Raw genomic sequence first — 57,671 nt, 5'->3', positions numbered from 1 at the left:
TGAGGAGGACGACTTCTGGGGCTCCGCCATGGGTGTGGGGGAGCGCGGGGTCGAGAACCGCGTGATCCAAGCCGCGTTGGAAGTTGGCCGTATGATCACGGACCTGTCCAAGGGCGTGGAACCGGAAGAGGTCATTCTAGACGTGTTCGGGTTCTCGCGCGGGGCGGCGGCGGCGCGGCACTTTGTGAACGGTTTCAACGCGGGGCGGTTGGACTACACCCGTTGGGGGCTGTTCAACGATGTCCACGCCAAGCTGCCCGAGGGACGTAATGTCACGATCCGTTTCCTTGGCATTTTCGACACCGTGGCGGCAATTGCGGGGGGCATACCATCGGACAATTGGGACGTGAATGTTCACCTCAAAGACGGCTCCGCCGAGACGATTTATCACCTGACGGCGAATGACGAACTGCGTAAGAGCTTCAGCCTGAACGACACGGCCAACGCCAGCGGCAGCGCGAACGCGGGGGAGGTGGTGCGGATGCCGGGCTGCCACTCCAACATCGGCGGGGGGTATCCTGCCGGATTTAAGGAAGAGCCGATTATCAAGCGCCCCGACACCGGGATGGGCACGACGCGCGCGGATGCGGTGGCCAAGCAACGCACCTTGGTGGCGGCGATGCGGGCGAAATCCGGCGCGGACGCGGCGATCTTTGTGGCGGAGGGCTGGCTGACCGCAGCGGATGTGCCAACATCATGGAGCGTTGAGGGTGGCCCGATTGAGACCGTCCATGTGCCGGGCAGTATGTTCTCACCGGGGTCGACCTATTACAGCTACGCGGTCGAGACGCGGATGAAACGGCCTTGGGTCAGCCATGAGTTGTCCCGTATTGCGCTCGAAAAGATGTACCAGAAGGCCAGCGCCTCTGGGTTGCCGTTGAAGGATTTTCCAACAACTGGCGACTACGAAATCCGCGACGCTGTACGCAGTGCAAGTGCTGCTACACTGAAACGCGACTACACGTATCACTCGGCGAACTACAACGACATTCACTGGACGGGCGTGGCCCCGATGGAGGAAGCCCCGAACCGTCGGCGCATCGTGCACGCCAATGATCCGTCGAAGGCTAAGTAACCGTGAATTAAAGGTGATCCTTGGCCTGCGGCACTTGACCGTAAGTCCCCCACACCGCATTGTTCGGACAGGAATTTTACCTAGCGTTAGCTGGGCCTTCGGTTTTGAGTATGTGCCACCTGTGGGCGCGAGATGACGACAAGTTGGGAATTATATGTCTTGGTATAGCAAAGTTGCTTGGAAAGAGGGTTTGTTCCTTCAGCCACACCACCTGCAGCAGCAGGACCGCTACCTTGAAAAATTGATCGACAACCGCACCCGCACAATCACGCCGTACCCGTGGGGTCTGGCGGAGTTGAAGCTGGACCGCGACATGGCGCAACAAGGCAAGATCGGCCTGCGCTCTGCGGTGGGGATCATGCCGGACGGGATGCCGTTTGACGCGCCGAACATCAACGTATTGCCGACGCCCAAAGACGTGCCGGAGAAGGCCGACGGGATGGCGGTTTGGCTGACGCTGCCGGATGCTGCGATGAACGGGCGCGAACTGGCCGCAGACACAGAGATCACCGCTGCCACCCGCTATGTGCTGGGCAACGAAATGGTGGCCGACAGCGCGTCTGCGATGCGACTGGAGCAGGACATCGAACTGGCGCAACCGCGTTTGGAGATCGACGTGCGCAAGACCCCGAAGCCGGGGTATCAGTGCATGCAGATCGGCCGCATCCAAGAGGTGCGCGACGGGGTGATTTCCATGGATGACACCTTTGCGCCACCCGCGATGGTGATCGGCGCGCATCCGGTGTTCACCGGCTGGCTGGACCGCGTGATCGGCTGGGTCGAGACCAAGCAAGAGGGGCTGGCGCGCTACGCCGCCGACCCGAGTGCGGGGGGCGGATTGCAGGCGACGGATTACTTCATGTTGCTGCTGTTGAACCGTGAAATCGGCGGGCTGCGTCATTTGCGCGCCTCGCGTTACGTGCATCCCGAACGGATGTATGTGGAGCTTTTGCGGCTGGTGGGGGAGCTGTGGACGTTTGATAACGACAAGCGCATGGCGCAGGAATATCCTGCCTATGATCACGACAACCCCAAGGAAACCTTTGCGCCTTTGGTACGCGACATCCAGCGGTTGCTGAGCCGTGACGTGGGCCGTGCGACGCGCCTTGACCTCAAGATGGTGCGGCAGAATTCCTACATCGCGGAGGTCATGGACCGGAACCTGTTCCGCGAGGCGACCTTTGTGATCGAGGTGACCTCGTCGAAGTCGCTGACGCAGATCCAGCAGCAGTTCCCAGAGCTGTGCAAAGTGGGGCCCAACACCCGCATGAACGAGATCGTCAACAACAACCTGCCCGGCATTGAGCTGCGGCACACCCCGACGCCGCCGCGCCAGATCAGGGCGGTGTCGACGAACGTGTACTTCATCCTCGACAAGAACACGCCCATGTGGCGCGAGTTCTCGACCGCGCCAGCGCTTGCGATGCATTTCGCAGGCGACTGGCCGGACTTGAAGCTTGAGCTTTGGGCGATTGCGGAGAAAGCCTAATGGCCAACGACAAGGATAAAACAGTCATCGGGGGCAAGTTGCCCACCGCCGAGGAACTGCGCAACTTGTCGGCTGGCCGCCCTGCGACGCCGCCCGCAGGCTTGCAACAACCTCCGTCCGCCCCACCGCCACCGGCGGGAGGTGGGCAACGCACGGTGATTGGCGGGGCTTTGCCGCAAACGCCACCGCCGGCCGCGCCCTATACCCCGCAACCGCCACAAGGCGGGTTTGGCACCAGCCAAGGTGCGGCAGATGCGTGGATGTCGGGCGGCGCACCGTCCCCGTCCAGCACCCCCGCGCCAGGATCGGGAATTGGCGGCGCCAGCCAAGACGGCTTCTTCCCGACCATGCAAAGCCAGCAGCCGGAGCAGGTCATTCACACAGGGCCAAAGATTGCGCTGCATGAAGCATTGCGCGCGACGGGTCTGGGTAAGGGGGGGCCAAGCAACCCGATCGTGGCGGCTGCCGCGAATTTGCTGATCCTGTTTGGCCGTCTGCGCACGCAGATGGTGGAGATGGACGCGATTCCGTTAATGGAACATGTGACCCGCGAGATGGAAGCCTTCCACGCGAATTGCGTGCAAGCGGGGGTGGAGCCGCATGAGGCCGACGTGGCGCGCTACTGCCTGTGCGGCACGGCGGATGACATCGTGCAAAACATCCCCGGCACGGATCGCCACGTGTGGATCCAGTATTCGATGGTCGCGCGGTTCTACAACGTGCGGACCTCTGGCGTGGGCTTCTTTGAGGAAGTCGACAAAGCGATGCAGGCCCCCGCGCAACGCTTCAACGTGTTGGAGCTGATGCTGATGTGCCTGAGCCTTGGCTTTGAGGGCAAGTACCGCACCGCGCCTGGCGGCGCGCAGGAGTTGGCCCGCATTCGTGCGTCGATCTACGAGAGCCTGCGCCGTGTGCAAAGCCGCCCAGACGAGGATGTGTCCGTGCATTGGACGCCAGTAGAATTGGGCAAACGCAAACGCTTCGGGGCGAACCCGCTGTGGATCGTGGCCTCCGCCGCCGCGGCAATTTTGCTGGGGGTTTACCTGACGCTGAATATGCTGATCTCCAACGACAGCTCCTCTGTGGTGGCGCGATTGCTGGACATTCACCCAGAGGAATTGGTGGGCCTGCAACGCGCCCAAGCGTTTGAGGCCTACATCCCGCCAGAGATCGTCACGACGCAATTGGACGACCTGCGCGAGAAGCTGAAAGCCCAGATCGAAGACGGGTCGGTCGCGGTGGATACCAAGGGTGATTTCATCTTCATCCGTGTGAACAACCTTGTGCTGTTCGGCTCCGGCTCCGCTGATGTGAAGCCGGAATTCTCGCTGCTAGCGGTCGAGGTCGCCAAGGCCTTGGACGACGAACCGGGGCCGGTGCGCGTGGTGGGCTACACCGACAACATCCCGATGTCGGGCAGGGGGCGGTTCAAAACCAACCAAGAGCTGTCGGAAGCGCGGGCCAAATCTGTGGGCGGCGTGCTGAGCGACGCATTGGCCGTTCCGGGCCGGTTGCAGATCGAGGGCAAGGGCGAGGTTGAACCCATCGCTGATAACGCCACCAAAGAGGGCCGTGCGCAAAACCGCAGGGTCGAGATTATGATTCAACGTGAGGAGACGCTTCAATAATGCGCTACTTCGTCGCCATTGGCCGCTTCTTCAAAAAACCTTGGATGCGCATTCCGCTGCTGATCCTGTCGCTGATCCTGTTCGGGGTCGTTGTCTGGGTCGGGGGGCCGTTGCTGGGCTTCGGCGAGGCGCGGCCGTTTGCATCCGTCTGGGTACGGGCGTCGATTATCATCGGCGTGTTGCTGATTTTCGCGATCGTGTGGTTCATCCGCTGGCGCCGTGCGCGCAAGGGCGCGGAGGAGCTGGAAGAGGCGCTGATCCCGCAAGAGGCCACCGGCGACGGCGCGGTGTTGGGCGAGCGCATGAGCGAGGCGCTGAACACGCTTAAAGCATCGGGCGGCAAAAGTTATCTTTATGATTTGCCGTGGTACGTCATCATCGGGCCACCGGGCGCGGGGAAGACGACGGCGCTGCTGAACGCGGGCATCAAGTTTCCGCTGGCGGAAAAATCAGGCGCGGCGATGGAAGGCTTCGGCGGCACGCGCTACTGCGATTGGTGGTTTGCCGAAGAGGCGGTGATGATCGACACCGCGGGGCGCTACACCTCGCAGGACAGTGACGCGGAGGCGGATAAAACCAGCTGGCAGAGCTTCCTAGAGTTGCTGAAGCGAGGCCGTACAAAGCAGCCGATCAACGGCGTTATTCTGGCGTTCTCGGTCGAGGATATCATGAACGGCGATCAGGCGTCGCTGACGCGCCACGCGGAAGTGGTGCGCGCGCGTCTGGCGGAAATTCACGAGACGCTGAAAATTGATTTTCCGGTCTATGTGCTGTTCACCAAGTCGGACCTGATTGCCGGTTTCCGCGAATATTTCGCGAGCTTCAGCGCGTCGCGTCGCCAGAAGGTGTGGGGCACCACGTTCCAGACCAAGAGCCGCGCGGAGCAGACGCACACGCAAGTGGGCGAAGAGTTTGACCTGCTGGTTGGCCGCCTGTCCGATGAGGTGATGGACCGCCTGTCCGAAGAGCCGGACGGCGTGAACCGCATCGCCATTTTCGGCCTGCCCGGACAGATGGCGATGATGCGCGAGAATATCGCGTCGTTCTTGGGGCAAGTGTTCGAGCCGACCCGCTACAAAACCAACGCTTTGCTGCGTGGGTTTTACTTCTCGTCAGGGACGCAGGAAGGCACGCCGATCGACCAAGTGCTGGGGGCGATGGGTCGCAGCTTTGGCGCGGATGCGGCGGTGGCGGGCGGCTTCATGTCGGGCAAGGGCAAAAGCTTCTTCCTGCACGACCTGCTGAAACATGTGATTTTCCCAGAGCAGGGCTGGGTGACCTACGACCGCAAGGCGGTGAACCGTGCCAATGGCCTGCGTATCGCGGGCTTTTCAATCGTTGGATTGGCGACTGTGGGCCTGTTGGCCGCGTGGGGGTATTCCTACTGGGCGAACGCGTCTTTGGTGCGCTCCGCGCAGGCGGCGATGTCGGACTACGAGTTGGCCGCGCGCGAAGAGCTGTCGGAAGTTGTGGTGGATGACACCGACTTCCAGACCATTTCGGGCTACCTGCAATTGCTGCGAGACATGCCGACGGGCTATGCCTCCACGCAAGAGGTGCCAGAGCAGATTGACACCGATGGGGACGGGGTGCTGGATTCCGTGGCGCAAGGCGGCGGGGACGATCATGGCATCTTTGAGGGCTTCGGCCTGTCGCGCCGCGAGCAGTTGCAGATTGCTTCGGAGGCGTCTTATGCCGATGGTCTGGAGCGGATGTTCCGCCCGCGTCTGGTGCTGCGCCTAGAGGAGCAGCTGTCGCAATTCGTGCAGACCAACGAAACGCTGGCGATTTATGAGGGGCTGAAGGTCTACAAGCTGTTGGGCGGCGTGGCCCCCGCGCCGGAGGATGATCTGGTGCGCGGCTGGTTCCGCGAGGATTTTAACAACCTCTATCCCGGACCGACCAACCGTGCCACGCGCCAAGACCTTGAGGCGCATTTGCTGGCGATGCTGGAGCTGGACGGCACCCGCGACGTGCGTGTTGATCTGGACAGCGAATTGGTGGACGCAGGCGAGCGTATTCTGGCCCGCATGTCGGTGGCCGATCAGGCCTATGCATTGATCAAGGCCACGGTGGAGTTTTCGGGGATCGACCGGTTCAATCTGGTCGACCGCGTGGGGCCGGACGCGTATCTGGTATTTGAGACTGTCGACGGGTCCGACCTAGGGGAGTTGGGCGTGAACGCCCTCTACACCTACGACGGCTTTCAGGACTTCTTCCTTGACCAGTTGAGCGAGGTCGCAGGCAAGCTGGACCGCGAGCAATGGGTGATGGGCGACTATGCAGAAACCGCCAAGGTGGACGCGCAGCTGAGCGGCTTGGGCCGCGCTTTGCTGGGCAAGTACCGCGAGGATTACCTGTCGGCGTGGGAAGGGCTGTTGAACCAGTTGAAGCTGGCCCCGATGTCCGCAGATAAACCCGCCTATGCGTCCTTGGCGGCCGCGTCTTCGCCGACGACATCGCCGCTTTTGATGCTGGTGGAGGCGGTCACGCGCGAGACGCAACTGACGGTGGACCCGAATGAGGGACTTGATTTGGGCGGCGACGTTGCGGGGGCCGTCGGTGGGCTGGCGAACTCCGAGGCGGGCGCGCAGGCCGCGAACCAAGTCAAGAACCGCATTATCAACCGCACCAACGGTTTGACCCGTATCGGCCTGACGGCAGCTTTGGGCACGGGCAGTAAATCGCAACGCCGCGCGGGCTCCGCCGGTGGTGGCGGCACGGCGCAAGCGCTGGTGCCGGGGGCCGCGATTGAGGCGCAGTTCGCCGAATGGCACGCGTTGCTTGCGTCGGGTTCCGCCGGAACGGCGCGGCCTATTGATGCGCTTCTGGGCAATCTGGGGCAGGTGCAACAGAACCTTGTGATCGCAGCGGGCTTTAACGCCACGCAGGCGGCGGCGCAGTTGCCTGTGCAGATCGGTATCCTGCGCTCCACCGCGTCGCGGTTGCCACCGCCTTTGGCACGCATGGTGAACGAGGCGGTTGAGGACTTCGAGGGCGACGCGGCGAACACGTCGATTGCGCAGCTGAACCAAGACCTGACCAACCAAGTGACCCGCGTGTGCAATGATATCATCACGGGGCGCTATCCGTTCAACGGACCGACCTCGCGGCAGGTGCCGATGGCGCAGTTCGCGCGGGTGTTCGCGCCGGACGGCGTGATGGACCGTTTCTTCCTGCAACATCTTAGCCCGCATGCGGACCAATCGGGCGAAAGCTGGAGTTGGTCGTCGGAAAGCCAGTTGGGCGACCGGTTGAGCCTTGGCACCTTGCGCCAGTTCCAGCGGGCGGCGCGTATCCGCGATGCGTTCTTCCCCACGGGCGGCTCCAACCCAGAGTTGGAGGTGACGGTGAGCCAAGCCTCCGCGCATGACCAAGTGCGCCAAGCGGTGCTGGAGGTGAACGGGCAGGTGATCACCACACGTCAGGTTGGCAATGTACCGCAAACGGTCAAATGGCCGTCGGCGGGATCGTCGACCACCTTGCAGTTCTTGCCGGGGTTGAACGGGCGTCAAAGCTCCATCCAGTTTGATCAGGGGCCGTGGGCGTTTATGCAGTTCATCCGCGCCGGATCCCCGCGCCAGCAGGGCGACGCCACGCAGGTCCGCTACACGATTGGCGGGCGGTATGTGAGCTACTCTGTGCGGGTGAATGCGCTCTACAACCCGTTCACGTTGCGCGAGTTGTCAGAGTTCAAATGCCCGCAAGGTCTGTGATCTGAAGGATGGGTAGGATTGGCATCTTCGGCAAGCACCCAGCCTTCGGGGACTTCATCGGCGCGGGCATGTCCAAGCCGATGCAAGTGGCGCTGGAGGAATGGATGGGCGCGGTCTTGCCGCGTGTGCGCGACAATCTGGGCGACGTCTGGCAGCCGTTTTATGACGTGGCTTTGCCGCTGCGGTTCTGGCTGGGCGAAGGGGTTGTGCCCGCCGCCTTGGGTGGGCCTGTCGCGGGCGTGATGGTGTTCAGCCACGACAAAGTAGGTCGTCGCTTCCCGCTTATCGCGCTCATTGAGGGGGCCGATTTTCCGCCGCCCACAGTCGTGCCGGAGCAGCGTTGGTACGCCGCGTTGGAAGCGCTGATGCTGGAGCATGACACGCCTGAGACCGCCGCCGAACTGGCGGAGATGTTCGCATTGCCTGACGGATTTCTGCCTGCGTCTTTCGCGGGGGGGGAGGCCGGTTTTTGGGCGGTGCACACGGCGGGCGCCGTGGATGAGATGATGGCCAATGTCGCGACAACCGACCACCGCCGCGCCGCTGCGCGCCGCAGCTATTGGTGGAGCGCGGGGGACGCGTCGCGCACCGCGACGTTCCACGCGGCGGAGGGCTGGCCGGATGCGTCGGTGTTTCAGTGGCTTTTGGCGGGCAATATTGCGGACGAGCCTGCGCCCGTGCCTGTGGCCGAACCTGAACCCGGACCAGTGCCGGAGGTAGACCCGTTCGAAGTCGAGGAGCAGCAGGCAGAGCCTGAGGCCCCGGTGAACGAGGAATATGAGGGCGAGCCGTCGATCATTCCGGTGTCGGATCCGTGGTGGTCGGGGGAGGGCGCGCGGCCCGTTCCCAAAGCGCTCTATGATGCGGAGCCGATTGACGAGGCGACAGACGACGAGGACGACGGGCCGCAATCGCCATTTGCGACACGCGATGCGCCAGAGACCACAGTGAAGACCAATAACACCGAAGAAACACACGATGCCTTGGCAGAAGAGGCGGAAAAGGACTAGGCTGTTCAAACTGAAGTAAATTCAGGCTCTGGGGGACACCGCAGCACCGGTGCAGGGCTTGGGCGCACATATTGTGATCAGCGTATTTTAAGCAGGAGTCGCCATGGGGACGGGCCAATTTATCTACGAGACAGGCGCGGGCACGGATACCGGCGTTGTCCGCGATCACAACGAAGACAGTTATTTGTCCAAACCCGACAGCGGCGTTTGGGTTGTGGCCGACGGCATGGGTGGACACGAGGCGGGGGACTTCGCGTCGCAAGCCATTGTCGAGAAGATTTCTTCCATTGGCCGCCCTGCCTCTGCCCCTGATTTGCAAGCTCGGTTCATGGAGCGGCTGACCCGCGCGCACGGCGTCATTGTGGAGCAGTCGCAAGCGCTTGGTGGCGCGACGATCGGGGCCACATTGGTGGCCCTTTTGGTGCACGAGGAATTGTTCGCCTGCATCTGGTCGGGCGACAGCCGCATCTACCTTTTGCGCGACGGGCAGTACCGCCAAGTGACCACGGATCATACAGAGGTGCAGGAGTTGCTGAACTCCGGCGCGATCACCGAAGAGCAGGCGGAACACTGGCCGCGCAAGAATGTCATCACCCGCGCGATTGGCGTCTCTAGCAGCCCGAACACTGACGAGACGTTTGGCAGCTTGCAGGCGGGGGACGTGTTTTTGTTGTGTTCCGACGGGCTGACGGAGCATGTGGAGGATCACGAGATGGCCAGCGTGCTGGCCAGCCACGAGCCGCAAGCCGCTTGTGACGCTTTGATACAAACCACCTTGTCGCGCGGGGCGCGTGATAATGTGACGGTAATTGTCGTGCGCTGCAACGCGCGACCCCAAGACACTGTGGCGGGCGACGACCCGCTTGACTGGACTCAAGGATTTTAAGCGCGGATGAGTATCGACGACATCCCTGATGAGCCAGACACCCCGAACGGCGCGGATGCGCCTAAGACGGGTAAAGATGGCGATGCGCCCGCGAAGAAACCCGCGGCCAGAAAACCTGCGCCTGCCGCGTCGGACCGCACGGAAATTGCGCCCTCCGCACGAGAGCCGAAACCGGAGCAAGAGGCCGAAAGCTTCGAAGACGGCGCGCCTGATGTGCCCATTGAGGAAGCCCCTGTCAAAAGCGGAGACGGGGAGGGGACACCCTCCACGGCGGTGCCCGTGGGCACGCGCATCAACAACAACTACGAGATCGAGGAGCTGATTTCGGCCGGCGGCATGGGCGAGGTTTACCGTGGGGTGAACTACCACACGGGTGATCAGGTCGCGATTAAGATCGTGCTGCCTGCACTGGCGCATGACGAGAAGATCATCAAGCTGTTCCGCCGCGAAGCCCGCATCCTTGGCAAGCTCTACGACGAAGCCATTGTGCGCTACCTGAACTTCGTCAAAGACGAAGACCTTGGGCGGTTCTGCCTGATCATGGAATTCGTCGACGGTATTCCGCTGGCCGATATGATGGAGCAAACCGGCGCGCTGTCATTGGACGACGTGAAGCTGCTGATCCGGCGGCTGGCCAACGGGTTGAACCGTGCGCATGAGCTGGAAATCACCCACCGTGACCTGAGCCCTGACAACATCATTGTCGAAGGCGGCAAGCTGAACCACGCCAAGCTGATCGACTTTGGCATCGCCAAATCGACGGCGATTACCGAGGGCACGCTGCACGGCCAGTTTGCGGGTAAGTTCAACTTCGTCTCACCAGAGCAGCTCGGGCATTTCGATGGTTTGGTTGACGCGCGCTCCGACATCTACTCGCTTGGGCTGATGTCGGCGGGGGCCGCCGTTGGCAAGCCGCTGCCGATGGGCGCGTCCATTGTGGATGCGGTCCAATCACGGTCTGGAATTCCTGATCTATCGGGCGTCTACCCAGAGTTGCAGCCGATCCTCGCGTATATGCTGGAGCCCAATCCGGCCAACCGCCCCGCCACGATGGCAGAAGTCGCGCGGATGATCGAAGACCCGTCGCTGGTGCCTGCGCAGTACCGTCCTGACGGGGCCGCAGAACCTGATATGGCGCCGCCAATCGGACGCACTGTGATCAGCCCGATGATCTCCACCCCGCCGCAAATGCAGACGGGCGCACCGCAAACATCCGCTGTGCCTTACGCCGCCGATAGCACGGGTGTTGCGGCGACGGGGGCAGGATTGAGCCTGCCGCCGGATCATGCGGCAATGGGCCAGCAAACTGGCGCGCCAAGTGGCGAAAGCCCGTTCGGGGCCGCGCCCGTGACCAGTGCGCCGACGCAGACGACACCGCCCGTTGAAGCGCCCGCGAAGTCGGGCGGCAGTGGCAAGATCATCGGCTTCGGCTTGGCCGCTGTTGTGGCGGGGGGCGTTGGTGTGGCGGCTGTAATGGGTCTCGGCCCGTTTGCCGCAGATGGCCCAGAGCCGACCACGCCGGAACAAGTCGCGGTGGCGACGCCGCCGGAGGAGCCAGATACGCCGGACCCCGAACCTGAGGTCGCGCCGGAGCGGGTTACGCCACCTGCGCCTGATCCGGAGCCTACTCCTGATCCCGTCCCCGACGAAGATCCAGAGCCAGAGGTCGCGCCGGATCCAACGCCTGATCCCGAACCGGAAACAGCTACGCCCGAGGAAACCCCAGACCCAACTTTGGGCGAGATCGGGACGCAATTGGCATGGCTCAAGGATTACATCACGGGCGACTGCGTATATCAGGCGATCCGTTCTAGCGACGGGGACAAGGTTTCCATCGAGGGCTTCGCTACGGACGCGGCACCGTTCGAGGAATTGCTGAAAGATTTTAGCGCGGCGCACGGCGTGGAGCCGGACATTGGCGTGCGTATCGTGCGCGAGAACCAGTGCCCCGTTCTGGACTTCGTGGCGCGGCTGGACCGTTCCGGCGCGGCGGCACCTGTGTTGGAACTCGACACCGATGTTTTGCAAAGCGGCGACACCCTAAGCGGCAAGCTGACGGGTGTGCTGGGGCGTCCGGTTTACCTGTTCCTTGTGTCTGGCAAGGGCGGGGCGTTTAACCTGACGTCGTTGCTGCAAACAGATGCGGATGGGTCGCAGTCCTTCCGCTTTGGCATGAACAGCGCGGGCGAGGATGGCAGCGTGCCGCAGATGATCGTAGCGGTCACCACGCGGTCCCGACTGGTAACGGCCAATGCGGCGCGGAACGGGGCGGACGTTGCTGCCTTGATGCCGATTATCGAGACTGAAATTCAGACCAGCGGCTCCGAAGCGGCGGCGTCTATCCAGTATTTCCGCCTCGACAACTAGCGCACGGAAAAGGCGACGAGGGCGACGTCCTCGCCGCCGCCTTGCAGCAGTATCTCGACGGACAGGCGCTTGAAAAAGTCCTTGGCGGGCTGGCCGGAGAGCGATTTCAGTGTTTTCAGGCGTGCCCGCGTGGACAGCGCCATCAGGAGTTGCTGCGTTTTCACGGGGGAGCCTTTGAGCGTCATCGGGATGTCAAACCCAGCGTAGCCCGCGCGGAACTTCAAGAAACTTCCCAAGTCCTGCACGACGCCTTCGTCGTCGATCAGTAAAAGCGACACGAAGCCGCCGGAGGTATTGCCGAGCTTGCCCGACAGAAGATCGCCACTTGGGATGTCCCGCGCGGCGATGTCGAAATAAAGCTGAAACTCAGGGTAGCGCGCGGCGGCGGTCACAAAGGGCAGGGCCTGACATTGGGCGTCGCTCACGGGTTTCATGACCGTTCCGGGAAGGGTGCCTGTCTCCAGCTCCAAGGCCTGTCTGAAGCGGGCGAGGTCGGCGTCGCTTTGGGCGAAGGTTTCAAACCGGAACGCCCCGTCCTCGGCCAGAACGGGCAGCGCGGCAAAGCAGGGGCCGCCGTCAAACCCACGCAGAAAGTCGAGGACTGTGTCGTAGGTCTCCTGCGCCTGCTCCGCCGATTGGGCGGGGGCGTTTGCGGAGGCGACACCGGATTGGTCTTCGGTGATGTCGCTGGGTGGCGGTGGCAGGGATTTCGCCAGATCAGGCAGGGGGGCCGGATTGGGGACGGGGGCGGGATCGGGGACAGGGATTGGCGCGGGCTCGGTGCCAATGACGCTTGGCGCGTCAAGCACCGCGACTTCCAATGTCTCGTCGTTGTCCGCCGTGACGGCTTTGGCAACTGTGGCGGCACGGAGCGGCGCTGCGGCAACCGGCGCAACCCCGGGTTGTGGGGGAGGTGACGTTTGGGGCGCGGATGGCGTGGCCACGGGCGCGAGTGTTGGCGCTTGGGCGGCGATCGGGGCAGCGCTGCTTACGAGATCAGCCACTACGGGGGCGGCTACAGCGGGCGTCAACACCTGCGGCGCGGGTTCAGGCGGTTCTACGACGGGTGCGGCGTCAACGGGGGCTGGGGTATCCACGAGTTGCGGCGGGGGCGTGACCTCGGCCCCTGCCAATTGCAGGGCTGCGGCGAAGATCTTGGTTTCCTGCGGCGCTTCTGCGGTTTTGGCGGCATGCGATTGGTAGGCCGTGATCCCGACCTGAAGCGCGGCCAGATGCGCGACCAAGGCGATGGCAGCCGTGGCCATCCAAAGCATCGGGTTGGCGTCGTGGCTTTCCCAAAGGTTGGTGTTTGTGTTGCTCATGATTTCGGCGTGTGTTGGCGCAGGGTGACGAGCTTGATTTCTATGCCTTGCAGGTCGCCGCGTTGGATCAGGGAGACCAATGCCCCTGCGGGCACGTCGCGGTCGGCAAGGATGTGCAGCCGTGGGCGGTCTTTGTTGAGGAGCGGCGACAGGGCGGCGCGCAACGTGTCTTCGGTGACGGGGTCACCGTTCAGTTGCAGCTTGTCGCCGACGTCCATCAGCAGCAACGGGCGCGGCAGGCGGTCGAGGGGGAGTTCAGAGGTTTCGGCGAGATCGACGCTGAGTTCTTCCGTCTCGATAAGGGAGCCGGAGACGAGGAAGAAGAAGATCAGCAGCAACACGATGTTGACGGTGGTTAGCGAGAAATCCAGCGGGATTTTTCGGGCCGTCTTGGGCAGGGTGTTGCGCTTGGCGGGGGTCACTCGGCGCTGCCTGCGACGACTTGCACGGTGGGCACACGGGCGAGGGTCAGGGCCTCCAGCACGGCGGCAACGTCTTGCACAGTGGCGGAGCGTCCGGTGAGCAAAACGACGCGGTCCAAACCCTCATTGATCAAGGGATCGACCAGCCCGTGTATGTCGCCAAGGTCGACTTTATCGCCGCCCGCGCGCAGGGTGCCGCGCCCGACGGACCAGATGGCAACGCGCTCTTTATCTGTAGCGTTTTGCCTGGCGTCTGGTGCCGCGCCCGCCGCTGATATGTTGCCAGCGGAGCCAGGGGTGAGCGTCATCAGCGAATAGGGTGCCAATGACGAGGTGAGCATGAAGAACACCAAAAGCTGGAACATCGCGTCGGCCAAGGGGGTGAAGGAGAACCCGTAGCGGCGCGCCCTGTTGGATTGGGGCAGGCTGCGGATCATGCTCATGGCGCGGCCCTCAGCTGCGGCCAGAGGTGCCGGTGACGCGCCCGTAGATCGCGGCCGACATCAGCGTTTCCATGGAGTGGCGTTCCCCGTCGATGCGGCCCTCCAGCCAGATGGCGACGAAGTAGAACACCAACGCAATGACAAGGCCGACGGCGGTGGTGGTCAATGCCGTCCAGATGCCGCCCGCCAGCAGGGCAGGGTCCACCGCGCCTTCGGCTTGGGCCAAATTGCTGAATGCGTCGATCATGCCGATCACGGTGCCCAACAGGCCGAGCATGGGCGCGGCTTGGACAACGGCCTCTAGGATGCGCATGCGGCGCGACATGGCGGCCAACTCTATGAGGGCGGTTTGGCGGCCCAACTCTTCGGCGTAGGCTTGATCACCGGGGCGCGCTTGCAGGCCGGAGAAGGTCGCTTGCAACACGCGCAGCAGCGTGGTTTTGCGGGTGGAGGCCGCGCGCAGGGCAGTGTCTGACTTCCCAGACAGCCAATCCGACACGACGTCTTCGGCGCGCTTACGGCGTCCAACGCCAAGCGACATGAACTGCGCTATTTTATAGAGCGTGACGGTGGTCGCGACCATGGAGAGCACCGCAAGGGCGGTGAACACGGCGATGGTCACAGGGTTCAGCGATGAGAAATCGGGGGCGTTCATGAATAATGCTCCGCCCCCGAAAATATGGACCTACTGTCTGGGGGCCATGTCAGGTCGGAAATCAGACGCCCAGTTGGATGTCGCCGCGAGAGTTGGTGATCAGGCCGGACATGCAGAAATCATGCGTGCCGTCCGCAGATTTACATGCGGAGACATCGTTGATCAAAATCCGCGAGATGGAGGCGCATTTCTTGCCAGCGAGGTTGAATTGAACAACCTTGGTTTTGCCCACGGGCAATGCGCCGAATTCCAGCACAAGGGTGCCGGTGACCAAGCTGTTTTCGTCAAAAAGGGCGACCTGATAGGCGGTTTCGACCAGCGCGATGCCTGTGTTGTTGGTTGCCACATAGGTCAGCTGGCAGCCGTCACCGATATCGGTGGCAGTGTTTAGTTCTAGGGCAAAGTTGCCGCTTTGCGCCAGCGCAGGGTTGGCGAAGGCCAAGACCGACGCCAGTGCGGCGGTAGCAGTTGCGTTAAAAATGGATTTGGTCAGCTGTCGCACGCGATCGTCCCCCGAAAGATATTCTACACCTCGGGTCCTGCACTAGAACGCAAAACCCCGTTGTGACTAGAAGGGCTTATAGAGCCGCGCCTGTCAACGGAAGATCGGGGGCAGAGCCGCAGATGTTTCAGACAATTTACGTTTGAAGGCGTTGATTTAGCGAAAAACGCCAGTGGCCCATGTTTGGCGAAAGCGTGCGTTCCGCTGTGTTGCACGTGTGGTGCTGGCAGCCGTAGGGCGGCGCACGCGGGCTGGCTGAAGTGCCGTGCGCGGCGGGAACTGCTGCTCAAACACGCCGTCTTGGTCGCTGTTATCCGCGGTTTCACCCTTTTCGTTTTCGGTGCCACGGAAACGACGCAAGGTGCCGGGGGCGGTGAAGCTGCGCGGCGCTGCGGCAACGACCACTTCCCGTGCGACTGGGGCGGGCGCGCTTTTGCGCGCAGTTTTTTGTGGCGCAGGTGTCACCTCATCGGTGGCGGATGCCTGCGCGTCCTGCGCGGGGGCCGTAGTTAGAAGGGGGGCGTCGTCCAGATGCGCGAACAAGGGCAGGGCGGGTGCGGTGCTGTCGATCGTGCCGGAGGTGCTGGCTGCATAGCTGAGCAACGGGGCCTCGGGCTGTAGGAACACGGTGGGTTGTTCCAGCACGGGCGCATTCACGTCGGATTTTTCTGGGGGGATCCACGTTGTAACGTTGGACGCGACGAATTGCGCGGCGGCTGGATTATCGACTGCGGGAGCAGGGTCGGCTTGGGCCAATGCGGGCGTCGCCACCTGCGCGGTGAGCCGCTGAAATAAACCGTAAGACGCCCCCGCAGAGACGCCAATGATGACCATACACGCACCCGTGCCGAGGAGCTTCTTGATCGACATGTTAAAATTCTCCAATAAAATATACCCCAACCGTAGCAGGAGTATGACAGAAATTGGCAGATTTAGCTAGCTTTTCAAGGAAAACCGCCAAACGCAGCTGTCTCTTTTGCTTTTGCCGAAAGCACAGTAGCGTAATTGCCATGAAACATGTTGTCACATCATTGAGTTACGCGGCCCGCTGCGCCGCAGCTTTCGCATTCGCAGTATTGGGCGGAATAGCGCTTGGCATCGGCGAAGCCCGCGCGGAGTTCGCCGTTTGCAACCAAAGTTTCGACGTGGTGAACGTCGCCATCGGCCGCGATGTGGAAGGCGATTTCCAGACCGAGGGCTGGTGGACCATCGGCACCAACCAATGCGCCAACGTGATCCGCGAAGAGCTGGAAAGCCGCTATATATATGTCTACGCGCAGGACGTGTTTGGCAAACCTATGTTAAACGGCACGACGCCCATGTGCATCGAGGGCAAGCGATTTACCATTCGCGGGATTTCCAGCTGCTGGTCGCGTGGCCACATCAAGGCCCGTTTTATCGAAGTGGACACGGAGAAGACCCAGCGGTGGTCGTTATTCCTTGCGCCGCCGAACTAGCGCCCGCAGGCCGCTGACGGTTTTGACCAAATTTTTCTCACTTGAGACTCGCTCGAACGGGGGGTTTTGGGTTACACTTGACGTAAGGTTTTTAGTGGAGCGGATAGCCAAAGGTCTATGACGCATATTTTTAAAGGGTTCGGGCTTCTATTTGAGCGTTTGACTGCCACTGTGGCAGTCGCGTTCTTTATGCTCGTCGGGCCTTTATATGCGCAAGACCGCGTGGCGCTGATCATCGGGAACTCCGAATATGACGCGATCCCCGCTTTAAAGAATCCCCAAAATGATGCGACGGCGGTCGGCGATGCGCTGACCAATCTGGGCTTCAAAGTCACTTTGCTGACTGACGCCACGTCGGACCAGTTCTGGTTGAAGCTGGATAACTTCGTGAAAGAGGCGGAGAACGCCGAGACCACACTATTTTACTACTCCGGCCACGCCTTCCAGCTGGAAGGGGCCAACTATCTGGTGCCCGTTAATGCACAGTTGAAATCACGTCAGGCGGTTTTTGACGAAACATGGAGCCTTGATGGGATCATCAAGCGCCTGCAAGCGCGCGACCGTCAAACGTTGATTTTCCTTGATGCCTGCCGCGATAGCCCGTTGCCGCAAAACATGACGGCAAACGGCGGTGGTCTGGCGCGGTTAAACACCGGTATCGGAACGTTCGTGGCCTTCGCCACAGAGCCGGGTGCTGTGACTTATGACGGGCAGGGCGACAACAGCCCGTTTACGACGGCCTTGCTGAATCATCTGGAAACCCCGTCGATTTCGATTTCGGACATGATGATCCGCGTGCGTAACGAGGTGGAAGAACGGACCTTGCGGCGTCAAACGCCTTGGGATCAATCGTCGTTGCGGTCGCAATTCTATTTCCAGCCCGAGTATGAAAACGCCCCGACGCTAACCGCCGCAGATTACGAGATGCTGGCGCAGCTTGACCCCAAAGGCCGCGAGCGGTTTTTGGCATTGCTCGCGGACAGCGGGATCGCGGTGGATGCGCCTGCGGAACTGATCGAGGGGGCAAGTTTGGAACTGGCCGTCGCGGATGAAAACTCGCTGATCATTGCCGCTGCCCCGATCCCTGCGAGCCAACCCAAAGAAGTGCCCGCAACGTCCGTAGAAGTCACCGACGCGATCCGGCCCGAGGACGTGGCAATCGTGGACGACGTGGGCTTGATCTTCACGGTGCCGGATGTGGTGAAATCGACGGAACGGGCTGTCGGCTCTTCCGGTGTGGCGGAGAATGTCGGGCCGGTTGTCATTGAACTGGCGTCGCTGGAGCAAGCACCAAGCAACACCTTGAACCGCCAAACCATTGATACGTTCTTGCCGGGGTCGGCGCCTGCGGCGACGGCAAATGGTGCGCTTGATATTCGCAACATCGGGCCGTCTGGCCCAACGGGTTCGGCGGCAATCGCCAGCGCCAGCGGCGCGCTGTCGGCCAATGGCACGGCGGATGCGTCGGCCGCCTTGGCCCGTGCTGGCACGGAAATCGCGGCGCGCGCGCAGGGTGATATCATTCGCATTGCGGCGCTGACATCGCCGACGCGCAGCGTTTCCGCGTCTATCTTTGAGGCGCCGACTGTGATTGGCCGCGAAGTATTGCCCGACACGGATGAAACCCGCGCGCTGTTGGCCAGCATCGACCCGACCTTGCTTGAAGAGCTGACCGCGCCGGTAGAACCCGGCGTCGAGGCACCGGTGGTGCCGGAGATTGATCCGAAGCAGATGGCATCAGATGTGCAAAGCGAACTGTCGCGTCTTGGCTGCTACAGAATGCGCGTTGATGGCGATTGGGGCAACGGGTCGCGCCGCGCGCTGACCAGCTACTTCCTGAACAAGCGCATCGTGCCGGAAAGCCTTGAGCCAAGTCTGCCGCTGCTGCGTCAGTTGAAATCCGAGGGCAAAGTTATTTGCCAAATCCAAGTGGCACGTGCCAAGCCTAAAACGGTTAAGAAAACGACCGTGAAGAAGGCAGCGGCGGTTAAGCGCGCTCCAGCGAAAAAGACCGCCAAAAAGAAAGTAGTGCGTAAGATTTCTCGCGTGCAACCGGCTGCAAAGGGCACGTCCAAGAAACGCATCACCAAGATGAGCACTGGTGTGTTTCGTTAAGGCTCGCTTAGGCTTCGCCCATGGAAATTGACCCTCGGTTTAAACAAGCCAAGAAAAAATCGTCACGCCGCAAGTTTCGCCAGAAGCACGGGCCGGCGTTGCTGATTGGCGGGGGTGTCTTGGCCCTCGGGGTGCTAATTGCAGGCGTGGTGATGAGCGGGTTCATCACGATTTCGGCGCCACCAGATCCAGCCAACCTAACCAGCGAAGAACTGGCCGAGAACTTGGAAGGCCTAGACGAGGATTTGGAGGAGGATATCACCGCGACCTCCACAGCGGATGCGCTGGCCTACGCGTCAGCCTTTGCGGACGTGGCGGGTGACCCGATGGTGTTGCGCTTCGACGCGAGCCTGACGACCAAGTCAAAACCGCTGCCCAGCCATCCCGATTTACCCTTAGTGCGGGTGGGGCGCTTTGCGCCTGATACGTTGGTTTTGGTTCAAGACGACATGATCACGCGGCAGGAAAAACTGATCACCACATTGCCGTCGAGCCGCGAGGAGTTTGCGTTCTTTCAAGCCCAACGTAGCCAATCACAAACTCCCGCCGCCGCGACGCCTGCCAGCTTCGACGTGCCGGATTTGGATGAGGCTACCACCGATACGGACAGCTTGGAGGGCGACAGCTGGGGCGAGAGCGTGGACGGCGAGGACGAGAGCGCCGACACCTACACGCAAACCGTGATTGAAAACACCACGAGCCTGACCATCGTGAAGCGTGAAAACCAGCGTAAGCTGGGGTTCAATGATCTGTTTCTGAGACTGAAGGGGAATCGCCCTCTGGTCGATATCTTGACCGACAATGGCTTTGATGCGGATGCCGCCAAGGCGTTCCAAGAAAAGGGGCTGGTGCACATCGCGGAACTGGCTGAATTGCCGTCTGATTATGTGCTGGCCGTGCGCTCTGTCCCGTCGTTGAAGGGGGCCACGCCGGTGCAACTGTCGCTCTACACACGCGACACCTATATTGGCTCGATCGCGTTAGAGGATGACGGCAGCGTGGTGCAGGCGGCCGACCCTTGGGTGCAGGACGAGTTGTTTTCCTACGCGGAAGATGACGGCAGCACGGACACCGTCTCAGCCCGCAAATACCGCCTTTTGGACGCGTTTTATTCCGCAGGTATTCGTAACGGCGTTCCAACATCGGTGGTCGGCGAAAGCATCGTGCTGCTAAGCCAAGACAATGATCTGGAGGCATTTGCCACGACGGGGGACCGCATGACGTTGCTCTATGCGCGGGAGCCGGGGCCAAACGGCGCGGGTCCGGGTCAGGTGTTATATGCAGCTATTGAGGGGCCGTCGGGTGACAAGATTTGCTACGTCGCGCAGGTGCCTGGGGAAGGCTTCAAGTGCTTCAAGGAAAAGGGCGAGGCGGGGCCGTCGGGGCGCGGGGCGAATGGTATGGTTACGCCAGTGTCGGGGGTTCTGACGTCGCCGTTCGGGCCGCGTTTCCACCCGATTTTGAAGAAGGTCAAGGTGCATCACGGCGTCGACTGGGCCGCACCATCGGGCACCCCGATCCTTGCCGCGTTTGACGGGCGGGTCAGCTTCGCAGGCAATGGCGGCGGCTACGGAAATGTCATCAAGGTGGCGCACGCGGGTGGTCGCGAAACGCGTTACGCGCATATGTCGAAGTTTTCGCCCTTGGGGAAAGTCGGCACCGTCGTGCGGGCGGGGGATGTCATCGGCTTTGTCGGAACGACGGGGCGATCCACGGGGCCGCACCTGCACTTTGAGCTACGCGAACGGGGGCAAAGTTTGGACCCGTTCACCGCACCGCCCGTTGGGGCCGCGCCAGTGTTAATGGCGTCGGCGTCCAATGCGGTGGAGAGTTTGGTGAACCAGATTATTCGCGTAGAGAGCGCGGGCAATGCGCGTGCGAAAAACACGCGGTCGTCGGCGACGGGATTGGGGCAGTTTATCTCCAGCACGTGGATACGAATGATGAAAACGTATCGGCCTGATCTTGCCTCGACGATGAGCCGCGAGGAGCTGTTGAAGCTGCGTTTCGATCCGACGTTGTCGCGCGAAATGGTCACCAATCTGGCGCGTGAGGGCGAGGCATATTTGCGGGCGCGGGGGCATGCAATTACCGCGGGACGCTTGTATCTGTGTCACTTCTTGGGGGCACAGGGCGCGCATGTGGCGTTGAGTGCGCCGGACCAAGCGTTGATTTTGGATGTGATGGGCGCGGGCGTGATCAAGGCCAACCCGTTCTTGAAAGGGCGCGACATTGCGTGGGTCAAAAACTGGGCGGAGCGTAAGATGAACCGCAAGGGCGGGCCGGTGGCAATCACCAACGCCGCCCCCGCGATTGTCCGCATTCCGCCCGAGGTGGCCGCCTATAAAAAGACGATCAAAGCGGTGCTGGAACTGGCAGGTTAATCCGCCATAAAGGTGTCGTAGATCCAGTCGCCCAGACCGTCGCCGACCTTGGTGAAGACTTGGAGCGGGCTTTTGCGCATACGGTCCGCCAGCGCATCGAGGCCCGCCATATCCAGCCTGCCGGATTTATAGCTGGTGATCGTAACCTGAATGACAGAGATCACGGAATCGACCGCCACCGCCCCTGCCGCCAACGGGTTCATCGCCTTGAGCATCATAAACATGCCCTCGAAAAACCGGTTGTGTTTCAGGCTTGGCATCAAAGATTCCACCATGGTTTGCACCGCGTCGAGCAAGCCCGCCCACGGAATGGCGAGGCCCATGCCAAGTTTGTAAACCTCACCGCCAGCCGCGCCGTAGCGGCCCTTGTTCCAGTGGTCGGCCACTTCGACAGCGGTGACCACGACGGCCAAAATGACCGCGCCCTTGCCGATGGCTTTGAGCGATTTTGCCAGTTTGGAGGCGCCGCCCGCGAGGTCGTCCATGAACTTGATGTAAACGCCGACGCGCTGGTATTTGAGGAACTGCGACGACAGCTCTGCCGCCTCCTTCGCGCTCATGCCCAAGCCGCGCAGGGCTTGGAACCCTTGGGCGAGTTTCATTGCATCCGCGCCGGACTGGGCCGTGGCGATCATGGGTTTGATCGTTGGGAAATAGTCCGCGATCAGCACGTCGAGCAGTTCTTGCGCGGGGTTCGGGTTGGGCAGGCGTTGGATCGCCGCGACCAGATTTTCGTACCCCTTTTTTTCGGTCGCTGTCGCTGACGGGGGCAGCCCACCTTTGCTGCCGGCCGGAGGTTTGGAGCCGGGCGTGGGTGTGGCGGGCGCCACAGACATGCGCGCAAACTTGGAGCTGGACCCCGGATCATTGAGCGCACCTTCGGTCTTGCCGCGCGGATCAACGCGACCATCCGGAGAGCGCAACCCTGCGGCGGCTTTTTGGAAATCTTTGATTGTGCCGATTGTTTTCGGACCGATTTTACCGTCCACAACAAGCTTGGTCCGCGATGGCCCCATGTGCCCATTCAGTTGGTTTTGCACGGCCTTCACGTCAGCGGGGGCATTCACGGCGCGTGCCCCTGCGCCAACGGCTGAACGGATTGAGATTGTCATGTTAATAGGCATTTGAAATTCCTTTTTTGAACAAAGAGGGCCGAAAATTGACCCGCATATAGATTTGCCCAGCAAAGGTAGAAAAACGGGGCGGCCACACGCAAGAAAAAAGGGACTTTAGGCGTAAATGGCCCCCGCTTTTCACAGCAGGGGCCACAATAATTCACACTTACAGGGGTGGGTTAGGAGAAGTTGTACTCGAACGCACCGTCTTTGAGGGTGACTTCCACTGCGTTGATCTCCTCACCTGCTACCATTTTCGAGAGCACTTCGCGCGACAGGTCGGGAAGGATCGAATTGGTGATGATGTTGTCGACCATACGGCCACCGGAATCGGGGTCGCGGCATTGGTCGACGATGTGGGCGATGACCTCCTCGGCGTAGGTCATGGTCGCGTTGTGGTTGGTTTTCATCCGCTTGACGATGGAGCCCAGCTTTAGCTTGGTAATGCCAGTCAAAACCTCGCCGGACAGCGGGAAGTAAGGGATGTTGACGATCCGGCCCAGCAGCGCGGGTGGGAACACGGATTGTAGGGCGGGTTTCATCGCCTCCTCCAACGCCTCCAGATCAGGGTTCGATTGACCGCTGTTGGCAACGTCCATGATCGCGTCGGTGCCCACGTTCGACGTTAGCAAAATCAGTGTGTTTTTGAAGTCGATAGAGCGTCCGGTGCCGTCCTCCATGATGCCTTTGTCGAAGACTTGGAAGAACAGTTCGTGCACGTCGGAGTGGGCTTTTTCCACCTCGTCGAGCAGAACTACGGAATAGGGTTTGCGGCGAACGGCTTCGGTCAATCGGCCGCCTTCGCCGTAACCCACATAGCCCGGAGGTGCGCCTTTTAGAAGTGACACGGAGTGTGCTTCTTGGAACTCGGACATGTTGATGGTGATGATGTTTTGCTCCCCGCCGTACAGGCTTTCGGCGAGGGCGAGCGCGGTTTCGGTTTTACCAACACCGGACGGACCGCAGAGCATGAACACCCCGATAGGTTTGTTCGGATTGGCCAGCTTGGCGCGGCTGGTCTCAATCCGCTTCGCGATCATCTTGAGACCGTGATCCTGCCCGATGACCCGTTCTTTCAGACGGTCCGCCAGCGTCAGAATGGCCTGCAATTCATCGGTGACCATGCGGCCCGCAGGAATGCCCGTCCAGTCAGAGATGACGGAGGCCACCGCCTGCTCATCCACGTGGGCATAGACCATGCGGTCGTCGGGGTCGCCTTCTTCGAGTTCGGTGATTTTCTCGTGCAGGGCAAGGCGCACGGCTTCGGGATCCTCGGCGACGGGTGCGGGTGTTTCTTCCTGTGCCGCCTCTTCTTCTGGCGCGTCTTCCTCTTCGCCGATTTTCGGGGCGTCTTCGGGTGTTAAGACCTGCTCGCCGTCGGGCTTCAGATTCTGGCGAAGCTCCAAAATTTCGTCCACAAGAACCTTCTCTTTGGAGTATTTCTCCTCAAGGACGACCAGTTCTTCCTCCGCTTTGGCTTTCTCTAGTTCAGCCTCCTTGATCCGGTCCTCGTTCTCTTCGCCCAAGTCGCGTTGCGCGGTTTTTGCGGCGATCTCCGAGACCAGCGCGGCAATCGTTTCTTTCAGGTCGGCCAAACGCGCAGGGGTCGAAGCTTGGGAAATGGCGACGCGTGCGCAAGCGGTGTCGAGCAAGGAAACGGCCTTGTCAGGCAACTGACGGGAGGGGATGTAGCGGTGCGACAAAGACACGGCGGCGACGATCGCTTCGTCCGAGATGCGCACGCCGTGGTGGTCTTCCATCGGCTTCATGATCCCGCGCATCATGTAGCAGCACTGCTCAACGCCCGGTTCTTCTACGTTCACCGGCTGGAAGCGACGGGTGAGCGCGGGGTCTTTCTCAAAGTGGGTGCGGTATTCCGCAAATGTGGTGGCGCCGATGGTGCGTAGGGTGCCGCGCGCAAGGGCGGGTTTCAGCAAGTTTGCGGCATCCCCCGTGCCCGCAGCGCCGCCTGCACCGATCAGGGTGTGGGCTTCGTCGATAAACAGAATGATCGGTGTGGGGGACGCCTGAACTTGATCAATGACGGAGCGCAAGCGCTGCTCGAACTCGCCTTTCATCGAGGCACCAGCTTGCATCAAACCGATGTCGAGGGAGTGCAGTTTGGTGCCGCGCAGTTTCGGCGGCACATCACCAGAGGCAAGCCGCTGCGCGAAGCCTTCGACCACTGCGGTTTTGCCAACGCCAGCCTCGCCTGTAAGGATCGGGTTGTTTTGGCGGCGGCGCAAAAGCACATCAATGATCTGGCGGATTTCTTCGTCGCGGCCGACGATAGGGTCCATTTTGCCCGATGCCGCGTCGGCGGTCATATCAATCGAGAAGCGATCCAGCGCGGTGGTCCCGCCGCCACCCTCGGTCCCAGCCGCGCCGCCGGACGGTGCCACAAGGCCGGAGCCATCCATCGGGCGCATGTCTTCTTCGTCGGATTCCGCCCACGCGGATCGGGCTTCGGAGACGAGAGATTCGACGTTCAGCTTTTGAAATACGGGCGAGCATTGAAACAGGGCGCGCTTGAGTTCAGTGGACTTCAGGCAGGCGACCAAGGCGTGGCCCGTGCGAATTTGGGTCTCCGAGAAAAGCAATGTGGAGTAGTGCCAGCCGCGGTCCAGCAGGTCGGTTACGTGGTCCGAAATGGACGGCATTTCGGTGGCGTTTTTGCGCATGCCGTCGATCACCGCGCCAAGGTCTTTCAAGACCTGGCCGCGATCCAGTTTGAAGTGGTTCAAGGTCTTGGAGATGTCGGAGTTCTTGTTGGACACCACATGGAACAGCCAATGCGCCAGCTCCACATGGCGGTTGCCTTCGCCCTTGGCGTGCCGAAGCGATTGAACGAAAGCGTCATAGCCAACCCGATTGAGCTTGCCGGCCACTGTTTCCATTGAAATGTCACTCATAATCATATCCCCGTATCGGTAATTAAAATGGTCTAGGCCGCGGCTTTCGCCGGAGCGCGTTCAGTTGAAAATTGCGCCGCCTGTACGTAGCGGCGCGGTTCGGTGTCATCGGGCGTTTCGGGCTTGATCCAGCCGGTCCAGCCAAGGGCGGTCTGCTGCCCGAGTTGCGCGGCCGGAACCTGATCGGCGGGTAAAGACAAGGACACGTCAACTTCGATGGTGACGCCCAGATACCAAACCACGATGTCGGTCAGGCGGGTGAAGCTATCGCCGCCCGGAAGGTAGCTGCGGTACTGCTCAAGGCTTTCGGTGCGGACGTGGATGCAGATTTTTTCATTCACGGCGGGGACACGGCTGCCAAGGTGCACATTTTGCCCGAGATGGCTGCCGCCTAGCCCGATTTTGGTGAGGTCCTGCGGCTCGAAACTCATCCAACTGGGCACGTGTTCCTCGATATCGACGTGAACTTTCAACAGCAATTCAAGCATCTGACGCAGCCGTACGGCGGACTTGATGCGACCGGAAAATAGCGCCACCAATGGCAATTTGGCGACGTCTGGAATGTGGTCGCGGTCTTTGAACGCAGGGGTGCCCAGACCTGCTAGGGAGCCGACATAGGCTTGGAAGCGGTCGCCCGTGGGGTGGTCGAACTGTGCGATCGGACGGGCGTCGGCCCATGCGCGGTAGAACAGTTGCAAGAAACGGTTTGCGAAAATATCGGTGAACCGCGCGAAGCTAGGGTCACGGGCATTTAGCCAGCCGTGAACCTCTGCGGTGGTGTTCAGGGGCAGGGCGCCTTGTGGTCCATAGAACCCAAGAAACTTGGAGTTTAGCCGCGCGGGCTTGCCGCCTGGCTTTTCCTCAAAGGCGGTGATGTTGGAGGCGGGGAAATCCAAGAAGGGATCTTGCCCCAGCGATACGATTTCTTCCTTGATGGTCGCGTTTTGCCCGATACGGGGTTTGTCGGGATAGGTGCGCTCCATCTCGCGCAGGGCGGCGAGAAAGCCAAACCGCCACGGCGTGACCTTCAACATAGCGCGGCGCGACATCCCTTGAAGATCCGCCGAAGTCAGTGTCGGCGCGGGGGGGCCTATCATCTCTGGCTTTTTCTTCGCGGGGATTTTTGTCATAGCAGCGGGCCAGAGCCGGAACGTGCGGGCCAGACTTTGATGTCGCCGCGTTGCTGGGAGACGATCACGGTCTGGGTAAAGCTGTTGATGGCCGAGTAATCTGCAAGAAAGCGATCCAGAATTGCGCCCAAGAACATGATGCCTGAGCCTTCAAATCCGCGTTCGTCGAAGGTGATCCTGACCTCAATGCCACGCGCGGCGTGAAAGCCGCCGTCTCGTTTAACGGAGCGTACAACAGGGCGCGTCTCAATGCCTTTGATGGCCTGCAATTGCTTTTCTGTGACCTTGTTGGTGAGGTCTGCAAACAGCGAGATCATTTCGCGAAGCCCTGCGGCTTGATCCCGACTTCCGCGATCCGAAAGGCCGAACTGGTTCAGCGACAGGTGGCTGATCAAACGCCAATAGACATCTCCCGACTGCGTACGGTGGGGTGCGTCACTTTCCAGATCAGCAACGGCCTCACGCGGGGCGGTGGGGCCAGCGATGCACGAGAGATTAACCGTTAAGTCATCGTTAAGGTTAAAATCCGTGCCCTTTTGGTTGAGCGGCAGGTACTCCGGCAGATGACGGTTGGAACAGAGTGTCTTCACCTGCAAGCGGCGCACGCGTTTGTCATCGTCCAAGCCCTCAGGCTCGTAGATCGAAATGAAGGTTTCGGTGCCCTTGTAGTTGTGCTGCACGCCGAAGCGCCGCTCGTTCTGGGTCAGGCGGCGTTCCTTGCGTCGGAACGTGTAATACAGCGCCTCGCGCGGGTTAATCTGCTCTGCTGGGACGCCATAAAGCGGGTGGACAGGCACCTTCGTTTGCACGCCGGAATAGTAGGCGAAGGCTTCTGTGATGCGGTGGACTTCGTAATGTGATGACGGGCTGCTGTCCGGCGTGACGATGTATTCGTGGCGCAGCGGGTCAACTTTGACCTGCGATGAGTTTTCCTCAAACAGGTTAATAGCTGGCACCGCGAAGAGGGCGAAATGCTGCTTGCCAACCCGCGAGGGCAGTGTGGATTTAACGGAGTTCAACTCGACGATGAGATCGAATTCACTTGCCTCAATGCGTTTGAGCGCTTTGTTGATGCCCGCCAAACGGAAGCCAAGAAACTTCTGCGGGAACAAGAATGCTTCGCGCAGGGTGCTGTACCCGCGAAACACGCGGATGTCTTCGGGGAACAGCGCCTCGTCGTCGTCGAAGCCGATCTGTTCGATGGTGTTCGGATCAAGCCGGATAAACGCAGGGTCGCCGTTGGTGTCTAGATAGCGCAATGTGATGCGGTTCACGTTGCAAAAGAGTTGCTCGTAAAGCGCGACAGTTTCACTCATGTCGCCGATCAGATGAACCGGCAGGCGGTCGACTTCCAGCTCCGACATAGGGCCTTCGGGCTTGTCGGCATCTTCCATTGATGGACGCATGAAGCTGAGTTTCAACCCACCAGCGGTGCCCGGCGCGACGTCGAAACCAAGCGCTTGCAAGGGCGCGGGGCCGTCCAGATAACTGGCATCGGCGATTTTGAGGGGCCACAATTCCAGCGGTGCAGACAAACGGAACCGTGCCGAAATCCGTTTTTCGCGGTCAACGTAGCGCGCATCCATGTAGGATCCTGCCGGAAAGGACATCCCCTCAACCAGTTCTTGGTTGTCGAAAGGCGGGTGTGCCTGAACAAGCATCGCGGCAGGGGTGGGGGCCAACATGTCGGGCAGCAACTGCTCCAACAATTCATTGGTGAAGGTGCGAAACTCTTCCTTCATCTTTAGTTGAACGCGGGCGGCCATGAAGGCGGTGCCTTCAAGCAGGCCAGCCACGGCAGGGTCCATGTTGTCTTGTACCAAGCCGCCAAGACGTTCGGCGATACCGGGATAGTCGGCCGCGAAGTCTTGGCTCCGCTCGTAAAGCAGGGCTAATTCGCGCTCATAGGCGTCTAGAAAAGCCTTCTTCATCGCAGAACTTTCAGTTTGGCAAGATTAACCTTACCACCACCGACGTCGATTTCAGCAAGAAATTCTAACGGCACATCCACGGGATTGGCCGCGAGATCGGCGGTGATGTCGAAGGCCAGTTTTTGGCTTAGGTCTTTGTCCTGTTCGCGTAAGGACACCTCGATGGTTTCGGGGATAAGGCGCGGCTCGTGGTTGATCAAAGCGTCGCGCAATCGCCGTTCAAGGTGCCCGCGATTTTCTGAGTTGGAGGACATGTTCGCCATGTCGTCCATGCCGAAGTTGAGCACGGATTTACTGACGTATTTATGAGCGGACAGATCCAATGCGGCGTCGAGCCGGATCGTTTGCATCAGGTTTGCGAGGTCTTCGTGAAGGTGCGCCTTGAGGGAACCTTGGTCTGCGCCGTGACGTCGCTGGACCGTGCGTTGGCTTATCTCGCGTTCACCCTCTTTGTAGGTGGCGCCGTCGTTCGTGGCGTCTTTCTTGCCCGCAGCTTCACGGAACACATGCATCAGCGAAATCTGGTTCTGCTGGCCTGATTTGCGACCGGATTTGGAGGGCGGGGTTTTCATCTGGCGGTACACTCTGGCGATGTTCGGGGTAGACCATCGCTCGGAGGGAAACGCGGCGGGACGTGAGACGACATGTCTCCGAGTGCGGTCCGGACGGTAGTGGGATGGGGGCGCCGTAACCGGCGCACCCCGTATTTTTGATAGGAAGGCGTCGCCAGCTTAAGCTGGTTTGACTGTGCCGTTCCATTCTTTGTTTTCTGCGATGTCCCAACCAGCGTTGGTTGTACCGGCATCTGCACCTTTGTCGTCTTGCATCGTGTACTCGATGTTGAAGCGACGGAAGTTCAGAGTCAGGGACTCTTCGATGCGGTCGAGACCGTCTTTGGAGCCACCAGTCGTGTAGGACGACACGATGATCATTTCCATGTGCAGTTTGAAGTACTCAACCGGAGCGTCGCCACCGGATTTACGTACTGTCAGCAGGCCAGCGTCGATGTGCTTGCCGGATGTACATTTCTTGATCAGGTCGTTGGACGACTGGTCAACGTATTTGATGATGTTGATGTCCTGAACGTCGACTTTACCGCCGCCGCCGCCGCCGCCCATGTGGGTGGTGCCGGATTGGGTCATGCCCAGACCCCAGTTCAAAATATCAATCTCTTGCTTGTGGGACGAGTCCTGGGATTCGCCTTTGATGCTCGACAGTTTCAGAAAAATATCGACAGCCATGTGTCTTCTCCTTGGTTACAATAAATCAGTAGGAAATTTCGCTAATGAAATTGTTTATTTCCCACCGGGTAGTTTGGATACGAGGCTCATCCCGATATCCATTCCTTCCATTTGGAAGTGCGGTTTGAGGAAGAACTTACCCATATAGTAGCCAGGGTTTTCTTCGTCCTCAATAACTTTGACCGTCGCACCGGCGAGTGGCTTGAGCGCTTTTTCAGACTCGCTTGCCTCGTCGGGGTTCAGGTGTACGTATTTCATGATCCAGCTTTGCAGCTCACGCTCAATCTGGTCGCGCGAGCGGGACATGCCGATTTGGTCACGGACCATGCATTTCAAGTAGTGGCTAAAACGGGACACGGCAAAGATGTAGGGCAGGCGGGCGGACATGTTGTCGGACGCGGTTGCCTCTTCGTCTTTGTAGACCTTCGGTTTGTAGATCGACTGCGCGCCGATGAAAGCCGCTTTGTCAGAGTTTTTGCGGTGGACCAGCCCGATCAGGCCAGCCTTTGTCAGCTCGCCTTCGCGGCGGTCGCTGATTGCTATCTCGGTCGGGCATTTCAGGTCTGTGGACCCGTCGCCTGTGTCGAATGTATGCGATGGCAGGTTGATCACCTCACCGCCCGACTGAACGCCGCGGATTTGAACGGTCCAGCCGTGCTCTTTGTGCGCGCGGTTGATGTTTGCCGCCATTGCGTGGGCTGCATTCATCCAAGCGTATTGCGTGCCTTCGTGCCCATCGGTTTCTTCCTCGAAGTTGAATTCATCAACTGGCAGGGAGTTTTGGCCGTAAGGTTCGCGCGACAGGACGCGCGGCATGGTCAAGCCGATGTAGCGGGAGTTCTCAGAATCGCGCAGCGAGTTCCATGCAGCGTAATCCGGTGTGTCGAACACAGTGGACAGGTCGCGTGGGTTGTTCAACTCGTTCCAGCTGTCCATGCCCATCAATGTTGGGGACACGGAGGACAAAAACGGTGCCATGGAAGAGGCCGCGATTTTGCCCATGTCGCGCAGCAAGCGGACGTCGGCAGGGGATTGATCGAAGTAGAAATCGCCCACAATCGCGCCGTAAGGCTGGCCGCCGAGTTGACCGAATTCTTGCTCGTAGATCTGTTTGAAGATCGGGGACTGGTCCCACTTCGCGCCCGGGAAAGAGCGCAATTCACGTTCCAGCTCGGCTTTGGAGACGTTCATCACGTTGATTTTCAGCGATGCGTCAGTCTCGGAGTTGTTGACCGTGTAGGCCAAGCCGCGCCAAGAGGCTTCGATCTTCTGGAATTCTTCGTGGTGAATGATGGCGTTAACCTGAGAGCTGAGCTTCTCGTCGATGGCGGCGATCATCTGGTCAATGGTGTCGATCACGTCGTCGGATACAAGGTCTTGGTCCTGCATGGCCGTCGCGACAAGCGTGGTCACCGCGTTTTCGACTTCTTTGGCCGCAACGTCGGAGCGCGGCTTGAAATTCTTCTTTAGAACATCAGAAAACTCGTCGAGCTCGCTAAGAGCACCACCAGCTTGGGCGCCATCCTGTTGGGCTTCTGTCGCCATTGTCGTTCCCCTTAATTATTACTTACCCGCGCTGCTCTTTGGCGCGCGGTGACATCTCATTACTCTTCGGCGTCATCGCCAGCGGCTGGAGCGCGCTCGGCTAATGCGGCCATCAACTCAGGATCTTCCAGCAGCGCTTTGATCTGGTCTTGGGCTGCGGATTTGCCGTTCATATAGCGCTGTAGGTTGGCCAGTTGCGTGCGGGCTTCCAGCAGTTTTGCAAGGGCAGGAACCTGACGGGCAACTTCGCCCGGGCTCAGGTCTTCCATTTTCTTGAAGTTGAGGTTCACGCTCATCTTCGTGCCGGAGTCAGGATCAAGGCGGTTGTCGACCTGCATCGCGATGCCAGGAGACACAGCGCCCATGTAATCATCAAGGCTGTCTTGGTCGACGCGGGTGAATTCGCGTTCTGCAACTGGGGGCTTCTCTACCTCGGAAGCGTTGCCGCTGAGGTCGGACATGATACCCATGACAAATGGCAGTTCCACCATCTTGTCGGATTCATAGGGATCGGCGTAGGAAATGTTTACCCGTGGTGGTCGGTTGCGCTTGATAAAACCGGTCGCTGAATCTGAGGCCATATTCCCTCTCCCTAAAATCTACGCGATAAGAAAGCCTTAATCACCTTTTGCTGTCAACGCATTTAGGTGATTTTTCACTCAATCTTCACGTTCAAATCTATATAAGCCCGTTCTTTGTGACCTTGGGTCAGCTTTCCTAGCTTTCGCTTTCGGTCGCGGGCATCAATTCCTTAACAATAGCATGGAAATCTTTATCCAAAAAGCCTCTTGCTTTCAACAAAAGGATTGGGATCGGACTAACAGGCTCGCTCCGACGGTAGAAATCTTCAACCGCTTTGATGACAGAAGCCGCGTCTGGACGGGTCGTGATCGTGTCGGGGACTTGCCCTTGGGCGTCGGTCGGATCAGGGCCAGCGGCGGCGCGCACTTCGGCGGACAGTGTCCGCAAGCGGTCCATCGAAATCACAAAGCCGGTTTCCGCGCCGAAGTCTATTTTCGCTTGGCCGGAGTGGTCGGGCAGCAGTGTGTCCAAAGCCTCGATCAAGGGCTTGCCGATAAGAAGCCGTGCCTGCGTCACTAAGAGAAGGGCGGCGGCGGATGGTTCTTTCGTCGCGAAATACTGCTCCACGACTTCAAGTGCGACGCGTGCCGCGGTGTGGGTTGGTATGACGACCGGGCCGGACAAAGTTGCCGCTTGTGCTGGGGCCGCGCTGCCGACCTCCACGCTGCCGTCGTCGCCGTCAAATGCGTCGCCGTCTTCGGCAGTCGCCTCCCCCTCGGTGCTGGATCCACCTAGGTCGGGGCGCGCCTGAACAATGAGGTCGAGCAATTCGTTAAGGCGTGTTTCAAGCTTTTCGATGTCGGGGGTGAACGGGCTGTCTTCTTGCGACTTGGTCACGGTCGTGATGCGGCCAACGGCTGCCTTCGCCGCCTCCAGCTTCTCAAACGTCTTGTCGACCTCTTTTTGATTCGCTTCGTTGCTAATTGCCGCGAGCAGCGCGCCAGCGTCGCCTGGGGTTTCGTCCTCGCGGGGCTCCACTTGGCCACTTGCCAAAAGGTACATCCGTTGGGTCACCGCTCCGCTGCGACGATCTTCAACCAGCGTGGCGTATTGCAATGGCATGGTTACGGTTGCGAGGGTGTTTAGCTCTTCCAAGGCGTTTCGGCGCTCGGTGTTGTCGCCTGAAACCTGCGGGTGGGCGTCGTTCGGATGGGCCTCCAGCAAGTCCGCCATGGCAACAAACGCGTCGCAGAACCCATGCAGCCGACCGGCCAGAATTTGGAACCGCGCCTGAATACCCAATAGGCGCAAATCGCGGGTGCGTTTTAGGAGGGCTTCGATCTGCTTTTCTTCACCACGAAAGTCGATCGACTTCGGGTCGAACAACACTTCGCGCACCAAGTCATAATACTTGGTCGGCATACGCTCCGGCGCTTCGAAGAAATACTCGATAAAATCGGGATCATCTTCAAGCAGAAGGTCCGCGCCGCAAGGGGCGTCGGGCGAAATGGGATCGGTAATTTTATCGTAGTTCATGCAATGTCCTGAAAGGCAAACGGCCACCCAACCCTACAACAGGGCGGGTGGCCGTTTGTGTCAAGTCGTGGCGCGTCCAATTCCGGATTAGCGCAGATCAATACGCAGCTCGACCCGGCGGTTTTCCGGATCAAATTCGTCGTCAACGCGGGGCTGTGCTTTACCAAGGCCCACAGCCGAGAGGCGATCCTCAGAGATGCCCTCATTGGTCAGGAACTCGGACACGGCAGCGGCGCGTGCTTCTGACAGGTCAATGTTGTATCCCTCGGAGCCGCGTGCATCAGTGTGGCCTTCCACGACGAAGCGGGCAATTTCCAAACGCTCGTCCTGCATCATGCGGGCGAAAACCTTCAGGCTTTCTGCGGCTTCGCTTGTCAGGGTTGCGGAGTCCAACTCGAAGTTGATTCGCATGTCCAGACCTTGCGGGACGGACGGCGTGGCAGCGGTGTCGCATTCTTGTGCGGTTCCGATGCAGATGCCGCGGGTGGCGCCCATGTCGATGGAGTTGATATAGAAATCGACCAGTTCCTCAGTCGTGTAAGCCGACTGGGCGGAGGCTGGTACAGACATCGCCGTCAGGATTGCGGCGGTCGCGATAAGACGTTTCATCATAACACCCTTCAATAAAATACTGCCGACACCATACGCTTCGGCTGCCTCTAGGTCAATGAGACAGCCCGCAACTCTGCGTTTCCTGCGCGATGATTTTGCGGTGCCGATTAAACGGCGGATGGCTACTGGCCGCCGTTTGCTTTGATGGAGGAATCGTAGGCTTCGGCAAAGTAAGCCAAGAACACATCAAGCATGCCGTTCTCATAGGGGTGGGTTTTCGCGTCCCAGCGTTCGACGAATACCTCCCAGTTGCGCGCGCGCTTGCCACCGCCGACAACCGCCAGCTTGCTGGCGCCCGCACCGGCCCGCTTCTCGATTGCCTCTGGTGACAGATCTTCCAGAAGCCGTGCCAAGGCGGGCTGGATCGCAGAATAAACGGCCGTCTGGTGGCGCTTGATGTCGCCGAATGCCTCGACCAGCGTCGAGGTGCCACTAAGATAGCCGGGACGCGGGTTGATATACATGACGTCCATAGCCTGCACCGCGTCGGGCATGAATTTGAGCGGGTTGTTATCCGTCTGGCCCATCATAGTCCGCGAGCCACTTTTGACGAATTGCTTCGTGGCGGCGCGGGCGCCAAGCAGGGCTTTCAACTCCTCCGTGGTGACGCGCAGGGACTGGCCCAACTCGCGGGCCAGCTCCACCGGATCTTTCGCGGGAAGGTTTGTCATGGGCATGCCAGCACCTTCGCAAAACGCCCGCAACACGGCGTCGGCACTCGGGCCAGCGGGTGCTGGCGCGGTGGGCGGCGGCGCTGCGGGTATAGGGGCAGGTGGGATCGGTGCGGATGGGGCTGCGGCGGGCGCGAACCCTTCAGATGCGGGGGCCGCTTGCGGCGTGGCAGGTGCAGCGGGTGGTATCGGCGTCGCGGATGCAAACGGGGAGCCGCCTTGAGCGAGTGCGGCAGGGGTTGGCGCTGCGGGTGGCGGTGTTGGGGTCGCGGGCGGCGTCGGGTTAACGATGAAGTTATCGCCAAAATCCCCGCGCCACGGATTTTCTTCGGCAGGGGTGACGTTCACCGGCTCTGCTGGGGCGCCACCCAAATTCCAAGGATCGGCTCCGGTCGCTGGTGCGGCGGCGCTCGGGGCATCACCCCACGCGGCTGCGGCGTCCTCTAGGACGACAACAATGATGTAATGGCCAACCTGAAGCCGGTCCATGTGGGCCAACTGATAGGGGCTTTCCACGCGATGTGAATGGCCCTGCAAATAGGTGCCATTGGTGGAGGTGTCGTTCAGCCAATAGACGCCATTTTGGAATGTGACCTCGAAATGCTGGCTGGAAATGTGGCGCGCAGGGTCTGGCAGCGTCCAGTCCATTGCGCCGTCGCGACCAACCAAGACACCTCGCCCATCGACGGATATCTCCAGCGGACCACCGTCTTCCAGAAAATCGTGGTTCTCAATTTTTAGGGTCAGCTTCATGGGTACGAACGGCCTTAACGAGGATCAGGATGGGAGGCGGCAGGTGGCGCAAATCACGACGAGTCGCGTGAAATGATAGGGAATATTTCAATCCCCGACCAGAGTTTGCGCCAGAGTGATGAAGCGCGCAAGATTGATCGAGCGTTGCGGCAAACCTCCGCGCGCAAGGCACGACAACACGCCTGCATTCACAGCGCGCGGGGTGCTCAGGTTGATCGGCTCGTCGCGCCGACCACCGCCCGATGCCCCCGTGCCCAACCCCAACCAAACACCAGGTGTTTTGCTGGGCGCGGCAAGAGCGATGTCGTATATCTCTTTCCGGTTTGCGTCCGATGGATCATGTGCCCATGCGCCGACGAGTTCCAACAACTGGTGGTCAATCGGGGTCAGATGCTCGCGCATCGACGTCATGCATTCATGCGCCCACCAGACCGCGATACGGGGCTGGAACGCGTAGGACACCATCGTCACGGCTTCCTCAGGTGTGGTGGATGACCGGAGGCGGGCCAGCAAAAGCGCCACTTTCTCATCCGGTCGCGGCTCCAGCTGAATGTCTTCCTTCAGTTCCGGCATCATTGCATAGAGATCGGGCGCCAGCACCGTGCGCAGGTTGGAGGACGGGGGCACCGTGCGGTTCCCGTCAAGCAGGCCGTTTCCGGCCTCGGTCTTTGGCGTGGCGGTCATCATGCCAGACACTTGGGGTGGCAAACTGGGCAATTCACAAAATTCATTCGACGTCGCTTCAATAAAAAATCAAATCAGGCGATGGCCTATTGAAAGCCAAACACCGCTCCCCGTCAATCACCGCGTGACACTCATTAGCGTCGGGGGTTAGCCGACGAGGTCGCGCATATGCCCCGCAATCACGGCTTCCTCGTTGGTCGGAATGACGTGAATTTGCACGGCGCTCTCTGCAGAATGGATGCTGTTTTCGCCTGTGGCATTGGCCTCTGGCGCGATGTGTGCCCCGAGCCATTCCAGATGCGCACAAATACCTTTACGCACGCGGGCGGAGTTTTCACCGATGCCGGCTGTGAAAACCAGCGCGTCTAATCCGCCTATACAAGGCAGCATTCGCGACAGTTCCTGCGCGGCACGCAGACAAAACAGATCAATCGCTTCACCCGCTTCCGGGGCGCTGCTCTCTTGCAAAACCTGCATCGCATTGGACACGCCCGATACGCCAAGAAGACCGGATTCCTTATACAGAAGCTTTTCAACCTGCTCGATTGTGAGACCCATACCCTGCTGCAAATACAACAAAACGCCAGGATCCATGCTGCCACAGCGTCGCCCCATGACCAGCCCGTCCAAGGCGGAAAATCCCATGGTCGTGGCAACGCTACGGCGCGCGGACATGGCGCACATGCTGGCACCATTCCCCAAATGCGCGACCACCACGCGACCGTCCGCAAGCGGGCCCAGATGTCGCGGCAGTACGCGCGCGATGTATTCGTAGGATAGGCCATGGAACCCGTATCGGATGATGCCTTGATCGGTCAGGGCGCGCGGTAGTCCGAACATGCTGTGTAATTTCGGCTGGCTCGCGTGAAAACCGGTGTCGAAACAGGCGACTTGAGGCAGCGAGGCTTTCCATCCGCGCACGGCACGGATCGCTGCAAGGTTGTGGGGTTGATGCGACGGGGCAAGGGGTTCCAGTGTTGTGAGCGCGTCCAGAATTTCGCCCGTCACAAGAACCGGTTTTGAGAACTCGCGCCCGCCGTGTACGACACGGTGCCCGACGGCTGTGATATGTCCGAACTCCGGATGTGCGGTGAGCCAGCCCAGCACCCGTTGCACGACTTCGTCGTGCGGCGTCTCTGGCGTCAGTGCGCCAAGGGCGTCCGGCTGCGCGTTGGTGGCGCTGAACTCTGGCGCGCGGCCGATGCCCGTCACCTTGCCGTTCATTACGGGCACGTCTGCTCCGCTGGTATACACGGCGAACTTCAAGCTAGAGGAGCCTGCGTTCATGACAAGTCGCACGTCGGGCATATGGATGATGTCTTTCGTTATCTCTGTGCACACCTGCGTATAGTCCGCGCGCTTCGGAGAACAGAAGTTTTTGGCGCAGCCGGGAAAACGTGCTCAGAACACGAAATCAATCACATCCAAATCGTTCAAGTTAACCCCGTGCAGGGTGATGGATGAGGTCGCGCTGGTCTCGACGACGACGTGTGCACCGTCCTGCCGTGACGCCGCGAGGAGCGCGTTGAAGTTGTTCAACCCCGACACGAGCGTCAGATCTATACGTTCCAGATCGTTCTGTGCGTTGAAGTCCCAGATGATATCGTTGCCGTGCCCGTCGGCGAAGACGAAGGTGTCGGCGTTGAAATTTCCCCTCATGTTGTCATCGCCCGCGCCGCCGATCAGCCAGTCGAACCCTGCACCGCCGCGCAAGGTGTCGGCGCCTGTGCCGCCCCACAAAACATCGTTTCCGGTCCCGCCCCAAAACCTGTCGTCCCCGTCGCCACCGACCAACCTGTCGTTACCGGCTTGCCCGAACAACGCATCTGGCCCCAGCCCCCCAAACCCCACGTCGTCGCCATCTCCGCCAAACAAGCGGTCGAAGCCGTTTCCGCCGTCCATCACGTCAGCGCCTTCTTGGCCATAAAGGTTGTCGGCCTGATCTCCGCCAAACATCATGTCGTCGCCTGCGCCGCCGTCCAGCAGGTCGAAACCGGCTTCACCAAATAGCCAGTCGTCCCCCGCACCACCAAACAACCCGTCAACTGTCAGGCCAAAATTGATACCACCGCGTAAGACGTCGTTGCCTTCCCCGCCGTACAAGCGATCAGGGGAAGAGCCACCCCAAATTTTGTCGTCCCCCGCGTCGCCGTGCAAAATATCGTAGCCTTGACCGCCGATGATAAGATCGTGGCCGTCGCCGCCGAAGATTAGGTCCGCATGTTGGCCGCCGTCGATCCTGTCCTGACCCGCGCCGCCCAGTAGTTCGTCAAATCCCGCGCTGCCGTGGATCAGGTCGTCGCCATCGCCAGCATCGACCCTGTCGTTTCCGCCGCCGACGTCGATTTGATCGTCGCCGCCGTTCAGGGACACGTCGTTTACTTCTCTGCCGCAGACCACGATGTCATCGGCGTCGCCATAACTCTGCTGCTCTGCCGACGCACTGGATGCTGGCTGAGTGACTGATGGCAACGTCGGTGCTTTCTCGACCACCTTGACCGCTGGCGCGACTGGCTGCGTGGGGTGCGGGGTCGCGGTAGGGCCCGGCGCGTCAGGGGAGGGGGCGACATGCACGCGGTCGGTATCCGTGAATGTGTTCTCATGGAGGGCCGCGAGAGTCAGTTGCGCCCCATCCGTGACATGAAGCTCCAGCCGTTCGCCGCCAAAGGTTAAATCCGCTCCGTAGTTTTGGAACGTTATGCCGATATTGGCAGGGCTGAAAATGTCAGACAGCCAAGAGAAATCCAGTTTGTCGACACCTACCTCGAAGTCCATGATGCGGTCCGTGGTGCCGTCACGTGTCAGTATAAAGGTATCCGTCCCCGAACCGCCCCACATGGTGTCACGCCCGTCGCCGTCGATCAGGACATCCGCACCGGCACCGCCGGACAGGGTGTCGTAAACATCGCTGCCCACTAAGGTGTCGTCAGCAGAAGTGCCTATAAAGGTGCCATTGGTGGCGACGGTGATTGTGCTTCCTAAATTGGTGAAGGAGAACCCGTATTCGGTCAGGAACGGGGCTGTCTCTGTCGCGACGAAAATTCGGGCACCTTCGTCGGTTTCCTGCACCTCGACCGACACGATGCCGTCCAGCGGGTTGCCGACGCTGCCCACAAGTGTGCTCACCGGTTGAAGTCGCCCACCTGGCAGAAGTTCCAGAATACTGAGACCCGCGTCATGCCCTGCGGCTATGAGGAAAACCCTGTCGCCGGACGTGAAGCTTTCCAGATGGGAGGGTTGCGCAAATCTGGTGCTGAGCGTGTCTAGGAGGTGATCAGCCGGCTTTAGCGCCGCCGCTGCCTCATCCAGTTTAAATACCGTTAAGGAGTTGCTGATCGTGCTGGCCACAACGACGTGGAGCTGGCCGTTTAACACGCCCGTGGCCATAGCCGTGGGTCCGTTGATCCACACGCCTTCGCCCGTAGTGACTGTGCTTTCCAGTTCAAACGTGCCGTCGCGCTGTCGTAAAACCTCGATAACATCGGTGCTGTCGCGCGCTACAAATGTGTAATTCAAGCCGTTATGCGCGACGGTGTGCAGGGCACTAACCTGCGCGCCGCTGCCATCCTGTGCGCTTAGCACTTCCTGACTGGTCAGTGTGCCACCGGATATCTGTACCTGCATCAATGCACCAGATTGCAAGGCTGCTATACCTGTTGCACCATCAGCGGACAGGCTCAACTTCGTGAATTGCGATGCATCACTGTCTGGCGTGACATGCGCCACAGCCCCGCCGAACGAACCTGCTGCGGAGATTGACATGCCGACCATCGGGTCGGATAGCGCCCCTACCATCAAAAGTTCCAGCCCGCCGTTTCCGGCAAAAGGCACGGCGTCTATATGGGACAGGCCGACGGATTGCGGCGGCAGGGCCACGCTGGACATAAGCCATGCCTGCCCAGCCGCGCCGCCCAAGGCGAACGACGAAAGTAGGCCACCCGAAGAGGAAACTGCGTACAGGAAGGTTTCACTTCCCAGTGTCGCCACCTCTAGATCAGACAAGCCGGCCCCGTTCTCGGGGAGGTCAAATTGAAGTCTCTCTGGTTCAGTAAATAACGTCTTAAGCACTGTCGCCCCCTCGCGTCGCTATGGGGCAATTAATGCCAAGCGAGCAGCAACTGTGCGGGCGTGATCATGGCACTTTTACGGTGAAGTCAGACAATTTGTTTTAATGCGGGGGTGTTCCCGTGTTGCAGGGCGCAATCGATGGGCAAGTTGACACTCACGAATGGAGGGCGCGTCAGCGCTGATTTCGAAGTGAATAAGGCGGGCTGTGAAGAGCCCTGGGAAGTAGCTTAGAAAATGAAATCACTCGCGTTAAAATCCGATACCTCGGTGTCCAGCAGCGTGATAGAGCTGCTTTCGCCGGTTTCGATGATCACATAGGCCTCGCCAACTTGCTGCATCGCATTTTGAACTTGTTGGAAATCGTTAATGGCACTCAGGCCAGACAGATCAATGAACTCAAAGGAGGAATTCGCCTCGAAATCGGTTATGGTATCATGCCCGTGGCCGTCGGTGAAAATGAACCTGTCCGCGTTGAAGTTGCCCGACAAGATGTCATCTCCGTCGCCGCCTAAAAGTAAGTCAAAGCCAGCGCCACCGAACAGCTGATCATCGCCGCTGCCCCCATCCATGATGTCGTTTCCAGTACCACCAAACAGCCGGTCGTTGTCGTTGTCGCCTTGCAAGATGTCGTCACCTTGCTGACCGAACAGGCCATCGCTTCCGCGCCCGCCCGTCAGGTCATCATCGCCGTCTCCACCAAACAAGCGGTCGAGGCCGTCACCGCCGAACAGGGTATCATGACCGTTCCCGCCGTGCAGGTTATCTGCTTGTTTGCCGCCATCCAGATAGTCGTCGCCGTTGCCACCCATCAGGGTGTCGAAACCGCCTTCGCCATAAAGGCGGTCGTTTCCGTCACCGCCGAACAACCCGTCAACCGTTATCCCGAAATTGGTGCCCGCCCTTAAGATGTCATCGCCGCTTCCCCCCCAGAGACGGTCAGGGCTGGCACCGCCATACAGGGTATCATCGCCAGCGTTGCCATAAAGCGTGTCGAAACCGTCGCCGCCAAACAGTCGGTCATGACCCGCGCCACCATGTAGTGTATCTGCGTGATCGTCGCCGTTCAGCGTATCGTCACCTTGACCGCCCCAAATGGTGTCGAAGCCCGCGCCGCCGTGAACAACATCATTTCCTGCCCCGCCCGCGATAATGTTTGCGACATAATTTCCAACAATCGTGTCAGCCTTCGCGCTGCCAATAGCGTTCTCGATAATCACGCCGCGTCCAATCGAGACGTTGTTAATGCCGCCCACGTCTGAGTACTGCTCCGCGTTCATATCGATCCGCGTGGCCGAGGCGGAGAATGACACATCTATCGTATCAACCCCGCTGACATCATAGATAGTAAGCGCGGTGCGCGCGCCATCATGCGCCGATGCGCTGCCTTGCCCACTGCTCAAGTCCTCGAAATAAAGTCCCAGATAATTGTCCAGCGTCGTGTTCGCGCCCCAAACGGTGTTCCCTGCGGTAGTAGAACGACCATCCGGTGTGCCGTAGAGATTTTGAATCGCCACCAGATCGGCCATCATCGGCGTTATGGGCTCACCGTAGGTGCCTTGCACACTCGTGTTTTCCGTCTGGCTGAAGTAGGACATTACCGACACGAGGTAGCTGTCGTTCGTGAACTCTTCGTCGCGCCCATATTTAGCGGAGCCATTGTAAGGCCCCTGATGCCCCAGCCCCAAGACGTGACCTATTTCGTGCACGTAGGTAGAAAAGGTATGCGTGTCGACGGTGTCCCCATAGTACTGAATATACCGGTCATCCACGTTGATCATCGCAGACCGTATGATCCCCCCGCTGGTCGTGGCGCTGGCGTAGGCGCCACTGTCGGTATTTTGAAATCGTATGTTGGCCCCGCCACCAACCTCGACAAAGTTCAGGTCAGCGACCATTTCCCACGCCTCAAACGCATAGCGCACCAACCGCTTTTCACTAGCGGAGAGCGTTGTTATGTCGACTGAAATTTCGGATTTCGATGTGGTGTCCCATCGTCGTCCCGTCCGGCCGGTTTCCTGCCAGTACCCATCGGTCAAAAACGCTGCAAGTTGATCAAGCGAAGCCGCTTCGCGCGATGGGGTGTGCGGGGACGGGTGCACATCAGGGCCTGAAAGGCCATAGCTGCCGTCATCGAAATGGTTTGCATGGAAATCAACACACCCTTCACCGAAGCTTATCATAAAGCTTTGATGGCGCTCACCAGCAAATGCTTCGCCGGTGCCGGGAGCCGTCGTGTTATTGTGGTGGCTGAGCTTGGTCATTTACGTTTCTCACTGGACGAGGATGTGATCGTGAGAACGCGGTGATGCACCCCCAACTTTCACAGGGAGGATGCGCCAGACCTGACTAAGCTTTGGTAAATGTAGCTGCCAATCTTCATGACAATTTGATCTAAACGGGCACGTGAGCTTTTGGTCTGCGAATGCGCGATCTCTAAGGGACTGACCATTGCTGCGGGATGCGCAGGCCTTCCGCCTCTAATTCGTTTCTGATGCGTCGAAAATCCGCTTCAAACAGCTCTGGGAAGAAGTCAGGCATTGGGTGGGAAACGGATGCGTTAACCTTCTTGTTCAAAATCTCGTCAGGATATCTGTGGTTTGGGACCCCCAAAAACTGCTCTATCTCAGACAAGCCCTTGCGTTGATCTGCGTGAATATCCTCGAAAAAGATGCATTTGAACGCGTCGTCTGACAGGGCCCCGCGCATTCTGCGCAAACAGCTTCCGTATTCGGAATTGGCCCAGATAAACTTCTGCCGTGCGAACTTCTCAAATTCGGCCGGTCGCCATTGGGCTAAGCTCTCGGCTTGCCCCGTAATCTGAAGGTGAAACCTCACGTGGCTCCACAGCCGTTTTACTGGATCTCGCAACGTGTAGAGCACCCTGAGCTTAGTGCAGTCGGCCTGGATTTTTCGCCAAGCGTCTGCAGGCAGCAAGGCGTAGAGATTGGAAAAATCACAATCGTATTCTTGCGTCCGCCTTAGGGCAAAGAGATTGCGATACCAAAAATCGTCGACCGGATGATCCAGATAGTTCGCGGCCCAGTGAAGGTTATTACGAACACGGCCGATAAAGTTTCGGTCAGGATCAATGTTGAGGTACCTGCGCTTCACGTTATCCAACCTGCGCGTATCGCTAAGTACCGAGCGGTCAACGTATTTGTAGTGAAAGTAGTGAATTTCTTTTTCGTTCGAGAAAAACAGTGATGGGTGCTTGTCTAACACGGAGTAAAGCCAAGTCGTGCCGGCTTTCATGGCACCCGCACTCAAAAACAGGTGCCCAAAAACCGGATCAGCATCCATGTTCGCCGCCTATAGCTTGTTGAAATCGTGGTCTTAGTGCCCCGTATAAATGGTGTTCCTTTCTGAAACGTTACGTCGCCCCAAAAAGCGGGGTCAGGCGACGGAGCGCTCCATGTTGGCGTTGTGCCGTTTTAGGGCCTCGGAAATATTGTCAAAGAATTGCATTTTCCCGCCGTCCAGAACGACGCCACAGCTGCAAATATCTGAGATCATCGCTTCAGAATGGGACACCACGATCGCCCCGGCATCTGCTAGCCGAGTGCTGAAAATTTCATTGCATTTGCGTCTAAAATTAGTGTCGCCGACGGTGGTCACTTCGTCCACGAGGTAGGTGTCAAAGGGCACGCCCATCGATACCCCGAAGGCCAGCCGTGCGCGCATGCCAGAGGAGTAAGTTCTGAAAGGCTCATCAAAATACCGCCCGAGTTCAGAAAAGTCTTTCACAAAGGCCAGTAACTCGTCGGTATCGACCCCATAAATACGCGCCACGAAGCGGGTGTTTTGCGCACCCGTTAGGTCGCCGTGAAAACTGCCAGCGAAACCTATTGGCCAAGAAATAGTACCTGTGCGAAGGACCGTGCCACTGTCGACATCCTGCGTACCAGCGATAATGCGTAGGGTGGTTGATTTGCCCGCACCGTTCCGGCCGAGCAGCGCCACCACTTCTCCCGATGGGATTGTCACAGTAGCGTCGCGCAGCACATCGCTTCGGCCGCCACCTCGAAGGCGGAAAGACTTGTTCACATTAAGAAAACTTATCAAAAGACGGGCCCCAATGTCCTAACGGCGGTCTCTGATTGAGTAGCCAACCAGCACCATCAACATCCACGCCAACATAGCCATGACTGCGGTTACGACCCCGATCACAATTTTCTGCGGGTACTTTGCTGTCTGGGGCAGAGACGGCGTTATATGTGCTACCAAGTAGCGCGATTTGCGGCGCGCCTCTGACGTGGCGGCGTCATAGTTCGCAAGGGCCGCGATGTAGGATTGCTCGGCAAATTCCTGATCAACCAACAGCGCCTCATAGGTCTCAAGCGCCGTGTAAAGGTTGCCGCGCGCCATGCTGTCCGTCGTTCGCGACCCGATAGAGGCGCGCTCCTCGTCGATGTGGGTCCTAATTGTTTGGACCTTACGCTTTGCTTGTTTCAACCTCGGGTCGGTGGGCTTGGTAACATCGGCCAGCATGGCAAGCGCAATTAACGCATCCGCCAGCTTTTGCTCTAGTACGCCCAGAACGCCCATCTGGCTTTCCACATCCGCACCCGGGTCCACGGTTTGAGATGTCTTCCGGAAGGTCGACACATTCACGCGAGCCTCTTTCAGGCGAAGCGAGGCGGTTTCCATCTCCGCTTTGGCATGGCGCATGCTATCGTCATGGGCCGTTCTACTGAGGCGCTCCACCAATGCGTTGCTGTGCTTTAGAACTGCCGACGTAAGTGCATGGCTGTCGTTTGCAGTGAAGCCTCTGGCCGCCACTGTGATGATACCTGAAGTGCGCTCTAACTGGACGGTAACCATGCGGTTCCAGAAATCGACCAGCTCTTCCAAGGATGCGTCGGGGCTCAGGCCGAACACCATATCGGTATCGTAGTGTTTAGAGAACACAGAGCGAAGATCCAGATCACTGTTCACCTGCAAAACAAGGTCGTGCGATTGAATGAATTGGTACAAGACATCCGCGTCGGATGTCCCGGATGAGACGCCGGTTAGGCCACCGAGCAACGAGGAAACGCCAGTCGTCGTTTCCTCCCTGTGAATAGAGAAGGACGCCTCTGACAGATACTGGTCAGCGGCATAATAGTAGAGGTATACTGCGATCGCGAAAACAGGCAGTAGCACCAAGAGCAAAAAACTCAGCGCTGCACCCATGTGACGGGGTCGAACGCGTGCGGCCCGTGCCGTTTTCCCTGCCTTTGCAGGGTGTGAGACTGTCCGTAAAGGGGTGGCCGCCGGTGCCGCAGGGACCAGATCCACGAATCTAGCGGTCTTTCGTTCAACCATGGCCATAGCTAACCCACCTTCGCGCCAAAGCCCCCAATTCGCGTGCAGGGAATAAAGGCCGCCTAAAGTTCATTCATTATTTTCTTGTGGTATAGGCGCAAAAAGTAAATTCCGAATGACCACAACAAAATGCAGCATAAAAAGACATAACTAGGGGAGACGTAATGCGCGCCATATTCGGAATATAATGCGTGACGCATCAAACCCACCACGTGCACGATCGGATTGAACCAGATGATGTCCCTGATCGACTTCGGCAACCCATCATATGTGTAAAAAATGCACGAAATCAGCAGCATAGGTCTGTTTATAACGGACCAGACCCGCTCCCAAACTGGCACGAACGCAAAGAGCAATATGTTCAGTGTGCCGACCGACAATCCGAGAAATGCAGCGAGGAAAACGGACATCCCGACTGCCGCGAAGTTTGGTGAAACGCCAAGATCGAAAAACCATATAATGCCCGACATAACCACGCAGAAAACGATAGCCTGCGCCCAAAGGTTCAACACAAATCTTGCGAATACAGCGTCGATGAATGTAACTTTCGGGTAGACCAACAAAGGCCGTGAAAAGCGAATTGTCTGGGAAACTTTACCTGAAATTTCTGTGTAAATGACGAAGGGCAGCAATCCTGTCGCGTAAAACAGTGCAAAATTTTCACCAAGTGGCGGGCTCTTGAGGAAAAGGCCAAAGGCGATACTCATCAATGCTATGCCTGCGGCCGGTTCTAGAATGACCCAAAGATATCCGCCGGCCGACCGCCCGTAGCTGGTCGACATCTCTCGCATCATCAAGGCGAAAATCACGCGGCATGTAGGCAATAGCGGATGCACGACTGAGGGTTTACTTTGCAAGGAGGGGGGCCACCATGCTTAGGAATTCTGAAGCCTGCTCATCGTAGGTTCGAACAGGGAGAAGTTGGGTAAAAGGTGGTGCATCAAGGACATCGTTAAGTCGCTTCGTTAAGGCCGTAGCTGGTGCGCCGATGGGCAAGAGGTGTTCTCTGTCGACGCCTGCATGCTCTGTCGTTCCGCCACTATCAGTTTGAATGACGGTGATGCCGCGGGCCACGGCTTCCCGAATGGCTAAGCCAAACGTCTCTTTCCACTGGGACATGAATAAAAGAACATCAATTTGCGCATAAAAATCATCCACAGCGGACTGCTCAAAACGCGGTTGAATCTGCCACGTGCCGCGAAGGGTGGTTAAGTCGGCGCTCTGCCACCAGCTACCATCCGTGCTGCCGTCGACCAGAATGCCGGCAAAGTCGTCTCGACCGATGTTGGAAAAAGCTTGACGAACAAGGGGCCATCCTTTGATCTGCGAGGGTCCGCCGAGAAAGCCGAACACTGTGGCGCTGCTTCGGGCGCGGCGGGCCATCTGTTCTACGAAGAACGCCGGGGAAGGCGGGCGCACACCATTTTCCCAAACCACCCCACCGCCCGGCGCGAAACCCGAACTTTCGCAGAGACCTCGCGCAAATTCGCTGGGGTAAGTGATTATGTCAGCCAAGTCCGCCTGCCGACGCAGATAGTCTGACCGCAACTTGGTAGCCCCGCGGTTCGCGACGCAATGCTGACACGTGTCGGTGTCGATCGGGTTCTGGTTGCAATATCTGCTATCTGGACGGATCATGAATTGGCGCTCGCACACCCACCAGAAATCATGAATGCTTAACACCACAGGGATATTAGCCTCCTGCGCGACCGATAGGCCGCCGGCACCGATGTCTTGCAAGCAGTGCATGTGAATAACATTAGGGGCAATCGCGTCGATCAGCTGCGCCAAGATTTCGGTGACTTGCGGGTTATTGTAAATCTCCGTGAATTTTCGATCAGGAGGCAGGTTAATCAGGTAGTTTACGACCCCGTCTTTCTCGGTGCAGGCGACGCTGTAGGCCTGAAGATCTGAACGGCTACAGGTAGAAACCGCGGTGACAAAACAAGCACCACTTTGCAAAAGGCTTTGGGCAACTTGCTCCGCAACGATGGTGGCGCCGCCATAAGAAAAAGGCGCGTAGAAAACGTTAACGACCAAGATATGCGGCTTAGTCATTCCAGCACCCATTGCATAAGCTGGGGGTCGATAATGCTTTCCTCACGCGACCCAGACCACCGCCGCTCCACGTCTTCTCGGGCAGCGGCACCCATGGCCGCACAGGCTGTTCTGTCGGCCATCAGTTTCTGCAAGAAGGCGGCCCAATCCGCCTCTGTATGGGCGATAAAACCTGTTTTTCCATGAGCCACGACATTAGCCATGTCTCCGACAGAACAGACAATGCTCGGGATGGCGACGGCGGAGGCATCCAGAACCCGCACTGCGCTTTTGCACTGGTTAAACGTGTCGTCAGCGAGCGGCATGACCGCGCAATCCGCTTGCGCGAGCCTTTCCAGATAATCGGCGTAGTTGGTGAACGCATAAGTCGCCACTTTGTTCTTTATACTCGCGGGAAGTCGGTCCTTTTCGAAATGGCCTAAAATCTCCAAACGCCGATCAGCCCCACTGTTGAGAAAGGCAGCCAACTGGCGCTCAATAAGTGCGAAATCTATCTCATGCCCTAAAGAACCGCTGGCAAAAGCTACGGTAAATCCGTCTTTTTTAACCTTTGCGGGTGCATGGCGCATTGCGGCGGCACCAGCCTCCAACGTCGCTATGTCCGCGAAATTTCGACGCAGAAAAACGGGGCGCTGCGTGTAGAGCTTCGCGTGCTCAACCAACCCCGGTGTCGACACCGAAACTGCATCCGCGCAATTCATAGCATCCAAGTATTTGGGGGCTTCGGCGCAGAAATGAGCCTTCATCGCATGGTCTACTGCATCCATATTTTGATATGTCTCATAGGCAGACACAGAAAAAAGCGGATCGTCGATATCGTAGAGAATAGGCAGCCTGAGCCGACGCGCCTCATACATGTACATCGAGCACGTCGGGGTGTGGGGCGTCCGGTACAGGATGAGGTGGGTCGCGGTTTGAAGGGAATTCACACCGCGCGCTACGTCTTGATAGTGGGAGTAGGTAACATCCACGCCCCGCGACCGCCAAAATTCCGCAAGCTGTTCAACCCGATATTTCCGACACTGCGGTAAGTTCATATCGGCGATCAAGGCGATATGGCGTGACGTTCGACGCACGGCAGGGGGCGAACTCAGGTGAAACGCGTCTTCACGAGCCAATACCCGCCATATTTTACCGTAATACTGGTCATCGTAGCGAATACCACCGTGGGAAGGTGCTGTGTGCGATGATGTGCCCCAGCCAAGGACCGCCAATTTGCTGTACCTGCGCGCTTTAGTCATGGCCGCGTGCCAGCCATCATCGCGGACGCTTTGGCGAAATCGGTTTACCAAATCAGGGCGCAACAGCTTCTGGATCATCTATTGTCTCGTGAGCTTCTATTTCACGCGACGGGGCGCCGCGCCTCCACCCCTAAAGCGGTAGTCTTTAATTTTACTTAAAACGAGGTCGTCTAGAGCCCTACACCCGCCTTAAAAGCACAGCGCACCAAAGCGCCCATGTACTTGCGGTAGTCTGGCGGTATAGCCCAAGTGAAAGCACCGCAGCTAACGCCAAAAGTAAACTTGATTGCCTTGCTTCGGAGAAACTTCGTACGATGTCGCGGTTCGCGGGGATCAACCTATGGGCGGACCGGCCAAGGGCCGCTAGGTTCACATCATTTCGCCGCCGGAACTCCCCATTCAACACCATAGCAATTCGCCGCAATCTAGCCCGAACCCCGAGGTTTGCGCCGATGACGTTTCGTGCATGTTGTCGGTAAAGTAGGGTAGGGGTGTTATCATACTCCACAATGCCGCCTGCACCTGTAACTAATAGATAGACCCACCAGTCGTGCATAACCACAGGCCCCGCTTCTGATGCCGCGGCGCGGACAAGTTCAGCAGCGGCGGGGTTCAGCAGTATTGTGTTTCCGGCGGCGATATTTTGCACCAGCGCGTTCTTGAAACTAGGTTGTCGGGGCATCGGCGCAGATGGAACTCGACGCGTCAGGGTGCTGTTCGTGACCCACGTACGGCTGCAATACAGCGCTGGCGTCGTATCGGGATACTGGCGCAGGGCAGTAACTCCGCGTTCCAGCTTGTCAGGCAGCCAAACATCGTCTTGGTCGGTGAATGCGATCCAATCCGGCGCGCCCTCAACAGATGGTAAATTCGCAAGCAAAGACATGAAGTTCGTGGCACTACCAAACCCGCCACTTTGGCGAATGTGCAACGGGTGCCCCTTCGCGCCAAACTCCTGCAGTATTTGCTCAGTCTCGTCGGTTGACCCATCGTCGCCAACCCACAAAGACCAGGCACCGAAGGTTTGCGCGGCTATGCTATCAAGCTGCTCTGGCAGATATTCGGCCCCGTTAAATGTGGCCATTAAAACATTGATATGAACGCCGTCCGGCTGACACTTACCCAATCTGTTCAACCCACCCAACCAGGTCGCCGTTCAAAGAAGTTAGGAATTGGAACCATGGGTGCCTCACTTGGGTAATGACGCCGTTCTACCCGCGGACCGTTTAAAAATTAGGTAATGCCTGCACGAAAACTTGGAGAATTTATGTGAAACACGCCGCGGATTTCCCATAGTTAAACGACCAAAGCTTTTCGCATTTAAGGGTCAAGATCGCTCTTTCCAACGCATTTAAAGTAGCTACCATGGTCGCAGAAAATGATCCTACATCCGCCTGGAATGGCGCCGTTAAAAGGACCCTTGCGATGCTAAACTCCGAACTTAACAACCGCCGCACTGACGCGATTGCGCGGGGCGTGGGCGTGATGACAAACATCTTCGCCGCCCGCGCTGAAAACACCGAGGTGTGGGACGTAGAGGGCAACCGATACATTGACTTTGCCGCAGGCATTGCCGTGGTTAACACCGGTCATCGCCACCCCAAAGTCATTGAGGCCGTGAAGGCCCAACTTGACTGCTTCACGCACACTTGCCACCAAGTGCTGCCCTATGAAAACTACGTATCGCTTGCAGAGCGGTTGAACGATTTGGTGCCAGGCGATTTCGCTAAGAAGACCATATTTGTCACCACCGGCGCAGAAGCCGCCGAGAATGCGGTGAAGATTGCGCGCGCCGCGACGGGGCGCTCAGCGGTCATTGCATTTTCGGGCGCGTTTCACGGGCGGACGTTTATGGGCATGGCGCTGACCGGAAAAGTCGTGCCCTATAAGAAAGGCTTTGGCGCGATGCCGGGGGACGTATTTCACGCGCCGTTCCCAGTTGCAGCGCATGGCATCAGCGTTGAGGATTCTATTGCCGCGTTGGACAAGCTGTTCAAAGCGGACATCGACCCCGAACGCGTGGCGGCCATCATGATCGAGCCCGTCCAAGGCGAGGGTGGCTTCTACGAGGCCCCGACGGCGTTGATGACTTATCTGCGTAAAGTCTGTGATGAACACGGCATATTACTGGTCGCGGATGAGGTTCAAACCGGCTTCGCCCGCACCGGCAAGATGTTCGCGATGGAGCATCACGACGTTGTTCCCGACCTGACCGCGATGGCTAAAGGACTTGGCGGCGGATTCCCGATCGCCGCCGTTACGGGGCGGGCGGAGGTGATGGATGCCGCCAATCCAGGCGGGCTTGGCGGGACTTATGCAGGCAACCCGCTTTCGGTTGCAGCCGCGAACGCCGTTCTCGATGTTATCGAGGAGGAGGAGCTTTGCGATCGCGCCAATTTCCTCGGTTCGCGGTTGAAGCAGCGCTTGGAAAGCCTGCGCGGCGATGTTCCAGAAATCACAGATATCCGTGGCCCGGGCCTTATGGTTGCCGTGGAATTCAACGTCGCAAACACCAGTACGCCCAATGCCGATTTCACGAACGCGGTGAAGGCCCACGCGCTGGAACAGAACCTGATTTTGCTAACCTGCGGCGTCCACGGAAACGTCATCCGCTTTCTCTCGCCGATCACCGTACAAGACGACGTCTTTGCGGAGGCGCTGGACATCATCGAAACCTCCATTCGTATGGCCCAGAAAACCGTCGGCTAGTCGCCGGACATAATCCAGCGGGCCGCCTTCTCCGCGATCATGATGGTCGGGGAGTTGGTGTTCCCGCTGGTAATTTCCGGCATGATGCTCGCGTCCACGACACGCAAACCCCGGATGCCTTTCACGCGCAGTTTCGGGTCTAGAACTGCGGTAGGGTCCTCCGCGTGGCCCATCTTCACGGTGCCTGCGGGATGAAAAATAGTGGTCGCGATGTCGCCTGCCAGTTTCGTTAAATCAGCGTCGCTTTGGTACTGAACGCCGGGGCGGTATTCCTCCGGCTGATACCGCCGCATCGACGGCTGGCTCATAATCTTGCGAACCTGCCGGAGACTGTCGGCGGCGACCTTGCGGTCGTCATCAGTCGCCAAATAGTTGGGGGTTATTTCCGGCGGGTCGCGGTAATCCCGTGAGGCTATTCGGATATACCCGCGGCTGGTCGGGTTCAGGTTGCAGACGCTGACGGTGATAGCGGGGAAATTATGCAAGTTCTCGCCAAACGCCTCCAGGCTCAACGGTTGCACATGGTATTCTAAATTTGCATACGCGAGGGTGCTGTCCGATCGCGTAAAAGCACCCAGCTGGCTTGGGGCCATGCTCATCGGGCCAGTTCGCTTCAGCAGATACTCCGCGCCAATTCTGGCTTTGCCGATCAGGCTGTTGGCCAAGGTATTCAAAGTGCGCGTGCCTTTCACCTTGAAGACCGACCGGATTTGCAGGTGATCTTGCAAGTTCTCGCCAACCGGCGCATCACGCACAACGTCGATCCCGTGCGCCTTCAATACATCCGCTGGACCGATCCCCGAAAGCTGCAAGATCTGCGGCGAATTTACCGCACCAGCAGATAGCACGACCTCGCGGCGCGCATACGCGGTTACCGACTGCCCACCCCTATCAACCCTAACCGCCGCGCATCTTCGGCTGCCATCCGGCATGTCCTCAAAAAGTAACTTCTCTGCCTGCGCCTCTGTCCAAATCGTTAGGTTCGGGCGGGCTTTAGCGGGCCTTAGGAACGCTTTCGCCGTATTCCAACGCCATCCCTGGCGCTGGTTGACGTCGAAATATCCGACACCGGCATTATTGCCAGTGTTGAAATCACTCGTCCGGTCGACGCCTGCCTCAACTGCGGCGTCCTCAAAGCTATCAAGCACGTCCCACCGCAGCCTTTGTTTTTCCACGCGCCACTCCCCACCATGACCGTGGTGGTCGGAAAAACGGCCTGTCGGCGCGGTGTTCGGATTTTGGCCGTTGTCGAGCTTATAATGGTCCTCATGCGCCTTGAAGTCCTGCAGCGAGTTCTCCCACGACCAGCCATCTTCCCCACTTAACGCGGCCCAATTGTCGTAGTCGCGCGCCTGTCCGCGCATATAAATCATACCGTTAATGGAGGAGCACCCACCAAGCGTCTTTCCGCGGGGATAGCGCAGACTGCGTCCGTTCAGCCCCTTATCCGGCTGGGTGGAATACATCCAGTCAGTGCGCGGGTTGCCGATGCAATAGAGATAGCCGACCGGAATATGGATCCACGGATAGGTGTCAGCCTTCCCCGCCTCCAGCAGTAGAACGCGCTTTGCAGGGTCCGCACTCAGGCGATTGGCCAACAGGCAACCCGCCGACCCCGCGCCGATCACGATGTAATCAAATGTGGTGTCACTTTCTGTCATGCGCCGCTCCCCCTCAAGGCGTCTAACTGTCGCCTCGGCCCAGTTCTGACGACGTTACGCGAACACTAGCCGCTTTTTCTAATGACAAATGTAGCAGCTCGGTATTACAAATATTTATATGAAACGCTTCTCCAACACCAACGCGATCCTCGCTTTCGTGACTGTCGCGCGGGAGGGGAGCGTGTCTAAGGCCGCCGAGGTTCTTAGCCTGACGCAACCCGCCGTCAGCCACCAAATCAAACGGCTGGCCGAAGAAACAGGAATGGCGCTGTTTCAGCGTACACCAACTGGTTTACGGCTGACCCATGATGGCGAGGCCATTCTACCCAAAGCCGTCAGCGTCCTCACCGCGATGAGCGACTTTCACCGTAGCGCCAACAAACAATCGGGGCAGGTGACGGGAACCTTGAAAATCGGGACCATCGTTGACCCCGAATTCATCAGACTAGGACAACTTCTAAGCCGCCTCGGCACCGAATTCCCGAGTATAACGACCGAGCTTATGCATGGCGTTAGCGGCGATGTTCTTGATCGACTAAAACGTGGCGTCATTGACGCAGGCTTTTATCTGAGCGCCCGCGACGAGACTGAACAGACCATGGACGACGACCCCATCCATTTTGAGCCGCTAGCCGATTTCTCTTACAGCGTTATTGCGCCTGTCGGGTGGGATGCGCGGGTCAGGAACGCAAGCTGGGCAGAGCTGGCCGGTTTGCCGTGGATTGGCACGCCCGCCGCATCGGTCCATAACAGATTGCTCACCGATATATTTGAGGCGCACAACTGCGTGCAAAACGTGGTCTCACAAGTGGATCAGGAAGCGTCAATGCTAGCAATGGTGCGCGTTGGTGTCGGGCTAAGCCTGTGCCGCGATTCAATTGCGTTGCATCAACAACAGACTTTTGGCCTAACGATCTGCAACACCGTTTCTGTGCCCGCGCGCCTTAGCATCGCGACATTCGCCCACCGAAAGGATAACGCCGTCATCGGGGCCTTGTTCAGCCAGCTAAAGGGAATTTGGTAGGCGCCACACTTAGGTAGAAAGCGTGGCGCACTTTTATTACTTACCCGATGCACGCAAGAAGAAGTGCCGTCGTGTTCTCCTTCGTCATCTTCACAGGATTGCCGCCCGTGCTTGGATCACTCAACGCGCCCGCCACGATGCGGTCAATATCAGGGTTCTCAACCCCAAGGCCCGCAAGTGTCTTTGGGATGCCCAAAGAGGCGTTCAATTCGTCCACGTAGTCGCAAAACCCGTCGAACCCGCCGTCGATGTCCAAGTAGTTCGCGGCTTGCGAAATCACCTTGGTAATCGCCGGTTTGTTGAACTGCAAAACAGGCGGCATGCAAACCGCGTTCGTTGTGCCGTGGTGGGTGTGATACATCGCGCCAATCGGATGGGATAACGCGTGGATTGCGCCCAGTCCTTTTTGGAAGGCCGTTGCACCCATCGCCGCCGCCGACATCATATGCGCGCGCGCCTCAAGGTCGCTACCGTCCGCATAGGCACGTGGCAGATATTCCTTCACCAAGCGCATACCTTCCAGCGCCATGCCCTGAGACATCGGGTGGTAATGCGGCGAGCAGAATGCCTCGACGCAATGCGCGAACGCATCCAGCCCCGTGCCTGCCGTGATGAACTTGGGCATACCTACCGTGAGTTCAGGATCACAGATTACCACTGTTGGCAGAAATTTCGGGTGGAAGATGATCTTCTTTTCTTCTGTCTCGGAATTGGTGATGACAGAGGCCCGCCCCACTTCGGAGCCGGTCCCCGCCGTGGTTGGCACCGCAATAATCGGTGCGATGGCATCGGCGTCGGCGCGGGTCCACCAGTCGCCGATGTCTTCAAAGTCCCACAGCGGGCGCGTTTGCCCCGCTAGGAAGGCGACCAGCTTGCCCAAATCAAGGCCGGAGCCGCCACCGAACGCAATCACGCCGTCGTGCCCGCCGTCGTTGTAGGCCTTAACGCCTGCGGCGGCGTTCTTTTCGTTCGGGTTGGGATCCACATCCGCGAACATGGCGCGACCAAGGCCTGCCGCGTCCATCAGGTCCAGCGTTTTGGTGGTGATGTCCATATTGGCCAAACCGCGGTCGGTGATGAGCAGCGGTTTCTTGATGCCAGCGACAGCGCAGGCGTCCGCGATCTCTGAAATGCGGCCTGCGCCGAAACGGATGGCAGTCGGGTAGGACCAGTTAGCGGTGATGCTCATGTGCGTTAAGCCTTCTTTAGGTGGAACGACTTGGGTCGTGTCAGGTTGTGGTAGCCGATGACTGATAAGCCGCCGCCGCGGCCTGTGTCTTTGCAACCGGTCCAGCACAGGCCCGGATCAAGGTAGTCAGCGCGGTTCATAAAGACGGTGCCCGTCTCGATCTGGTCGGCAATCGCCTCGGCGCGCGCGGCGTCATTGGTCCACAGTGATGCGGTCAAACCGAAGTCGCTGTCGTTCATCAACGCAATGGCTTCGGCGTCGTCCTTGACGGGCATGACGCCCACGACGGGGCCAAAGCTTTCCTCGCGCATGACGCGCATATCATGTGTCACATTGGTCAAGATTTGCGGCATAAGATACGCGCCCCCGTCTTCTGGGAAGTTGGCGGGGTCGATCTGCGCAGTGGCGCCAGCAGCGATGGCTTCCGCCGTTTGCGCGCGGACTTCCTCGGCAAACCGGACGTGCGCCATTGGCCCCATGGTGGTGTCCGGCTCCAACGGGTTGCCCAGTTTGTAGCCGTTCACGATCTTTACGGCTTTTGCAACGAATTCATCGAACAGCGAAACGTGCACATAAATCCGCTCAATCCCGCAACAGCACTGGCCCGCATTAAACATCGCGCCATCAATCAGCGTATCGACCGCCGCGTCCACGTCGGCGTCGTCCATAACGTAGCCGGGATCTTTGCCGCCAAGCTCCAAGCCGATGCCTGTGAATGTCCCCGCTGCGGCAGCTTCCATCGCCTTGCCACCACCGACGGAACCCGTGAAATTGACGAAGCCAAACGCGCGGTCCGCAATCAGCTCCGACGTAGTTGTGTGGTCAAGGAACACGTTCTGGAACACATCAGCGGGAATGCCTACCGAATGGAAGGCAGCGGCCATGCGTTCACCCACCAAGGGCGTTTGCGACGCGTGTTTCAGCATCACGGCATTGCCCGCGATCAGGGCAGGGGCCACCGTGTTGATGGCCGTCATGTATGGGTAATTCCACGGGGCCACCACAAGCACCAGCCCGTGCGGCACCCGTTTAATCACGCGGCGAAAGGCGTCGCTGTCTTCGACTACAATCGGGGCCAGCGCCTCCTCTGCGATACTTGCCATGTAGCTTGCCCGCTCGTTGAAACCGCCGAACTCGCCGCCGTAACGGACAGGGCGGCCCATCTGCCACGCGATTTCCGGCACGATCTCGTCATTCATCGCGCCCACGGCCGCGACGCCCGCTTGCACCAGCGCGATCCGCTCGGACAGGGGGCGCGCCGCCCATGCAGTTTGCGCGACCTTGGCACGCGCCACCGCCGCGTCAGCCTCCGCGCGCGACAGTGTCTCGCGCTCCGCATAAACGGATCCATCAATAGGAGAGATACATTGGATAGTCATAGGTTTAAGCCCTCTCAAAGCCGCGCGCGATTTCCCAATCGGTCACGACACGGTCAAATTCTTCCTGCTCCCATTCCGCCGCGCGGGTGTAATGGTCGACAACATCGTCGCCCAAAACTTCGCGTAGGAATTTCGATCCGCGCAGCGTCTGCGTCGCGTCGCGCAATGTCTGCGGAATGTCCATAGCTTTGGCATCCTCGTAGACGTCGCCGGTGGTTGCCGGTGCCAACTCCATCGCGTCCTCAATACCTTTGATCCCCGCCGCCAGCATCACGGCCTGCGCCAGATAGGGGTTCAGATCAGACCCGCCAATGCGGCATTCAACCCGCACGCCCTTCGTACCCTCGCCACACAAGCGGAATCCGGCGGTGCGATTATCAACGGACCAAACAGTTTTGGTCGGCGCGAACGTCCCCTTGGAGAACCGTTTGTAACTGTTGACGTATGGCGCAAGGAAATATGTGTATTCCGGCGAATAGTGGATCAAGCCCGCCATGTAGTGCTCCATGACTTTGGACATGCCGTGCTTGCCCGACTTGTCAAAGAACGCCGCTTCGCCGTCTTTCCACAAGGATTGGTGGACGTGGCTAGAAGAGCCAACGCGATCCTTGTGCCACTTCGGCAAGAAGGTCGCCGCATGCCCGTTTTGCCACGCGATTTCCTTGATCGCGTGCTTCGCAATCGAATGGTAGTCCGCGCACTCAAGGGCAGGGGAATAGCGAATGTTCAGCTCTTCCTGACCGGCCTCCGCCTCACCCTTGGAGTTCTCAATCGGAAGCCCCGCCGCATAAAGGTGGTTGCGGATCGGGCGCATCACGCCTTCTTCCTTGGTGGTCTGGAAAATGTGGTAATCTTCGTTGTAGCTGCTGATGGGGGCCAAGTCGCGGAACCCGCCCTTGCGGATTTCGTCTAGGG

General features: G+C 59.0%; 44 protein-coding genes (2 of these 44 cut by a window edge). 12 read left to right on the top strand and 32 right to left on the bottom strand.

All coding sequences use genetic code 11. The annotated features are described in order from the left end of the window. The 7 genes from BLW66_RS17150 to BLW66_RS17120 form a co-directional block, all read left to right on the top strand. Positions 1-1,075: the 3' portion of a T6SS phospholipase effector Tle1-like catalytic domain-containing protein gene (locus BLW66_RS17150; RefSeq protein ID WP_089948922.1), read on the top strand. It extends 344 nt beyond the left edge of the window; only the last 1,075 of its 1,419 coding nucleotides appear in the window; the start codon falls outside the window, past its left edge; its stop codon occupies positions 1,073-1,075. A gap of 154 nt (positions 1,076-1,229) precedes the next feature. Continuing rightward, positions 1,230-2,564 carry a type VI secretion system baseplate subunit TssK gene (gene tssK / locus BLW66_RS17145; RefSeq protein ID WP_089948919.1) on the top strand — a complete coding sequence of 445 codons (1,335 nt, stop codon included), beginning with the start codon at positions 1,230-1,232 and terminating at the stop codon, positions 2,562-2,564. Next, on the top strand, positions 2,564-4,192 hold the full coding sequence (gene tssL / locus BLW66_RS17140; protein ID WP_089948916.1) for a type VI secretion system protein TssL, long form: 1,629 nt from the start codon (positions 2,564-2,566) through the stop codon (positions 4,190-4,192). The genes tssK and tssL overlap by 1 nt, the downstream gene beginning before the upstream one ends. Further along, positions 4,192-7,908, top strand: a complete 3,717-nt coding sequence (gene tssM / locus BLW66_RS17135) for a type VI secretion system membrane subunit TssM (RefSeq protein ID WP_089948914.1) — start codon at positions 4,192-4,194, stop codon at positions 7,906-7,908. Before tssL ends, tssM begins: the two co-directional genes overlap by 1 nt. Positions 7,909-7,916: 8 nt before the next feature. Continuing rightward, positions 7,917-8,918, top strand: coding sequence for a type VI secretion system-associated protein TagF (gene tagF, locus BLW66_RS17130; RefSeq protein WP_089948912.1), 1,002 nt, complete (start codon positions 7,917-7,919; stop codon positions 8,916-8,918). 103 nt (positions 8,919-9,021) lie between these two features. After that, on the top strand, positions 9,022-9,804 hold the full coding sequence (locus tag BLW66_RS17125; RefSeq protein ID WP_089948911.1) for a PP2C family protein-serine/threonine phosphatase: 783 nt from the start codon (positions 9,022-9,024) through the stop codon (positions 9,802-9,804). Positions 9,805-9,810: 6 nt separating this feature from the next. Next, positions 9,811-12,171, top strand: coding sequence for a serine/threonine protein kinase (locus tag BLW66_RS17120; RefSeq protein WP_089948908.1), 2,361 nt, complete (start codon positions 9,811-9,813; stop codon positions 12,169-12,171). Here BLW66_RS17120 and BLW66_RS17115 read toward each other — a convergent pair. The 6 genes from BLW66_RS17115 to BLW66_RS17090 all read right to left on the bottom strand — a co-directional run bounded on the left by BLW66_RS17115 (position 12,168) and on the right by BLW66_RS17090 (position 16,385). Then, positions 12,168-13,493 (bottom strand): hypothetical protein, encoded by a 1,326-nt coding sequence (locus BLW66_RS17115; RefSeq protein WP_089948906.1) that lies wholly within the window; start codon positions 13,491-13,493, stop codon positions 12,168-12,170. The genes BLW66_RS17120 and BLW66_RS17115 overlap by 4 nt on opposite strands. Beyond that, a complete protein-coding gene (locus BLW66_RS17110) occupies positions 13,490-13,915 on the bottom strand; it encodes an ExbD/TolR family protein (protein WP_089948903.1) in 426 nt (141 codons plus the stop codon). The genes BLW66_RS17115 and BLW66_RS17110 overlap by 4 nt, the downstream gene beginning before the upstream one ends. Then, positions 13,912-14,358, bottom strand: a complete 447-nt coding sequence (locus BLW66_RS17105) for an ExbD/TolR family protein (RefSeq protein WP_089948900.1) — start codon at positions 14,356-14,358, stop codon at positions 13,912-13,914. Before BLW66_RS17105 ends, BLW66_RS17110 begins: the two co-directional genes overlap by 4 nt. Positions 14,359-14,368: 10 nt before the next feature. Then, positions 14,369-15,013 (bottom strand): MotA/TolQ/ExbB proton channel family protein, encoded by a 645-nt coding sequence (locus BLW66_RS17100; protein WP_089948898.1) that lies wholly within the window; start codon positions 15,011-15,013, stop codon positions 14,369-14,371. Positions 15,014-15,074: 61 nt separating this feature from the next. Next, complete coding sequence (locus tag BLW66_RS17095; protein ID WP_244508684.1) at positions 15,075-15,515, bottom strand: hypothetical protein; 441 nt, start codon at positions 15,513-15,515, stop codon at positions 15,075-15,077. A gap of 156 nt (positions 15,516-15,671) precedes the next feature. After that, the gene (locus BLW66_RS17090) at positions 15,672-16,385 is read right to left on the bottom strand and encodes a hypothetical protein (RefSeq protein ID WP_089948895.1); all 714 of its coding nucleotides are present in this window, start codon (positions 16,383-16,385) and stop codon (positions 15,672-15,674) included. A gap of 140 nt (positions 16,386-16,525) precedes the next feature. On the opposite strand from BLW66_RS17090, the gene BLW66_RS17085 reads away from it, so the two are divergent. From BLW66_RS17085 to BLW66_RS17075, 3 genes are all read left to right on the top strand, one after another. Beyond that, complete coding sequence (locus tag BLW66_RS17085) at positions 16,526-16,972, top strand: DUF1036 domain-containing protein (RefSeq protein ID WP_089948892.1); 447 nt, start codon at positions 16,526-16,528, stop codon at positions 16,970-16,972. Positions 16,973-17,089: 117 nt separating this feature from the next. Beyond that, entirely contained in the window at positions 17,090-19,087 is a 1,998-nt protein-coding gene (locus BLW66_RS17080; protein ID WP_089948889.1) for a caspase family protein, read from the top strand. Positions 19,088-19,107: 20 nt separating this feature from the next. Continuing rightward, positions 19,108-21,471 (top strand): peptidoglycan DD-metalloendopeptidase family protein, encoded by a 2,364-nt coding sequence (locus BLW66_RS17075; protein ID WP_089948886.1) that lies wholly within the window; start codon positions 19,108-19,110, stop codon positions 21,469-21,471. On the opposite strand, the gene BLW66_RS17070 is transcribed toward BLW66_RS17075, so the two are convergent. The 22 genes from BLW66_RS17070 to BLW66_RS16965 all read right to left on the bottom strand — a co-directional run bounded on the left by BLW66_RS17070 (position 21,468) and on the right by BLW66_RS16965 (position 49,878). Further along, complete coding sequence (locus tag BLW66_RS17070; protein ID WP_170833516.1) at positions 21,468-22,583, bottom strand: peptidoglycan-binding domain-containing protein; 1,116 nt, start codon at positions 22,581-22,583, stop codon at positions 21,468-21,470. The two genes, BLW66_RS17075 and BLW66_RS17070, sit on opposite strands and share 4 nt — an antisense overlap. Before the next feature lie 182 nt (positions 22,584-22,765). Further along, a complete protein-coding gene (gene tssH, locus BLW66_RS17065) occupies positions 22,766-25,498 on the bottom strand; it encodes a type VI secretion system ATPase TssH (RefSeq protein WP_089948881.1) in 2,733 nt (910 codons plus the stop codon). Positions 25,499-25,530: 32 nt separating this feature from the next. Next, positions 25,531-26,628, bottom strand: a complete 1,098-nt coding sequence (tssG, locus tag BLW66_RS17060) for a type VI secretion system baseplate subunit TssG (protein ID WP_089948879.1) — start codon at positions 26,626-26,628, stop codon at positions 25,531-25,533. Next, positions 26,625-28,559 carry a type VI secretion system baseplate subunit TssF gene (gene tssF / locus BLW66_RS17055; protein ID WP_089948876.1) on the bottom strand — a complete coding sequence of 645 codons (1,935 nt, stop codon included), beginning with the start codon at positions 28,557-28,559 and terminating at the stop codon, positions 26,625-26,627. The genes tssG and tssF overlap by 4 nt, the downstream gene beginning before the upstream one ends. Further along, complete coding sequence (tssE, locus tag BLW66_RS17050) at positions 28,556-29,131, bottom strand: type VI secretion system baseplate subunit TssE (protein WP_089948873.1); 576 nt, start codon at positions 29,129-29,131, stop codon at positions 28,556-28,558. The genes tssF and tssE overlap by 4 nt, the downstream gene beginning before the upstream one ends. A 159-nt stretch (positions 29,132-29,290) precedes the next feature. Then, the gene (locus BLW66_RS17045; protein WP_089948870.1) at positions 29,291-29,800 is read right to left on the bottom strand and encodes an Hcp family type VI secretion system effector; all 510 of its coding nucleotides are present in this window, start codon (positions 29,798-29,800) and stop codon (positions 29,291-29,293) included. A 54-nt stretch (positions 29,801-29,854) separates the two neighbouring features. Then, positions 29,855-31,345 (bottom strand): type VI secretion system contractile sheath large subunit, encoded by a 1,491-nt coding sequence (tssC, locus tag BLW66_RS17040; RefSeq protein ID WP_089948868.1) that lies wholly within the window; start codon positions 31,343-31,345, stop codon positions 29,855-29,857. A gap of 59 nt (positions 31,346-31,404) precedes the next feature. Continuing rightward, a complete protein-coding gene (gene tssB / locus BLW66_RS17035) occupies positions 31,405-31,926 on the bottom strand; it encodes a type VI secretion system contractile sheath small subunit (RefSeq protein WP_089948865.1) in 522 nt (173 codons plus the stop codon). Between the two features lie 136 nt (positions 31,927-32,062). Then, the gene (locus BLW66_RS17030; RefSeq protein WP_089948863.1) at positions 32,063-33,403 is read right to left on the bottom strand and encodes a type VI secretion system protein TssA; all 1,341 of its coding nucleotides are present in this window, start codon (positions 33,401-33,403) and stop codon (positions 32,063-32,065) included. An 87-nt stretch (positions 33,404-33,490) separates the two neighbouring features. Beyond that, the gene (locus BLW66_RS17025; RefSeq protein WP_211664295.1) at positions 33,491-34,012 is read right to left on the bottom strand and encodes an OmpA family protein; all 522 of its coding nucleotides are present in this window, start codon (positions 34,010-34,012) and stop codon (positions 33,491-33,493) included. A 125-nt stretch (positions 34,013-34,137) separates the two neighbouring features. Beyond that, positions 34,138-35,439 (bottom strand): type VI secretion system-associated FHA domain protein TagH, encoded by a 1,302-nt coding sequence (tagH, locus tag BLW66_RS17020; protein ID WP_089948860.1) that lies wholly within the window; start codon positions 35,437-35,439, stop codon positions 34,138-34,140. Between the two features lie 87 nt (positions 35,440-35,526). Continuing rightward, positions 35,527-36,126: a DUF6931 family protein gene (locus BLW66_RS17015; RefSeq protein ID WP_089948858.1), complete on the bottom strand. Its 600-nt coding sequence runs from the start codon at positions 36,124-36,126 to the stop codon at positions 35,527-35,529. A 144-nt stretch (positions 36,127-36,270) separates the two neighbouring features. Further along, positions 36,271-37,464 (bottom strand): acetate/propionate family kinase, encoded by a 1,194-nt coding sequence (locus BLW66_RS17010; RefSeq protein ID WP_244508682.1) that lies wholly within the window; start codon positions 37,462-37,464, stop codon positions 36,271-36,273. 60 nt (positions 37,465-37,524) lie between these two features. Beyond that, entirely contained in the window at positions 37,525-40,125 is a 2,601-nt protein-coding gene (locus BLW66_RS17005) for a calcium-binding protein (RefSeq protein WP_139254588.1), read from the bottom strand. Positions 40,126-40,418: 293 nt separating this feature from the next. Then, positions 40,419-42,452, bottom strand: a complete 2,034-nt coding sequence (locus BLW66_RS17000; RefSeq protein ID WP_089948850.1) for a M10 family metallopeptidase C-terminal domain-containing protein — start codon at positions 42,450-42,452, stop codon at positions 40,419-40,421. Positions 42,453-42,624: 172 nt separating this feature from the next. Continuing rightward, complete coding sequence (locus tag BLW66_RS16995; protein WP_089948847.1) at positions 42,625-43,491, bottom strand: sulfotransferase domain-containing protein; 867 nt, start codon at positions 43,489-43,491, stop codon at positions 42,625-42,627. Positions 43,492-43,584: 93 nt separating this feature from the next. Then, the gene (locus tag BLW66_RS16990) at positions 43,585-44,193 is read right to left on the bottom strand and encodes an ABC transporter ATP-binding protein (protein WP_342027831.1); all 609 of its coding nucleotides are present in this window, start codon (positions 44,191-44,193) and stop codon (positions 43,585-43,587) included. A gap of 78 nt (positions 44,194-44,271) precedes the next feature. Further along, entirely contained in the window at positions 44,272-45,363 is a 1,092-nt protein-coding gene (locus BLW66_RS16985; protein ID WP_089948843.1) for a KpsE/RkpR family capsule polysaccharide export protein, read from the bottom strand. A gap of 194 nt (positions 45,364-45,557) precedes the next feature. After that, entirely contained in the window at positions 45,558-46,304 is a 747-nt protein-coding gene (locus BLW66_RS16980) for an ABC transporter permease (protein ID WP_170833515.1), read from the bottom strand. A 37-nt stretch (positions 46,305-46,341) separates the two neighbouring features. Beyond that, complete coding sequence (locus BLW66_RS16975; protein WP_170833514.1) at positions 46,342-47,553, bottom strand: glycosyltransferase; 1,212 nt, start codon at positions 47,551-47,553, stop codon at positions 46,342-46,344. Beyond that, the gene (locus BLW66_RS16970) at positions 47,550-48,872 is read right to left on the bottom strand and encodes a glycosyltransferase (protein ID WP_089948834.1); all 1,323 of its coding nucleotides are present in this window, start codon (positions 48,870-48,872) and stop codon (positions 47,550-47,552) included. The genes BLW66_RS16975 and BLW66_RS16970 overlap by 4 nt, the downstream gene beginning before the upstream one ends. Positions 48,873-48,972: 100 nt before the next feature. Then, positions 48,973-49,878 (bottom strand): glycosyltransferase family 2 protein, encoded by a 906-nt coding sequence (locus BLW66_RS16965; RefSeq protein ID WP_089948831.1) that lies wholly within the window; start codon positions 49,876-49,878, stop codon positions 48,973-48,975. A 341-nt stretch (positions 49,879-50,219) separates the two neighbouring features. Here BLW66_RS16965 and BLW66_RS16960 point away from each other — a divergent pair, with 341 nt between their 5' ends. Further along, complete coding sequence (locus tag BLW66_RS16960) at positions 50,220-51,503, top strand: 4-aminobutyrate--2-oxoglutarate transaminase (protein ID WP_089948828.1); 1,284 nt, start codon at positions 50,220-50,222, stop codon at positions 51,501-51,503. Here BLW66_RS16960 and BLW66_RS16955 read toward each other — a convergent pair. Beyond that, a complete protein-coding gene (locus tag BLW66_RS16955; RefSeq protein ID WP_089948825.1) occupies positions 51,500-53,164 on the bottom strand; it encodes a GMC family oxidoreductase in 1,665 nt (554 codons plus the stop codon). The two genes, BLW66_RS16960 and BLW66_RS16955, sit on opposite strands and share 4 nt — an antisense overlap. A 118-nt stretch (positions 53,165-53,282) precedes the next feature. Between BLW66_RS16955 and BLW66_RS16950 the strand changes: the two genes are divergently transcribed. Then, positions 53,283-54,188: a LysR family transcriptional regulator gene (locus BLW66_RS16950; RefSeq protein ID WP_089948823.1), complete on the top strand. Its 906-nt coding sequence runs from the start codon at positions 53,283-53,285 to the stop codon at positions 54,186-54,188. A gap of 40 nt (positions 54,189-54,228) precedes the next feature. Here BLW66_RS16950 and BLW66_RS16945 read toward each other — a convergent pair whose 3' ends face one another. The 3 genes in view from BLW66_RS16945 to BLW66_RS16935 are tightly spaced (at most 5 nt apart) and all read right to left on the bottom strand, a layout consistent with a single transcriptional unit that may run on beyond the window. Then, positions 54,229-55,377 carry an iron-containing alcohol dehydrogenase gene (locus tag BLW66_RS16945; protein ID WP_089948820.1) on the bottom strand — a complete coding sequence of 383 codons (1,149 nt, stop codon included), beginning with the start codon at positions 55,375-55,377 and terminating at the stop codon, positions 54,229-54,231. Between the two features lie 5 nt (positions 55,378-55,382). Then, complete coding sequence (locus BLW66_RS16940; RefSeq protein WP_089948818.1) at positions 55,383-56,756, bottom strand: aldehyde dehydrogenase family protein; 1,374 nt, start codon at positions 56,754-56,756, stop codon at positions 55,383-55,385. Positions 56,757-56,760: 4 nt separating this feature from the next. Then, positions 56,761-57,671, bottom strand: partial view of a glutamine synthetase family protein gene (locus BLW66_RS16935; protein ID WP_089948937.1) — the 3' portion only. 454 nt of this gene lie beyond the right edge of the window; the window shows 911 of its 1,365 coding nt (coding positions 455-1,365); its start codon lies off the right edge, out of view; the stop codon is at positions 56,761-56,763.

Origin of the sequence: Litoreibacter albidus (assembly GCF_900107015.1) — a bacterium.
GTDB classification, from domain to species: domain Bacteria; phylum Pseudomonadota; class Alphaproteobacteria; order Rhodobacterales; family Rhodobacteraceae; genus Litoreibacter; species Litoreibacter albidus.
Note: the sequence above shows the minus strand (reverse complement) of the source record. Positions and strands in the feature narration are given on the sequence as shown.

What these genes read in the sequence shown, in the direction of transcription:
- tssK (WP_089948919.1), top strand. Translation starts at nt 1,230, where the DNA reads ATGTCTTGGTATAGCAAAGTTGCTTGGAAAGAGGGTTTGTTCCTTCAG.
- tssL (WP_089948916.1), top strand. Translation starts at nt 2,564, where the DNA reads ATGGCCAACGACAAGGATAAAACAGTCATCGGGGGCAAGTTGCCCACC.
- tssM (WP_089948914.1), top strand. Translation starts at nt 4,192, where the DNA reads ATGCGCTACTTCGTCGCCATTGGCCGCTTCTTCAAAAAACCTTGGATG.
- tagF (WP_089948912.1), top strand. Translation starts at nt 7,917, where the DNA reads ATGGGTAGGATTGGCATCTTCGGCAAGCACCCAGCCTTCGGGGACTTC.
- BLW66_RS17125 (WP_089948911.1), top strand. Translation starts at nt 9,022, where the DNA reads ATGGGGACGGGCCAATTTATCTACGAGACAGGCGCGGGCACGGATACC.
- BLW66_RS17120 (WP_089948908.1), top strand. Translation starts at nt 9,811, where the DNA reads ATGAGTATCGACGACATCCCTGATGAGCCAGACACCCCGAACGGCGCG.
- BLW66_RS17115 (WP_089948906.1), bottom strand. Translation starts at nt 13,493, where the DNA reads ATGAGCAACACAAACACCAACCTTTGGGAAAGCCACGACGCCAACCCG.
- BLW66_RS17105 (WP_089948900.1), bottom strand. Translation starts at nt 14,358, where the DNA reads ATGAGCATGATCCGCAGCCTGCCCCAATCCAACAGGGCGCGCCGCTAC.
- BLW66_RS17100 (WP_089948898.1), bottom strand. Translation starts at nt 15,013, where the DNA reads ATGAACGCCCCCGATTTCTCATCGCTGAACCCTGTGACCATCGCCGTG.
- BLW66_RS17090 (WP_089948895.1), bottom strand. Translation starts at nt 16,385, where the DNA reads ATGTCGATCAAGAAGCTCCTCGGCACGGGTGCGTGTATGGTCATCATT.
- BLW66_RS17085 (WP_089948892.1), top strand. Translation starts at nt 16,526, where the DNA reads ATGAAACATGTTGTCACATCATTGAGTTACGCGGCCCGCTGCGCCGCA.
- BLW66_RS17080 (WP_089948889.1), top strand. Translation starts at nt 17,090, where the DNA reads ATGACGCATATTTTTAAAGGGTTCGGGCTTCTATTTGAGCGTTTGACT.
- BLW66_RS17075 (WP_089948886.1), top strand. Translation starts at nt 19,108, where the DNA reads ATGGAAATTGACCCTCGGTTTAAACAAGCCAAGAAAAAATCGTCACGC.
- BLW66_RS17070 (WP_170833516.1), bottom strand. Translation starts at nt 22,583, where the DNA reads ATGACAATCTCAATCCGTTCAGCCGTTGGCGCAGGGGCACGCGCCGTG.
- tssH (WP_089948881.1), bottom strand. Translation starts at nt 25,498, where the DNA reads ATGAGTGACATTTCAATGGAAACAGTGGCCGGCAAGCTCAATCGGGTT.
- tssG (WP_089948879.1), bottom strand. Translation starts at nt 26,628, where the DNA reads ATGACAAAAATCCCCGCGAAGAAAAAGCCAGAGATGATAGGCCCCCCC.
- tssF (WP_089948876.1), bottom strand. Translation starts at nt 28,559, where the DNA reads ATGAAGAAGGCTTTTCTAGACGCCTATGAGCGCGAATTAGCCCTGCTT.
- tssE (WP_089948873.1), bottom strand. Translation starts at nt 29,131, where the DNA reads ATGAAAACCCCGCCCTCCAAATCCGGTCGCAAATCAGGCCAGCAGAAC.
- BLW66_RS17045 (WP_089948870.1), bottom strand. Translation starts at nt 29,800, where the DNA reads ATGGCTGTCGATATTTTTCTGAAACTGTCGAGCATCAAAGGCGAATCC.
- tssC (WP_089948868.1), bottom strand. Translation starts at nt 31,345, where the DNA reads ATGGCGACAGAAGCCCAACAGGATGGCGCCCAAGCTGGTGGTGCTCTT.
- tssB (WP_089948865.1), bottom strand. Translation starts at nt 31,926, where the DNA reads ATGGCCTCAGATTCAGCGACCGGTTTTATCAAGCGCAACCGACCACCA.
- BLW66_RS17030 (WP_089948863.1), bottom strand. Translation starts at nt 33,403, where the DNA reads ATGAACTACGATAAAATTACCGATCCCATTTCGCCCGACGCCCCTTGC.
- BLW66_RS17025 (WP_211664295.1), bottom strand. Translation starts at nt 34,012, where the DNA reads ATGAAACGTCTTATCGCGACCGCCGCAATCCTGACGGCGATGTCTGTA.
- tagH (WP_089948860.1), bottom strand. Translation starts at nt 35,439, where the DNA reads ATGAAGCTGACCCTAAAAATTGAGAACCACGATTTTCTGGAAGACGGT.
- BLW66_RS17015 (WP_089948858.1), bottom strand. Translation starts at nt 36,126, where the DNA reads ATGATGACCGCCACGCCAAAGACCGAGGCCGGAAACGGCCTGCTTGAC.
- BLW66_RS17000 (WP_089948850.1), bottom strand. Translation starts at nt 42,452, where the DNA reads ATGACCAAGCTCAGCCACCACAATAACACGACGGCTCCCGGCACCGGC.
- BLW66_RS16995 (WP_089948847.1), bottom strand. Translation starts at nt 43,491, where the DNA reads ATGGATGCTGATCCGGTTTTTGGGCACCTGTTTTTGAGTGCGGGTGCC.
- BLW66_RS16985 (WP_089948843.1), bottom strand. Translation starts at nt 45,363, where the DNA reads ATGGGTGCAGCGCTGAGTTTTTTGCTCTTGGTGCTACTGCCTGTTTTC.
- BLW66_RS16975 (WP_170833514.1), bottom strand. Translation starts at nt 47,553, where the DNA reads ATGACTAAGCCGCATATCTTGGTCGTTAACGTTTTCTACGCGCCTTTT.
- BLW66_RS16970 (WP_089948834.1), bottom strand. Translation starts at nt 48,872, where the DNA reads ATGATCCAGAAGCTGTTGCGCCCTGATTTGGTAAACCGATTTCGCCAA.
- BLW66_RS16965 (WP_089948831.1), bottom strand. Translation starts at nt 49,878, where the DNA reads ATGGCCACATTTAACGGGGCCGAATATCTGCCAGAGCAGCTTGATAGC.
- BLW66_RS16960 (WP_089948828.1), top strand. Translation starts at nt 50,220, where the DNA reads ATGCTAAACTCCGAACTTAACAACCGCCGCACTGACGCGATTGCGCGG.
- BLW66_RS16955 (WP_089948825.1), bottom strand. Translation starts at nt 53,164, where the DNA reads ATGACAGAAAGTGACACCACATTTGATTACATCGTGATCGGCGCGGGG.
- BLW66_RS16950 (WP_089948823.1), top strand. Translation starts at nt 53,283, where the DNA reads ATGAAACGCTTCTCCAACACCAACGCGATCCTCGCTTTCGTGACTGTC.
- BLW66_RS16945 (WP_089948820.1), bottom strand. Translation starts at nt 55,377, where the DNA reads ATGAGCATCACCGCTAACTGGTCCTACCCGACTGCCATCCGTTTCGGC.
- BLW66_RS16940 (WP_089948818.1), bottom strand. Translation starts at nt 56,756, where the DNA reads ATGACTATCCAATGTATCTCTCCTATTGATGGATCCGTTTATGCGGAG.